General features: G+C 63.6%; 49 protein-coding genes and 1 pseudogene (1 of these 50 running past the window's edge). 29 read left to right on the top strand and 21 right to left on the bottom strand.

The genetic code is table 11. The features are described from left to right. Together ACX80Q_RS10540 and ACX80Q_RS10535 are read left to right on the top strand one after the other, a co-directional pair. Positions 1-628: the end of an MFS transporter gene (locus ACX80Q_RS10540; protein ID WP_459330482.1), read on the top strand. 650 nt of this gene lie to the left of the window's left edge; the window shows 628 of its 1,278 coding nt (coding positions 651-1,278); its start codon lies beyond the left edge, outside the window; its stop codon occupies positions 626-628. A 109-nt stretch (positions 629-737) separates the two neighbouring features. Next, complete coding sequence (locus ACX80Q_RS10535; protein ID WP_459330481.1) at positions 738-1,430, top strand: biliverdin-producing heme oxygenase; 693 nt, start codon at positions 738-740, stop codon at positions 1,428-1,430. Between the two features lie 6 nt (positions 1,431-1,436). Here the strand turns inward: ACX80Q_RS10535 and ACX80Q_RS10530 are convergent, their stop codons facing one another. The 4 genes from ACX80Q_RS10530 to ACX80Q_RS10515 all read right to left on the bottom strand — a co-directional run bounded on the left by ACX80Q_RS10530 (position 1,437) and on the right by ACX80Q_RS10515 (position 6,140). After that, on the bottom strand, positions 1,437-2,846 hold the full coding sequence (locus tag ACX80Q_RS10530) for a DUF2079 domain-containing protein (RefSeq protein ID WP_459330480.1): 1,410 nt from the start codon (positions 2,844-2,846) through the stop codon (positions 1,437-1,439). A gap of 77 nt (positions 2,847-2,923) precedes the next feature. Next, positions 2,924-3,754: a heme ABC transporter ATP-binding protein gene (locus ACX80Q_RS10525; RefSeq protein ID WP_459330479.1), complete on the bottom strand. Its 831-nt coding sequence runs from the start codon at positions 3,752-3,754 to the stop codon at positions 2,924-2,926. Further along, on the bottom strand, positions 3,751-4,938 hold the full coding sequence (locus ACX80Q_RS10520; RefSeq protein WP_459330478.1) for a FecCD family ABC transporter permease: 1,188 nt from the start codon (positions 4,936-4,938) through the stop codon (positions 3,751-3,753). The genes ACX80Q_RS10525 and ACX80Q_RS10520 overlap by 4 nt, the downstream gene beginning before the upstream one ends. Further along, positions 4,935-6,140, bottom strand: a complete 1,206-nt coding sequence (locus tag ACX80Q_RS10515; protein ID WP_459330477.1) for a heme/hemin ABC transporter substrate-binding protein — start codon at positions 6,138-6,140, stop codon at positions 4,935-4,937. Before ACX80Q_RS10515 ends, ACX80Q_RS10520 begins: the two co-directional genes overlap by 4 nt. Positions 6,141-6,417: 277 nt before the next feature. Between ACX80Q_RS10515 and ACX80Q_RS10510 the strand changes: the two genes are divergently transcribed. After that, the gene (locus ACX80Q_RS10510) at positions 6,418-7,152 is read left to right on the top strand and encodes an LPXTG cell wall anchor domain-containing protein (protein ID WP_459330476.1); all 735 of its coding nucleotides are present in this window, start codon (positions 6,418-6,420) and stop codon (positions 7,150-7,152) included. Between the two features lie 47 nt (positions 7,153-7,199). Then, a complete protein-coding gene (locus tag ACX80Q_RS10505; protein WP_459330475.1) occupies positions 7,200-11,156 on the top strand; it encodes an HtaA domain-containing protein in 3,957 nt (1,318 codons plus the stop codon). 59 nt (positions 11,157-11,215) lie between these two features. Here ACX80Q_RS10505 and ACX80Q_RS10500 read toward each other — a convergent pair whose 3' ends face one another. Further along, on the bottom strand, positions 11,216-13,549 hold the full coding sequence (locus ACX80Q_RS10500) for an HNH endonuclease signature motif containing protein (RefSeq protein WP_459330474.1): 2,334 nt from the start codon (positions 13,547-13,549) through the stop codon (positions 11,216-11,218). Positions 13,550-13,661: 112 nt separating this feature from the next. Here ACX80Q_RS10500 and ACX80Q_RS10495 point away from each other — a divergent pair, with 112 nt between their 5' ends. Continuing rightward, the gene (locus ACX80Q_RS10495) at positions 13,662-14,162 is read left to right on the top strand and encodes a DUF456 domain-containing protein (protein WP_459330473.1); all 501 of its coding nucleotides are present in this window, start codon (positions 13,662-13,664) and stop codon (positions 14,160-14,162) included. Between the two features lie 18 nt (positions 14,163-14,180). Here ACX80Q_RS10495 and ACX80Q_RS10490 read toward each other — a convergent pair whose 3' ends face one another. Then, a complete protein-coding gene (locus ACX80Q_RS10490) occupies positions 14,181-14,639 on the bottom strand; it encodes a hypothetical protein (RefSeq protein WP_459330472.1) in 459 nt (152 codons plus the stop codon). Positions 14,640-14,767: 128 nt separating this feature from the next. On the opposite strand from ACX80Q_RS10490, the gene ACX80Q_RS10485 reads away from it, so the two are divergent. From ACX80Q_RS10485 to ACX80Q_RS10470, 4 genes are all read left to right on the top strand, one after another. Next, positions 14,768-15,358 carry a GNAT family N-acetyltransferase gene (locus ACX80Q_RS10485; protein WP_459330471.1) on the top strand — a complete coding sequence of 197 codons (591 nt, stop codon included), beginning with the start codon at positions 14,768-14,770 and terminating at the stop codon, positions 15,356-15,358. Positions 15,359-15,411: 53 nt separating this feature from the next. After that, entirely contained in the window at positions 15,412-16,029 is a 618-nt protein-coding gene (locus ACX80Q_RS10480; RefSeq protein WP_459330470.1) for a GntR family transcriptional regulator, read from the top strand. Continuing rightward, positions 16,030-16,521 (top strand): acyl-CoA thioesterase, encoded by a 492-nt coding sequence (locus ACX80Q_RS10475; RefSeq protein WP_459330469.1) that lies wholly within the window; start codon positions 16,030-16,032, stop codon positions 16,519-16,521. 108 nt (positions 16,522-16,629) lie between these two features. Then, entirely contained in the window at positions 16,630-17,067 is a 438-nt protein-coding gene (locus ACX80Q_RS10470; protein WP_459330468.1) for a hypothetical protein, read from the top strand. A gap of 22 nt (positions 17,068-17,089) precedes the next feature. On the opposite strand, the gene rraA is transcribed toward ACX80Q_RS10470, so the two are convergent. After that, positions 17,090-17,563, bottom strand: a complete 474-nt coding sequence (rraA, locus tag ACX80Q_RS10465) for a ribonuclease E activity regulator RraA (RefSeq protein ID WP_459330467.1) — start codon at positions 17,561-17,563, stop codon at positions 17,090-17,092. Between the two features lie 176 nt (positions 17,564-17,739). Here rraA and ACX80Q_RS10460 point away from each other — a divergent pair, with 176 nt between their 5' ends. After that, complete coding sequence (locus tag ACX80Q_RS10460; protein WP_459330466.1) at positions 17,740-20,619, top strand: FAD-binding and (Fe-S)-binding domain-containing protein; 2,880 nt, start codon at positions 17,740-17,742, stop codon at positions 20,617-20,619. Positions 20,620-20,776: 157 nt separating this feature from the next. Beyond that, positions 20,777-21,202: a universal stress protein gene (locus ACX80Q_RS10455; protein WP_103463708.1), complete on the top strand. Its 426-nt coding sequence runs from the start codon at positions 20,777-20,779 to the stop codon at positions 21,200-21,202. A gap of 55 nt (positions 21,203-21,257) precedes the next feature. Here ACX80Q_RS10455 and ACX80Q_RS10450 read toward each other — a convergent pair whose 3' ends face one another. From ACX80Q_RS10450 to ACX80Q_RS10435, 4 genes are all read right to left on the bottom strand, one after another. Beyond that, a complete protein-coding gene (locus tag ACX80Q_RS10450; RefSeq protein WP_459330465.1) occupies positions 21,258-21,518 on the bottom strand; it encodes a hypothetical protein in 261 nt (86 codons plus the stop codon). A 33-nt stretch (positions 21,519-21,551) separates the two neighbouring features. Continuing rightward, positions 21,552-23,504: an acyl-CoA dehydrogenase family protein gene (locus ACX80Q_RS10445; protein ID WP_459330464.1), complete on the bottom strand. Its 1,953-nt coding sequence runs from the start codon at positions 23,502-23,504 to the stop codon at positions 21,552-21,554. A gap of 164 nt (positions 23,505-23,668) precedes the next feature. Beyond that, the gene (locus ACX80Q_RS10440; protein WP_459330463.1) at positions 23,669-24,931 is read right to left on the bottom strand and encodes a glycoside hydrolase 5 family protein; all 1,263 of its coding nucleotides are present in this window, start codon (positions 24,929-24,931) and stop codon (positions 23,669-23,671) included. Beyond that, positions 24,928-28,038, bottom strand: a complete 3,111-nt coding sequence (locus ACX80Q_RS10435; RefSeq protein ID WP_459330462.1) for an alpha-mannosidase — start codon at positions 28,036-28,038, stop codon at positions 24,928-24,930. Before ACX80Q_RS10435 ends, ACX80Q_RS10440 begins: the two co-directional genes overlap by 4 nt. A gap of 111 nt (positions 28,039-28,149) precedes the next feature. On the opposite strand from ACX80Q_RS10435, the pseudogene ACX80Q_RS10430 reads away from it, so the two are divergent. Both ACX80Q_RS10430 and ACX80Q_RS10425 read left to right on the top strand, forming a co-directional pair. Next, a pseudogene (locus ACX80Q_RS10430) lies at positions 28,150-29,481 on the top strand (glycoside hydrolase family 125 protein). A gap of 61 nt (positions 29,482-29,542) precedes the next feature. Then, complete coding sequence (locus tag ACX80Q_RS10425; RefSeq protein ID WP_459330461.1) at positions 29,543-30,676, top strand: serine hydrolase domain-containing protein; 1,134 nt, start codon at positions 29,543-29,545, stop codon at positions 30,674-30,676. Positions 30,677-30,788: 112 nt separating this feature from the next. On the opposite strand, the gene ACX80Q_RS10420 is transcribed toward ACX80Q_RS10425, so the two are convergent. Genes ACX80Q_RS10420 through ACX80Q_RS10400 form a run of 5 tightly spaced genes read right to left on the bottom strand, consistent with a single transcriptional unit; the run spans position 30,789 to position 35,759 of the window. After that, the gene (locus ACX80Q_RS10420; RefSeq protein WP_459330460.1) at positions 30,789-32,207 is read right to left on the bottom strand and encodes a dihydrolipoyl dehydrogenase family protein; all 1,419 of its coding nucleotides are present in this window, start codon (positions 32,205-32,207) and stop codon (positions 30,789-30,791) included. Between the two features lie 9 nt (positions 32,208-32,216). Next, on the bottom strand, positions 32,217-33,161 hold the full coding sequence (locus ACX80Q_RS10415) for an ABC transporter substrate-binding protein (protein ID WP_459330459.1): 945 nt from the start codon (positions 33,159-33,161) through the stop codon (positions 32,217-32,219). Then, positions 33,158-33,955, bottom strand: a complete 798-nt coding sequence (locus ACX80Q_RS10410) for an ABC transporter permease (RefSeq protein ID WP_459330458.1) — start codon at positions 33,953-33,955, stop codon at positions 33,158-33,160. Before ACX80Q_RS10410 ends, ACX80Q_RS10415 begins: the two co-directional genes overlap by 4 nt. After that, positions 33,952-34,653 carry an ABC transporter permease gene (locus ACX80Q_RS10405; RefSeq protein WP_459330457.1) on the bottom strand — a complete coding sequence of 234 codons (702 nt, stop codon included), beginning with the start codon at positions 34,651-34,653 and terminating at the stop codon, positions 33,952-33,954. Before ACX80Q_RS10405 ends, ACX80Q_RS10410 begins: the two co-directional genes overlap by 4 nt. Then, positions 34,653-35,759 (bottom strand): ABC transporter ATP-binding protein, encoded by a 1,107-nt coding sequence (locus ACX80Q_RS10400; protein ID WP_459330507.1) that lies wholly within the window; start codon positions 35,757-35,759, stop codon positions 34,653-34,655. The genes ACX80Q_RS10405 and ACX80Q_RS10400 overlap by 1 nt, the downstream gene beginning before the upstream one ends. A 336-nt stretch (positions 35,760-36,095) precedes the next feature. Between ACX80Q_RS10400 and ACX80Q_RS10395 the strand changes: the two genes are divergently transcribed. From ACX80Q_RS10395 to ACX80Q_RS10370, 6 genes are all read left to right on the top strand, one after another. Continuing rightward, on the top strand, positions 36,096-37,151 hold the full coding sequence (locus ACX80Q_RS10395) for an ABC transporter substrate-binding protein (protein ID WP_459330456.1): 1,056 nt from the start codon (positions 36,096-36,098) through the stop codon (positions 37,149-37,151). Between the two features lie 88 nt (positions 37,152-37,239). Next, the gene (locus tag ACX80Q_RS10390) at positions 37,240-38,283 is read left to right on the top strand and encodes a FecCD family ABC transporter permease (RefSeq protein WP_459330506.1); all 1,044 of its coding nucleotides are present in this window, start codon (positions 37,240-37,242) and stop codon (positions 38,281-38,283) included. Continuing rightward, complete coding sequence (locus ACX80Q_RS10385) at positions 38,280-39,320, top strand: FecCD family ABC transporter permease (protein ID WP_459330455.1); 1,041 nt, start codon at positions 38,280-38,282, stop codon at positions 39,318-39,320. Before ACX80Q_RS10390 ends, ACX80Q_RS10385 begins: the two co-directional genes overlap by 4 nt. Position 39,321: 1 nt before the next feature. Beyond that, complete coding sequence (locus ACX80Q_RS10380) at positions 39,322-40,197, top strand: ABC transporter ATP-binding protein (RefSeq protein ID WP_459330454.1); 876 nt, start codon at positions 39,322-39,324, stop codon at positions 40,195-40,197. After that, entirely contained in the window at positions 40,194-41,171 is a 978-nt protein-coding gene (locus ACX80Q_RS10375; protein ID WP_459330453.1) for a siderophore-interacting protein, read from the top strand. The genes ACX80Q_RS10380 and ACX80Q_RS10375 overlap by 4 nt, the downstream gene beginning before the upstream one ends. 101 nt (positions 41,172-41,272) lie before the next feature. Beyond that, positions 41,273-41,686: a VOC family protein gene (locus ACX80Q_RS10370; protein WP_459330452.1), complete on the top strand. Its 414-nt coding sequence runs from the start codon at positions 41,273-41,275 to the stop codon at positions 41,684-41,686. 116 nt (positions 41,687-41,802) lie between these two features. Here ACX80Q_RS10370 and ACX80Q_RS10365 read toward each other — a convergent pair whose 3' ends face one another. Further along, a complete protein-coding gene (locus ACX80Q_RS10365; protein WP_459330451.1) occupies positions 41,803-42,288 on the bottom strand; it encodes a MarR family winged helix-turn-helix transcriptional regulator in 486 nt (161 codons plus the stop codon). Positions 42,289-42,391: 103 nt separating this feature from the next. Between ACX80Q_RS10365 and ACX80Q_RS10360 the strand changes: the two genes are divergently transcribed. Then, entirely contained in the window at positions 42,392-44,308 is a 1,917-nt protein-coding gene (locus ACX80Q_RS10360) for an ABC transporter ATP-binding protein (RefSeq protein ID WP_459330450.1), read from the top strand. Between the two features lie 48 nt (positions 44,309-44,356). On the opposite strand, the gene ACX80Q_RS10355 is transcribed toward ACX80Q_RS10360, so the two are convergent. Further along, the gene (locus tag ACX80Q_RS10355) at positions 44,357-45,715 is read right to left on the bottom strand and encodes an MFS transporter (protein ID WP_459330449.1); all 1,359 of its coding nucleotides are present in this window, start codon (positions 45,713-45,715) and stop codon (positions 44,357-44,359) included. A gap of 112 nt (positions 45,716-45,827) precedes the next feature. Between ACX80Q_RS10355 and ACX80Q_RS10350 the strand changes: the two genes are divergently transcribed. The 9 genes from ACX80Q_RS10350 (at position 45,828) to ACX80Q_RS10310 (ending at position 53,663) form a co-directional block, all read left to right on the top strand. Further along, the gene (locus ACX80Q_RS10350) at positions 45,828-46,607 is read left to right on the top strand and encodes an SGNH/GDSL hydrolase family protein (RefSeq protein ID WP_459330448.1); all 780 of its coding nucleotides are present in this window, start codon (positions 45,828-45,830) and stop codon (positions 46,605-46,607) included. 351 nt (positions 46,608-46,958) lie between these two features. Then, positions 46,959-47,195 carry a 50S ribosomal protein L28 gene (gene rpmB, locus ACX80Q_RS10345; protein WP_044574618.1) on the top strand — a complete coding sequence of 79 codons (237 nt, stop codon included), beginning with the start codon at positions 46,959-46,961 and terminating at the stop codon, positions 47,193-47,195. Beyond that, entirely contained in the window at positions 47,195-47,362 is a 168-nt protein-coding gene (gene rpmG / locus ACX80Q_RS10340) for a 50S ribosomal protein L33 (protein ID WP_044574616.1), read from the top strand. The genes rpmB and rpmG overlap by 1 nt, the downstream gene beginning before the upstream one ends. 4 nt (positions 47,363-47,366) lie before the next feature. Then, positions 47,367-47,672, top strand: coding sequence for a 30S ribosomal protein S14 (rpsN, locus tag ACX80Q_RS10335; RefSeq protein ID WP_062007872.1), 306 nt, complete (start codon positions 47,367-47,369; stop codon positions 47,670-47,672). Positions 47,673-47,999: 327 nt separating this feature from the next. Next, entirely contained in the window at positions 48,000-48,281 is a 282-nt protein-coding gene (locus tag ACX80Q_RS10330; protein ID WP_062007871.1) for an HU family DNA-binding protein, read from the top strand. 217 nt (positions 48,282-48,498) lie between these two features. Then, positions 48,499-50,748 carry a cytochrome c oxidase assembly protein gene (locus ACX80Q_RS10325; protein ID WP_459330447.1) on the top strand — a complete coding sequence of 750 codons (2,250 nt, stop codon included), beginning with the start codon at positions 48,499-48,501 and terminating at the stop codon, positions 50,746-50,748. Beyond that, a complete protein-coding gene (locus ACX80Q_RS10320) occupies positions 50,748-52,673 on the top strand; it encodes an NHL domain-containing thioredoxin family protein (protein WP_459330446.1) in 1,926 nt (641 codons plus the stop codon). Before ACX80Q_RS10325 ends, ACX80Q_RS10320 begins: the two co-directional genes overlap by 1 nt. Positions 52,674-52,785: 112 nt before the next feature. After that, positions 52,786-53,148 carry an ArsR/SmtB family transcription factor gene (locus ACX80Q_RS10315; RefSeq protein WP_459330445.1) on the top strand — a complete coding sequence of 121 codons (363 nt, stop codon included), beginning with the start codon at positions 52,786-52,788 and terminating at the stop codon, positions 53,146-53,148. Then, positions 53,145-53,663, top strand: a complete 519-nt coding sequence (locus ACX80Q_RS10310; protein ID WP_459330444.1) for an SRPBCC family protein — start codon at positions 53,145-53,147, stop codon at positions 53,661-53,663. The genes ACX80Q_RS10315 and ACX80Q_RS10310 overlap by 4 nt, the downstream gene beginning before the upstream one ends. Here the strand turns inward: ACX80Q_RS10310 and ACX80Q_RS10305 are convergent. The 3 genes from ACX80Q_RS10305 to ACX80Q_RS10295 all read right to left on the bottom strand — a co-directional run bounded on the left by ACX80Q_RS10305 (position 53,641) and on the right by ACX80Q_RS10295 (position 57,476). Next, the gene (locus ACX80Q_RS10305; protein WP_459330443.1) at positions 53,641-54,627 is read right to left on the bottom strand and encodes a hypothetical protein; all 987 of its coding nucleotides are present in this window, start codon (positions 54,625-54,627) and stop codon (positions 53,641-53,643) included. The two genes, ACX80Q_RS10310 and ACX80Q_RS10305, sit on opposite strands and share 23 nt — an antisense overlap. A gap of 226 nt (positions 54,628-54,853) precedes the next feature. Beyond that, the gene (locus tag ACX80Q_RS10300) at positions 54,854-56,443 is read right to left on the bottom strand and encodes a helicase HerA-like domain-containing protein (RefSeq protein ID WP_459330442.1); all 1,590 of its coding nucleotides are present in this window, start codon (positions 56,441-56,443) and stop codon (positions 54,854-54,856) included. 106 nt (positions 56,444-56,549) lie between these two features. Next, on the bottom strand, positions 56,550-57,476 hold the full coding sequence (locus ACX80Q_RS10295) for an AEC family transporter (protein ID WP_459330441.1): 927 nt from the start codon (positions 57,474-57,476) through the stop codon (positions 56,550-56,552). Between the last annotated feature and the right edge of the window lie 195 nt (positions 57,477-57,671).

Below are 57,671 nucleotides of genomic sequence, written 5' to 3'. Positions count from 1 at the left end.
CCGCGAGGACAGGCCACCGTTCACCTGGTCAGGCTTCGTCAAGGGTTTTTGGATTTCCCCCAGGCTCTACCCGGACTTTGCCTGGGCGTGGATCACCCGGTTCCTTGTCAATGTGGGCAACCATATGGTCACCTTGTACTTGCTGTTTTTCCTGCGCGACGCCGTTGGCTTTGACAACCCGGAATTCGGGGTCCTGATCCTGACCGGTATTTACGCCATTCTGACCCTTGTGACGGCCGTGATTGGCGGGCGCTGGACCGACAGGGTGGGGCGGCGCAAGCCCTTCGTCATCGGGTCCTCGGCCATCATCGCCCTGGCGGCACTTATCCTGGCGTTCGCCCCCACCTGGACGGGCGCGCTGGTTGGCGCAGCGGTCCTTGGTATTGGCTACGGGGCCTATCTGGCCGTGGACTTTGCACTCCTGACCCAGGTGCTGCCGCACGCGGAGAGCCGCGGCAAGGATCTTGGCGTGATCAATGTGGCCAATTCCCTGCCGCAGGTCATCGCCCCCCTCATTGCGTTGCCCCTGGTCACCCTCTTTGGTGGCTACGTGACCCTCTACGTGGCGGCGGCGATCATTGGCCTGATGGGGGCTGTCTTTGTGGTGAAGATCAAGGGCGTCGACTGAGCCTGGCAGCAATTTTCGACATCTAGTGACACAGTGTCACCAATTTCTTGACACAGTGTCAGTAAAGCTGATTAGCTAAGGTTACCATTACCTAATCATGGAGTTCGCTATGTCTGCACCAGCTGTTGAAACCGTTCTGCCCGACTCCGCTGAGGCTCTCTCGCAGGAGCTGAAGAGCCACACGGCGGCGGCCCATACGGCCGCCGAGGACTCGGCATTTGTGGCGGAGCTGATGGCTGGCACACTGGATACCGCAGCCCTGGTGAGCCTGCTGGACCAGAGCCTGGTCATCTACCGTGCACTGGAAGACGCCCTGGCGGCGCATGTGGACCACCCGCAACTGGGTGCTTTTATCGACCCGAAGTTGGCCCGGGTAGCGGCCCTGGAGGCCGACATGGGCTACCATCACGGCGCGGACTGGGAAGCGCAGCTAGCGGACGGCAGGATTGTCATTGTCCCCGCCACTGTGGCCTACGCGCAGGCACTGGCCGCCATGGGCAAGGAATCCATCGAGTTCCTGCTGGCCCACCACTATGTGCGCTACATGGGCGATTTGTCCGGCGGCCTAATCATTTCCCGCATGGTGCAGCGCCATTACGGCATCGCCGATGAAGGCCTGAACTTTTACGCGTTCCCCGAGATTGCCAAGCCCAAACCGTACAAGGATGGCTACCGCGAACTCCTGGACACCACAGCCTTCAGCCGCGCCCAGAAGGATGCCATCCTGACCTTTGCGGCCGAGTCCTTTGAACTGAACCGGGCAGTGTTTGTTGACCTGGCGGCCGCCCGCGCAGCAGCCTAGGTCCCGCTATTGCCGTTTGGCAACCTGATAGCGGCCGTCGGCATAAATGGTGGTGAATCGGGTGCCGGGGAAGCGTGCTTCAGCCTCGGTGGCGGCGGCCGTGGGGGACAGCCCGGGGCGGCCGGACACGTCGATCAAGACGTACTCCGGGGCGGGGTTTTGGTTGCCGATCCAATACACTTCGGTGCGGTCAACCAGGTAGCTCATCAGCGAAATATCTGTTTCGACCGTGACTCCGTCCGGCACGGCTGCCAGTGCGCTTTGCGACGACGCAACCGTGTTCAGGGGGAAGTGCTTGGCCGGGTCGGCTAGTTTCCCAAACGCGTACTGGCTGGACAGCACCACGGCAAGCACCATCATCGTGGCGCCCATGAGTAGTCGAAGCTGTGCTGAGTTGAGCACCTTGCGCCGTGAGAGGGCATCGATGGCGGCGCAGAAAACCACCGGCATGAGCACGGCGCTGTACTGCCATTCCTGGCCCCAGTAGACGGGGAGTTCCGAGAGGAAGCGCCATGCAAGGGTGGGTAAAGCGATCAACGTCAAGGGTGAAAACAGGCACAGTCCGGCTGTGATGGCAATCAGCAAAAGGACCGTGGTGACCTTGTCCGGGTGAAAGAGCGACGCCGGATCGCTGAGCAGGCCGGCAATATTGAGTTGGCTTTGATACGCCCATGTGTCTCCCGGGTTCATGGCCGGCAAAATGACCTTGGTGGCCAGAATGAACCAGCCAACACCCCATGCGGCCAACCACAAGCCGGCCGCAGTCCGGGCCCGCCACGCCATGACCAGGCCAATGACGAACACTGTCAGGCCCAAGTCTTCCTTGACAAAGACCAGCAGCGAAGCCCAAACCCAGGCTGAACGCCACCGTTCCTCCAGCAGCGCCACTAGCGAGATGGCCAGCAGTGGAACGGCGAAGGCAATCTCGTGGAACTGCGCATCAATGGCCGATTGCAGGCCCCAGCTCAGCGCATAAGCAACACCTAGGCACATGCCAGCAATTTTGCCCAAGCGTTTGATGGCAAAGTGGCACACCACCACCACTGAGATGGCCAGAAGCATATTCTGCACCACCAGCAAGGTATACGCGTTAGGGAATATGCGGTAGAAAGGTGCCAGCAGCACCAGCAGTGGATGGAAATGGTCGCCTAAAAGGTTGTAACCCTCGCCCTTCAGGCTAACAATGGGGGGCCGCAGGCTGGCGTAGTCCTTCGCCAATTGGGTGAAGATACCCAAATCCCAGGAGCGGATGGTGAAGCTTTGCCACTGCAGCCAGGAGTAGACCGAATATACGGCGAACGCCAGGGCGCCCACGAGTCCCGAAAGGGCCAGGGGCGTTGTGGCGGCATGCTGAAAGTCGGCCAGGCGTTGCGGGCTGGCCGGGGCCGACGGTCGGGTTTTTTGTGCAGTGGTCACCCTGAAAGTCTAGGCCGCGGACGGGTCATTGCGGGCATTGTGAACCCAGCGGCACACCCGTTGATTCTGCCTGCGCGTCAACGACGCGGCAGGACCACCGTGCGCCCGCTCACGGGGTGCCCCATCACATCAATCCCGTATTGGTACACGCGGCTGAGCAGCTCCTCCGTCAAGACCTCTGCCGGTGTCCCCAGCGCTGCAAGGTGGCCCTGCTCCAGCACCGCCACCTTGTCCGCATAACCTGCCGCAAGGTTCAGATCGTGCAGCACCACAACCACCGCCCGGCCTGTGGCCGCGTGGGTCCGTGCTACCTGCAGGACCAGTTCCTGGTGGCGCAGGTCAAGGGCCGCCGTGGGCTCATCAAGCATCAGGACAGCCGTATCCTGGGCCAGCACCCGGGCCAATGCCACCCGAGCCTTCTCCCCTCCGGAAAGGTCGGAGAACTTGCGGTGCGCAAAGTGCGTGACGTCTGTGGCGCGCATGGCAGCCGACACGAGTTCGTCGTCGAGCTCGGCAGCGTCAGTATTGGACCAGGGCGCCCTGCCCATCCGCACCACATCCAAAACGTTGAAGGGAAAGCTGAGCTGAACCTGTTGCAGCAGCACCGCCCGGCGCAAGGCCAACTCCTGCGCTCTCCATTGCTTCAGCGGTTTCCCGGCTAGGCGGATCTGGCCACTGCGCAGCGGAACGTCCCCGGCCAAGGCCGCCAATAGGGTGGACTTGCCGGCACCGTTGGGGCCAACCAGGGCCAGAACTTCGCCCGCCAGGATGGGCAGGTCCACGGCCTGCAACACTGTCCGGCCGCCGAGCTCAACACTGGCGCCGGAGCAGGAAAGGGCCTCCTGCCCCGCGGCCAGAAGCTCCGGGACGGCCGTGGGAGGGGCGCGAAAAAGATCAAGCAGGCTCACGCCCAGCCTCCTTGTTCATTGCGGGTCCGGCGCAGCAGCCAGAAGAAGAACGGGCCGCCAATCAAGGCCGTCAGCATGCCCAGCGGCAGGTCGGAATAGGTGACAAGGGTGCGGGCGCCAAGATCGGCCAGGAGGACCAAAAGGGCGCCGCCGAGTGCGCTGGCAGGGAGCAGTAGCTTGTGTCCGGGGCCGGCAATGATGCGGATCAGGTGGGGGACCACCAGGCCCACAAAACTCACGATGCCGGTGAAGGCCACGCCCGCGCCCACCAGCAGGGCCACGGTGACAATCATGGTCATGCGCAGCCGTTCCACATTGACGCCCAAGTGCCGGGCGGACCGTTCGCCTAGGGCCAGCAGGTCCAGTTGTCCGGCGGCAAGAAAGGCCATGAGAAGGCCGGCTAGCAGCAAGGGCAGCACCGAGGCCACGCTGAGCCAGCTGGCACCATTGAGGCTGCCCAATTGCCAGAAGATCAGCTGTTCACGGGCGTTGGGATCGGCCACGTAGGTGTAGAACGCGATCATGGCGAAGGTGAAGGCATTGACGGCAATGCCGGTGAGTACCAGGGTGACCACCTCCGTACGGCCCTTGCTGCGCGAGAGGCTGTAGACCAGCAAGGTGGTGATGAGGCCGCCCAGGAACGCGAAGATTGCCACGACCCAGTTTCCTTGGGTGGCCAGACCGGTCACAATGGCTGTGCTTGCGCCTACGGCGGCGCCTGATGACACCCCCACCACTGCCGGCTCCGCCAGTGGATTGCCGAAGACGCCCTGCATGACGGTGCCGGCGCAGGCTAGGGCTGCCCCAACAATCATGGCCAAGACCACGCGGGGGAAGCGCACTGACCATAGGGTTTCATAGCCCCTCGCGTGTTCGGGCAAGGGGGCTCCGCCGAACGGTGCGTTCCATCCGGTGCCGAAGTAGTCAAGCCAGCCCTGCAGCCAATTGTTGAACCCGTGGATGATGCTGCCAACAACTTCCATGGGGGCAATGGGCAACTGTCCGGTGCCGGCGGCGACCACAGCAGTGACCGCCAAGGCTGCTGCCAGTGTGCCCAAGATCAGGCGGTCCTTGGCCGTGCGCTTGGTTGGTGCCCGCCCCGGTTTAGGTGCCACAGCCGATTCCTTGGATTCTTGTGGGGTGCGGGTTTCGGTGCCAGCCTCGGCAGGGATGGTGGCTGTCATTGTGGCGCTCCATGAACGGCCAGGGAGAGTGCCTTGATGATCTGGCCCGTGCGGGGTCCAAAGCTGAGTAAGGTCCCGTCGGCCACGTCAACAACCCGCTTGTTGGCGCCGGCAGGGGTCTGGGCTATCCCTTGAATCTTCACCAGGCCATCCACGCCACCAACGCTTTCCAGACCGCCTGTCATGAGCAGCAGGGCATCGGGGGCCGCCTTGATGAGGGCCTCGGACGTCAGCTGGGTGAACGGCATTTTCAGGCCGATTTCGGTGCCAACATCCGTGGCCCCCACCGCCTTGATCATGTCGTCGGCGCCGGAGCCGGGGCCGGCCATCAAATAGACCCCGGCTGTGCCGCGGACGTAGAGAAAGGCCACTCGCGTGGGCGTCGAGTCTTGGGGGACCATGGACAGTGCGGCAACCATGTCGGCGCCCACCAGCTTGTTCAGCTCCACCCCTGCAGCAGCTACGCCGAGGGCTCCCGCAACGGCGTTGATCTGGTGGCTGATGCCCGGCAGTGTGCGGGAGGGGTCAAAGAAAATGACTGGAATCCCCACGGCCCGCAGTTGCTCCTGAACCTCCAGGGGGCCAATGGTGGTGTCAGTCAGGACCACACTGGGGTTCAGGGCCGTGATGGCCTCGGCATTGAGGTCGTGCCCCGTGGGTGTGACCACTGTGGCGTTGGCGGCCTGCGGGAAGTCCGCAGCGCGGTCCCGGCCAACAACGTTTGCGCCCAGTCCCAGGCCATGGACAATCTCCGTCAAGGTGCCGTTCAGGTCGATCGTGACAATGCGGCTCACATCGGTGACGTCCACCAGTTGCTTGTCACAGGACGTCACAGTGGTGGGAAGGGTGGGAGTGGCTTTGTTGGCCACGATGGGCAGGGTGATTGCGGCAGTATTGGCCGTCTGCGGGCCGGTTGGCGCCTTGGCGGCTGTCTTCGTGGCTCCGGTTGCAGGGCTGGGGGCCTGCCAATCCGCAGGCAAAGGAAGCTTCCCGGCTGTCCCTTCGGTGCAGGCGGCAACCGGGCCGGCAGGTTTTGCCGCTGACGTCTGCGTCGAACCCGTACCGCTTGGTCCGGGAGTGGCCGGTGCGCATCCGCTGGCCAGCAAGGCCACGGCCGCCAGGGATGCCAACAGGCCCGCTGCCCTTTTCTTACGGCCAAAACGACCGGCGGGCGCGGGTAATTGCGGCACAGAAAAATTCATGGAATCCCCAGGGAGAAGCGGCAGTGGTCTAGCTGACGGTACGAGGAGTAACACAATAACCATCAAGTTTCTTAAGTAAGCCTACCCTAGGTTAGGTTATGTTTAGCTCAAATTAATCTTGCGTAATCATGCCGGCCGTAAAAGCTGCTGCAAAACGCACTTCTTGGGCAGAATTTCCGCACCGAAAAGTGCACAATCAAGGATTTGCGCGGGTCAAAATTGGCCTGTGTTGGGGTGGTGTGCTGCTTGGGTGCGGCCGCCAACTACAAGGAGGATCATGAAGGGAATTGCCAGCTGCAACGCAGCCAAGGTGTCACATGCGAGGGGTGGCTCCCGCCTGGCTCGGGCAGTCGCGGCCATCGCCTTGGCGGGCGGGCTGGCCTTGGCAACGGGTGCCGGTGCGCTTGCTGCCTCGGGCACCGGACCGAGCGGGCAAACCCTCACGGTTGACCGCGCCACAGGCCTGGCCGCAGCGGGCGATTCCGTGCAGGTCAGCGGTGCCGGGTTTGACCTGAGCAAGGGCATCTACCTTGGCGTCTGCGTCAATAATGGCCCCGGAGCCGTGGCGACGCCCTGCCTTGGCGGCGTTGACACCACTGGTGGCTCGGGCAGTTCCATCTGGATTTCCTCCAACCCGCCGGCTTACGGCCAGGGCCTGGCCCAGCCATTCGCCCAGTCCGGCGGCAAGGGTTCCTTCTCCGTGTCCCTCGCCGTGAGCGCAGCTGACGCCCTGACCAATTGCGAGGATCCCGCCAAGGCCCCCAACGGTTGCGTCATTGTCACCCGCGCCGACCACACACGCAGCGCGGACCGTACGGCCGACGTCGCCATCCCCATCAGCTTTGGCGCTGCGGAGCAGGTCCCCGCCGCCGGCGATGCGAAGGCTGACGCCAAGGGTGCACTGGCCAAAACCGGCGCAACCACGGGCTACCTGGTGGCCGGCGGAGCCGTGCTGCTGAGCCTGGGCGCCGGCGCAGTGGTGCTCACCAAACGCCGTCGAGGTGCCAAATGACCCATCCCGCCAGAACGCAACTTTCTTCCCGTCTACAGAGGAAAACCATGACATCACTTAAAAGCGGACCTTGGTGGCGCCGCCCCTTGGCTGTAGTGGCCGCGCTCGCCATGGCCGGCGGCGCCTTTGCCGCCACGGCCCCCGCAGCCTCGGCCGCGCCCGCACCGGCAACAGTCACGGCCGGCAGTCTTGACTGGGGGGTGAAGGCCTCCTTCCGCAATTACCTGCAAATGCCCTTCGCCAAGGGATCTGTCACAGTTGCCGGAGGTGCCAGCCAGAATGCGGACGGTACTTTCAAGTTCCCCGCTGCAGCGGTTGACCCCGCAGCCAAGCTCCTGAGCTTTGGCGGCTCCGTCAGCTTCTCCGGCCATGAAGGCCAGCTGGCCGTCAACATTTCCGACATCCGCCTTGACCTGACGCGCGGGATGCTCCTTGCCGACGTGGTCAGCAAGGCCCTCAGTGGCCAGGGCATGGTGACGTACGACGACGTCGACCTCGCCACAGTGGGCGCAGGCGCAGTTTCCGTTCCAGGAAGCTTCAGCGGAAACTCACTGCCCACAGCGCTGACAAGTGCTGGAGTTCCGGCCTTTGCCAACTTCTATGCGGAACGGGATGCCTTCGATCCGGCAACGTTTGCCCTTTCGTACACGGTGCCCGTTGCGGCCCCCGTTGTCAGCGCATCGCCAGCTGCCCAGAGTGTGGAAAACGGTGCAACGGCAACCTTTAGTGCTGCCGCCTCCGGTCACGATTCAGTGCAGTGGCAGGTCAGTGCAGCCGGCACCGAGGCGTGGGCAAACATTGACGGGGCAACGGGCCCCACTGTGACGGTTCCGGCCACGATCGCCGACAACGGCAAGAAGTACCGGGCGGCATTCACCAACGCCGGCGGGGTAGTTTACTCCGCAGCCGCGACATTGACCGTCACTGAAGTTGTTGTACCTGCTCCGGTTTTTGTGCCTGCGGTGAAGGTTTTTGCTGCTGATGGTGTGACGCCGTTGGTGGGTTCGGTGGCTGAGGGTTCGAAGATTGTTGTCAAGGGTACTGGTTTTGATCCTGCGGGCAATGTTGCTCCTGTTGGTTCGCGTCCGCCGATTGCTGCGGGCAAGCCTGCTGGCACGTATGTGGTGTTTGGCAAGTTTGCTGATGCGTGGCGTCCGTCGGAGGGGGTTGCTTCTTCCGTGCGTGTGGTGGGGGATCAGTTGTGGGCCATGAGTCAGGCTGCCTTGGATGCTGTTCCGTCGGCGTATCAGGGTGTGGTGCGTGGCCAGTGGGTTGAGGTTGGAACTGATGGTTCGTTCTCTGCGACGTTGACGGTGAAGAAGAAGGTCACTGCCGGTGTTGATGTTGAGTGGCCCGAGGCTGGCAACTTTGGGGTTTACACCTATGCCGCTGGTGGCACCACGAATGCTGCGCAGGAACTTTACGCACCCGTCACCGTGGGCAAGCCTGCTCCGGTGTTTGTGCCTGCGGTGAAGGTTTTTGCTGCTGATGGTGTGACGCCGTTGGTGGGTTCGGTGGCTGAGGGTTCGAAGATTGTTGTCAAGGGTACTGGTTTTGATCCTGCGGGCAATGGTGCTCCTGTTGGTTCGCGTCCGCCGATTGCTGCGGGCAAGCCTGCTGGCACGTATGTGGTGTTTGGCAAGTTTGCTGATGCGTGGCGTCCGTCGGAGGGGGTTGCTTCTTCCGCGCGTGTGGTGGGGGATCAGTTGTGGGCCATGAGTCAGGCTGCCTTGGATGCTGTTCCGTCGGCGTATCAGGGTGTGGTGCGTGGCCAGTGGGTTGAGGTTGGAACTGATGGTTCGTTCTCTGCGACGTTGACGGTGAAGAAGAAGGTCACTGCCGGTGTTGATGTTGAGTGGCCCGAGGCTGGCAACTTTGGGGTTTACACCTATGCCGCTGGTGGCACCACGAATGCTGCGCAGGAACTTTACGCGCCCCTCACCGTGGGCAAGCCTGAGGTGCCGGCCACCAAGCCCGTCCTGAAAGTTGAGCCGGCAACCGGTCTGAAGCATGACAGCAAAGTCATGGTTTCCGGCACCGGATACGCCGCCAACCGCGCCATCTACGTTGCAGAGGTTGCCCAGGGCGCGGGCGGCGCAAGCCGGCCCTCGGTCTATGAACGCGCGCAGCTGGTGACAACTGACGCCCAAGGCTCATTTGGCCCGGTTGAGTTCTCCGTGACAACAGTGTTTGAAAACGGCGGCTTCACAGCCATTGCCAACAAGCTGTACATTGCCACCTTCAATTCGCCCAGGGACGAGGACAATAAGGACCACGACTATTCCTCCGACCGCACCCAGGATGCCTTTGTGGAACTTGCATGGGCCGATCCCTCGGCTCCCGTCATTCCCGAGCCCGAGATTCCCGACGTCAAGCCTGCCCTGAACTTGGGTGCAGCAAGTGTTGAAGCCGGCAAGAAGGTCACCTTTTCCGGCAGCAACTTCGCGCCGGGCAGCGCACTTGTCTTTGACCTTGACGGCGAGGCCGTGGAGATTGGGGCTCCCGCAACCGGTACAACTGGTGGCCTGGATTGGGGAGTCAAGGAGTCCTTCCGCAACTACCTCTTGGGAAACATCGCCAAGGGTGGGATCACCACGAGCGGCGGCGCCACCGAGAACGCTGATGGCACCTTCCACTTCCCCGCTGGCAGCTTCAATGCAACCACAAAGCTCGCCGGGTTCACCGGCACAGTGTCCATGACGGGCCACGACGGCGCATTTCAAGTGACGATCAGCAACATTCGTGTTGATGTGAAGAACAAGCAGTTGCTGGCAGACGTGACGAGCAAGTCGTTGGAAGGTCCCCTTAAGACGTACTCCGATGTTGCCCTCATCAGCATTGACACCGCCGGTGTCAGCGCTGACGCGCAGAGCCTGTCGGGCACCAAGCTGCCCACAGCCCTGAGCGCAGCCGGCGTTCCCGCCTTTGCCGATTTCTACCCGGCAAACACCGCCTTTGATGCCTTGAGTTTTGAGATTCAAGGCAGCGCCCCGGCGGTTCCTCTCACGGTGACCGCCGACGGCTCCTTCTCGGTGACGTGGCCCGTTCCGGCTACACACAAAGCTGGCAAGTACACCCTGACGGCAACGGCAACCGCTCCCGCGCAATTGCTGAGGGCAGCGGTTCCCGGCGTGCAAAGCGCCTCGGTGCAGCTGACGATCACTGCCGCCGTTGTGGGCCCGGAAACTCCCAAGCCCACAGTGCCTGGAACTGCGGATCCGACCCCCAAGCCCTCCGCTGATGCCAAATGCACCAACGGCACGGTTGTTGACGGCACACTGTCCTGGGGTGTGAAGGAATCCTTCCGCAATTACATCACCGGCAACATCGCCAAGGGCTCCATCACGTTCAACGGCGCAACCGTCGGTGCGGATTCCATCTTCACCTTCACACAGGGCAAGGGAACCATTGACCCGGCCAAGCGCAGCGGTTCCGTCACGTTCAGTGGTGAGACGCGATTCCAGGGCCACGACTACGGTTCCGGCTCCGTCCTCTCCGTCACCATCACCAACGTCACGCTTGTCATGGACGGCACGGTTGGAACCCTCAAGGCCGATGTTGTCAGCCGATCGCTGGAGTCCGCCACGGCTGGCGCCAAGCCGGGCATCGACACCAAGTACGACGGCGTAGTCCTGGCAACGCTTGACCTCTCCCCGGCGGGCCTCAACGCCGCCGGGACGGTGTACTCAGCTTCCGGCGCTAAAGCAGTCCTGGCGGCCAGCGGCGTTGCGCCGTTTGCCGACTTCTACGCTGCCGGCGAAGCACTGGACACCGTGGCTTTTGAGCTGGGCTGCACGGAAGGCGCAGCCACAGGCGGCAACGCAGGCAACAACGCTGGCGGCAACGCAGGCAATGTGGCTGGCACCGCTGCAGGAACCGGAGCTGGTGCGCTCGCCAAGACCGGTGCCGTGGGATTGGACGCCTCGGTCATTGCGGCGCTCCTGGTCCTGATGCTGGGTGCAGGTGCCGTCACGAGCAACCGCCTAGTGCGCCGCCGCCGCTAGCGACCAAAGTCAGTCTCCATGGACGCTGGGGCGCCCAAACCTACGTGTCAAGAGTGCTGTCAGTGTGGGTGGCGTTTGAGGTATTTGAGAATGAGTTGTTCCACGCGGCTGATGTCGGGCTTGGTGGGGGTGAGTGTTTTGTTAAGGCGTTTCTTGAGCCATTTGGGGAAGGCTGGGTACAGGGGTTCCCGGTTCTGGGGGTGGTGGTATTTCCCGGATGGTGAGATCCATCCGACCCTGCCGTCTTGCTCAATCCGGGGCGTCCAGCCACGCAGCCGGATCTGGTGGCGGTCGGGGTCTTGATCGACGCGGTGGTTGCCGTGCCTGTCTTTGTCGTCCTTGAAGTGCCGGAGCATGTGGTGGCGTTTACAGGCCGGGCGCATGTTCTCCGGTGTGGTGCTCCCGCCGTTCTCCCACGCGGTGAGGTGGTCTGTTTCGGTGTCCATCACAGGGTTGGTGCAGTTCGGGTAGTAACAGCCCTGTGCCAGCGCACGCAGGACAGCCTTTTCGCTGTCGCGCATCCTGTACCGCTCCGGGGTCAATCCCAACGGTTCACCGCTGATGGGATCGGTCAACACGCGCAGGAACGTGCCGGCATTGGCGGCAAGCTGCCGGGCAATACTTTCCGGCACTGGCCCGGAACTGGCGCTGCTGCCCACCAGCTGCGCCGGTTCATCGGTGATGCCCAGCGCCCCCAGGAACGGCACAGTGAGCAAGATGGTGGCCTCGGGCAGGGGAGGGTCGGTGATCAATTTGTGCTCGATGATGGCCGCCAGCTGCTCCAGGTAGTCGCGATCCGGGTCCTCCGGGAGACCATCGACCACCCCGGCAACATAGCCCGAACCGTCCCCGAGCAACTCCCCGGAAATGACTTCATCCTCCCCGGCGTCACCGTCGAGGTAGCCACTCACTGCCACAGTTTCATCCGCGGAGGGCAGGATTTCGCCTTCACACACTACTCCGGCCAACACCTGCACCTCGCTGCCAGGCTCCGGGACCAGGCCCGCCGTCAGGTTGGTGTTGGTGTTGGTGCTGGTGCGTGGTTCGGGAACGGCGGTGGGGTCCGGATTCAGGTAGCGGCCCACAGGTTCGTTGGGGTCTCGGTGTGCCCAGACGGGCTCCTGGTCAAACAAGGTGACCCCAAAAGCAGAGCTGCTGCCAAAAGGAACTTCACTTCCGGCCCCGGGATCGGCGCCAGTCCAGCCTGCCCAGTCGCTGCCGGTGCCGCTGCCAGCACTGCCAGCACTGCCAGCACTGCCAGCGATGCCCGCGGCAGCACTGCCCGTCTCGGCACTGCCGCTGCCCGTCTCGGCACTGCCGCTGCCTGCCGAGAAACTGCCGCCCCGGTCAGCAGGGCCGCCCGCAGCGGTACCGGCACCACCAGATGCACCGGCACCAGAGACATCGCCATCCGTGGGGCCACTGCCGCTGCCGTCTAGGGGGTGCTGGTTCAGCAAGAGGGCGGCGGCCACGTCGATCCGCAGCTGGGTCAGAGTCCGGTACTCCCCGGAATCCTTCCCCGCAGCACCCACCCTCGCAGTGCCCGCCCCTGTGGTGGCTGCCCGCTTTTGTGCTTCTCGTTTGATGGCGCGGGCCGTGCGGGTGCAATTCACCCAGACACCCTCAGCCGCCACGGCGGGCAGGTGCAGAGTCAGCCACGACATGCCGTCCTTGCCCGCCTCCAGTGTCATTGCCCGCCTGCCGTACGCCTGCTGGGTACGCGTTGTCAGAGTCTGTGGGTGCGTGGACTCCCGCGCACGCCGGGCCTTCACGGCAAACCCCGACGCCGTGGTCCCCGGCGCCAGGACCAACAAACGTGCCTCGAACGCTGCCATTTCCGTTGCAGTAATTCCAGGGGTTTCCGCTAGCGTCTGCCCTTCATCAATGATGATGCCCGCATGCCGGAAGGAAAGCTCCCCCGTCATCAACGCCGCCATGGTGGCGGGGTGGGCCAGAAGCTCCACGGCCTGATGGGACAGCGCCGTGGCGGTGCGTTCCGGGATGCACAGGGTCAAGGCGATCTCCGCGCACGCACTGCTGGCAGCCACCCCCGACTGCCAACTATCCAACGCCACAGCCGTGGCTTCCACCTGGGCCGCACCCATCACCCGCGCCACCAACGCCGCCTTGCACGCGGCAGTAGCATCCTCCAGACGCTTCACAACAGCCAACGCCGCCATTGCCGAGTCATAAACACCCCGGGCGACACCCACCCGGGACGGCGGTTCCGGGTCCGGCGCAGCCGAGGGAGCAAAAGCCGGGAGCCCCGCCAATACGGCATTGTCAGGGCCAAAGGGTTCAATGGAAGGAAGAGCAATCCCAGCGAGCAACTGCGCCACATCCTGTGTGGCTCCACCGCCCCGGTCCCCGGGGGCAATCACCGGAATACTCATACCCAAAGAATACGCCGACCGTTACCATAGTGCAATAGTTTCCAGAATAAATATTCTATTAACTATTTGACGCCGTGAAACCGGCCGGTGTCAAGGGTGGCACTATTGCAGGATGGATGCACAGATCATTTGGACAATTATTTGCGGCCTGGCCATTGCCGTGGGGGCCACGGGGGTCATTGTGCCCGTGCTTCCCGGAAGCCTGCTGATAGGTGTGAGCCTGCTGGTGTGGGCCCTGGTGCTGGGCTCCCCGCTGGGTTGGATAGTTTTTAGCATTGCTGTGCTATTTGTTGCAGCGGGCATGGTCTCCAGTGCCGTGCTGACCGGCCGGGTCATGAAGCAGCGAGCCATTCCCGGCAGATCCGTGGTCATCGGCCTGGTGTTGGGGGTGGTTGGCTTCTTTGTGATTCCGGTGGTGGGCCTGCTGGTAGGGTTCGCCGTTGGCTTGTTCCTGTCAGAATTTGCCCGGCAAAAGGAGTTCCGCCCGGCCATATCGTCCTCCGTGGCAGCGCTCAAGGCCACGGGACTGGGCATCTTGGTGGAGTTTGCGTTTGCTTCCCTGGCCGCCGGCACCTGGGCTGCCGGTGTGCTCATTTACTTCGTGAACCGCTAACAAATCTGCGGGTTGGCCCTAGGGAACAGCCAAGCCTACTTTGATGTCCGCCATGCGGCCGCCACAACGTTCATTGCCGGAAACTCGTGTCCAGTTCAAATCCGTGGACTTCGCGGCCAGAACATTTCCGCCCTGATCGAAGGCCTGAAAACTAATGGCGGAGGGTGGTTGCGCCCCCACATTCAACAGCCACGATCCATCTTTCTGGTGGGCCAGCAGCCGGGTGCTTCCCGTGCTGCTTTTGGCAAACATCGGAGCCATGGGGACGCATTCGCTGCCCGAACATGCCGTGACACTTGCCACCTTGGATGAATCGCTCAAGGTGACGCTCACGTGGTTGTCCCAGTTAGGTGTGGAGCACGGGCGCCCGTCGCGGTCGAGCACAATGGCGCCAATAATCAAGGCCATGCAAAAGGCGGCCACGAGTGGAACCAGAACAAGTTCCACGCGGCGTCGGGCGGTTGGGGCAACAGACATGGGCTCATGTTACCCAAGGACTCTGACTGTTTCCCGCGAAAGTACCGAGACGATCCGGGGCGTTGGCCACGGCCCGCGCCGGAGGCGCGATGGGGTGTGGGCGGCCGATTCACCACTAGGATCTGAACATGTCTTCAGTTGCTGGCACTGTACCTGCCCCGGTGCAACCGCCTTACCCATACCAAGCCCAGGGCCAGCGCCTGCGCCCGGTCACCATGGCGGATGTGCCAGCAGTCAACCAGTACCGTTCCATGGCCAAGGTGGCCCGGTACCTGCCCCACCCGCCGCACACTGTGGCCGACACCCAGCTGACTCTGGCGGCCATGGTGGCCCAAAAAGAGCTGCAAACTCCCGGCCAGTGGCTGGACTTGGCTGTGGAGCACGGGGCCTCTCATGAGGCCGTTGGGGAGGTCCTGCTCAAGTGGGATGCGGCAAATCCGCTCCGGGGCGAGATCGGTTTTGTTTTCAGCCCCGCGGTACAAGGCCGTGGCATTGCCTTTACGGCCTGCACCGCCGCCCTGGAGATCGCCTTCAACCATTTTGGCTGGCACCGGGTGGAGGGCATCTGCGATGACCGCAATGAAAAATCAGCGGCGTTGATGACCCGGTTGGGGATGCGCCTGGAAGCCACATTTGTGGAGGCCGATTGGTGCAAGGGCGAGTGGGTCTCGCTGCGCCACTACGCCATCCTGAACCGAGAATGGTCAGTGCGCAGGTGACTGTCCGCGAACCACTAAAGAATCCCAGGCACGCCCACACTTCGAACGCTGTCGTGGACAAGCTGCGTTCCGCCATCCTCAGCGGTGAGCTTCTCCCCGGCGCCAAGCTCTCCGAGCAGTCCCTGGGCGAGGCGCTGGGCGTTTCCCGGAACACCTTGAGGGATGCCTTCACGGTGTTGGGGGCCGAACGCATCGTGACTAAAATTCCCAATCGCGGAGTCTTCGTGGCGCGGCCCACATGCGCCGACGTGCAGGAGATGTACAGGATTCGGCGTGTCCTGGAACCGGCTGCCTTGCTGCTGGGCCGCCCGGCTGCCACCGAGCAGGCGCTCGCGGACGCTGTGCAGCAGGGGCTTGCCGCACAAGAGCGCCTCGACGTGGCTGACATGGCGGACGCCAACCAAAAGTTCCACGCCCTGGTGGTTTCTTTGGCGCAAAGCAGCCGGCTGGATGCGCTCATGGCGCACGTGCAGGCCGAGATGCGCCTGGTTTTCCATGCCATGGCCCAGGATCCTGACTTCCACGCCCCCTACAGCACCGAAAATGCGCGAATTTTTTCCCTCTGGCGTGCCGGGCACGGCGCCGCGGCCGCCACCGAACTGGGCAACTATCTCGACGCCGCGCAGGCGCAGCTGTTGGCAGCCATGCCGACGGAAGGGGCGGTGCCGTAGATGGCGACTTTCCCGGAGAAGTTCGACGGCGGCAGCCCACTTACGCTTGCCGTGCCCATGCGCTGGGGAGACATGGATGCCTACGGGCACATCAACAACGTGGAGGTTCTGCGGATTCTGGAGGAGGCGCGGGTGCACGCTTTTGGCCCACCCGCCGGCACGGGCCTCCCCGGCGTTGCCGTTGCTCGTCCCGTGTTTGCGGATCTGCCGGAAAATACTCAAGCCCTAGGGGTGGAACACAGGGTCAAGTACCTGACGCCACTGAACTACCGCAACATGCCTGCCGTGGTGGATGTGTGGATCAGCTCCATCAAGGGTGCCAGTTTCATCGTGGCCTATGCGATCTTTGACCCCGTCACGCAAGCCAAGTGTGTTGTGGCAGAAACAGTCCTGGCCTTTCTTGACGAATCCAACGGCAGGTTGGTGCGGATATCTGCTTCGAAGAAGGCCCTGTTGCAGCCACTTCTGGGTCCCAGGAATTTTCCCGCCTAGGACTTGTGCAAGGATGATTTAGAAACCGCGTCACAATCTCTTGGCTCAGCACTCCTTTAATGCAGGCGTGGAATCTTCAGGGAGTGCTGGCATGGATCGGCAAAAATTATGGAGCAACAAAAGCTACACGCAAGTGAGCGACCGCAGCACGAAGACCGGCCGCGAAGGGGGCTGACGCTGCTGCACACAACACGTTCGGCCGCTGCCGGCCCGGGACGGGTGGTCACCTTCACCAGCTATGTCATCAACGACGGGACGGAGCCGCTGGAGCATGTGCGGCTGGTGCCCATGTCCTTGAGCAATGCCGACATGGCACAATTGCGCTACATCGAAAATTCTTCTCGCGATGACCTGGTTGCGGGCACCATATTGCCCAACGGTTTTGTGAAGTGGCAAAGCCAATACCAGGTGACCCACTTGGATGTTGCCAGCGGGGGACCGCTGATCAGTGCCATGGCCGCCACCGCGGTTGCCCAGGACGGGACGGAGCTGCGGGATGAAGCGGATGTGGTGCTCGAGGTGGCCTGGGCCTCAGACGGCGCCTAAGTGAGGGCTGCCCAAGTGCCGCTCAGGAGGCTTTCGTGACCAAGATCCCGTCGGGGTCGGCATAAACCATGTCGCCCGGGGTGATGGTCACATGACCTAGATGCAGGGGGACATCCTGGCGTCCAATGCCATTCTTGGCGCTCTTGGCCGGGTTGGTGCCCAGCGCTTTCACGCCCAGGGGCAGCGTCCGGATCACTTCACTGTCGCGGATGGCGCCATAAATAATCACCCCGGACCAGCCGTTGTCCACGGCCGACTGCGCAATCATGTCCCCCATGAGGGCAGTCTCCAAGGAGCCGCCGCCATCCACCACCAGAACGGCGCCCCGGCCCGGGGTGGCCAAGATGGTCTTTATCAGCGCGTTGTCCGCCGAGCAACGGATGGTCCGGGCCGGGCCGCTAAAAGCTGTCACGGCACCGAAATCCCGGAATTGTACTGACACGGAGGCCAGCTCCGGCCCTCGTTCATCGTAGAGATCAGCTGTGGAGATAATCATGGGGCTCCCAACGTCGATGTTAGTGATTAGCTCAGCATATGGTGGGTGGCCCGCCTAAAGCGAGGGTTGGGCCATGTTGCATTGCGCCATGGCGGCCATAAGACTGGTCATAGACGTGCCGCCGCGACAACGCATAGGGCTGCCGTGAACCAACTCTTGAGGACTTAGGGGCAAATATGTCGGTGCAGGCCAGCCAAACTGTGGGGGACACGCGGGCCTTGTCGGGGCAGTTGCTCCAAGACGTCACCGGCGCCATGGCTTCCCCGGACCAGACCCGGAGCCGGGCGCTTGACCGGCACGCCAACGCCCACGACGCCTCCCATTTCCTGCTGATTCCCCAAGCCGTGGCTGTCCCGGCCAATGCCGCCGAAGTGGCAAACCTCATGGTTGTCAGTGCCGCCCGCGGGTTGCCGTTGACGCTCCGTTCGGGCGGTACCAGCCTCAGCGGACAGGCCGTCAGCGGAGGCCTGCTGGTGGATGTGCGCAAGAACTTCCGTGCCATCGACGTGCTCGACGGCGGTGCCCGGGTCAGGGTGCAACCGGGAGTGACGGTGCGTGATCTCAACGCCCGGCTGCTGCGGTACGGGCGCAAATTTGGGCCGGACCCGGCCAGTGAGGCTGCCTGCACCATTGGTGGGGTGGTTGCCAACAACTCCTCGGGCATGGCGTGCGGCATCACGGACAATGCTTACAGGACGTTGGAGTCACTGACTTTTGTGCTGCCCAGTGGCACAGTCATTGACACGGCTGCCCCGGACGCTGCTGCCCGGCTACGCTCCCTAGAGCCTGAGCTGTTCACAGGTCTTGGAGAGCTCGCGGCACGGGTCAGTAAGAACCCGGCGTCTCGCGCCACCATTGAACGCCAGTTCGCCATGAAAAACACCATGGGCTACGGGCTGAACTCCTTGCTTGACTTTGATAATCCCGTGGATATTTTGGCGCACCTTTTGGTGGGCAGCGAAGGCACCTTGGGATTCGTGGCGGAAGCGGTCTTCAGGACGGTGCCCCGGCTGGCCCACGCCACCTCTGGACTGCTGGTGTTCAAGGACCTGCAGGCAGCCAACATGGCACTGCCCGCGTTGGTGGACAGTGGCGCAGCCACCGTGGAGCTCATGGATGCGCTGGCCCTGCGGGTGGGCCAGGGACTTAGCCAGGTGCCCGGCGTCGTAAGGGATTTGAAGGTACACAACCATGCGGCGCTGCTGGTGGAATACCAAAGTGGCAATGTGGCCGAGCTGGCTGACCTCAACGCAGCGGCGGCAGCTTTGGCGGGAACGCTGGGGCTGGCGAGTCCGGCGGAATTTAGTACGGATGCCAAGGTTCGGGCCGAACTCTGGCATCTGCGCAAGGGCCTGTACACCTCCGTGGCGGGCGCCCGGCCGCCGGGCACCACGGCGCTGCTGGAGGATGTGGTGGTTCCTGTGCCGGCCCTGGCCCGCACCTGCCTGGAACTGAACACCTTGTTCACCAAATACAGTTATGAGAATTCGGTCATCTTTGGGCACGCCAAGGACGGCAACATCCACTTCATGCTCACGGACAAGTTCGCCAGCCAAGATGAGCTTGAGCGCTACGAGGCATTCACCCTGGACATGGTGGATGTTGTCCTTGCAGAAGGTGGCTCGCTGAAGGCGGAGCACGGTACGGGCCGGGTCATGGCCCCGTTTGTGCGCCGGCAGTACGGGGATGAGCTGTATGAGGTGATGCGCCGCATCAAGGCCCTGTGCGACCCCGCGGGCATGCTGAATCCGGGTGTCATCCTCGATGACGATCCCCAGGCACACTTGCGGCACATCAAAATGGCTCCGCCTCCGGTGGATCCCGAGGTGGATCGCTGTGTTTCCTGCGGCTACTGCGAACCCGTGTGCCCCAGCAAGAACCTGACCCTGACCCCGCGCCAGCGCATTGTCACGCTGCGCGACATGGCTGCGGCCCGGCGCGACGGGGATACGGCGCTCGCCGACGCCCTGGCCGCGGACTACGACTACGCCGGGGTGGACACCTGCGCCGTGGATGGCATGTGCCAAACAGCTTGCCCCGTGGACATCAACACCGGCACGCTGGTCAAGCAGCTGCGGGCCGGGGATGCCGGGGCCGTGGAAAACGCCGTGTGGGGCACCGCAGCCAAGCACTGGGGCGCCGTCACCCAAGGGGCCGGGCTGGCACTGGACCTGGCCGCCAAGGTTCCCGCCGCCCTGGTGCTCCCCGTGAACAAGTTGGGCCGCAAGGTGCTGGGTACGGACACCCTGCCGCTGTACTCCGCCGAGCTTCCCGCAGGAGGTGCGGTGCGACGCCGGCCCGCCCCTGCCGGTGTTGCGGCGGCCGTGTATTTCCCCGCCTGTGTCAACGTCATGTTTGGGCCCGCCGAGGCGGGCTCGGCAGGTGTGCAGGCGAGCTTTGAGCAGCTGTGCGCCGCGGCCGGGGTTGAGCTGCTGGTTCCGGAGGGCATCGACAGCGCGTGTTGCGGCACGCCGTGGTCATCCAAGGGCATGGCCGCCGGGCTGGCGGACATGCACCAAAGGACCTTGCAGCTGCTGCGTGCGGCAACGCGGGACGGCGAACTGGAGATCATTTGTGATGCCTCCAGCTGCACCGAGGGGCTGCTGCACACCATTGAAAGCGAGGTGCTGGCTCCCGGGCAGAGACCATTGCGGGTGGTAGATGCCGTGGCATTCACCGCCGAAAGGCTGCTGCCACTATTGGGTGCGGGGTGGGCCCGGGTGGAGTCATTGGCCCTACACCCCACATGTTCCTCCGTTCGGCTGGGCCTGAACCCCGCACTCACGCAGCTGGCGGAGGCTGTGGCCGAATCGGTGCAAATCCCGGACCGCTGGGGCTGTTGCGGCTTTGCCGGGGACCGCGGCATGCTCCACCCGGAACTCACGGCCTCCGCCACCGCGGCCCAGGCCGCCGATGTAGTGGCGATGGACGCCGTCGTGCATGCCTCCTGCAATAGAACATGCGAACTAGGCATGAGTCGCGCCACGGGCGAGAACTACCGCCACGTGGTGGAGATCCTCGCCGACGCCGTAGTTGGGCGCAGGGGGCGGAAATAGGGCGCACGGGCGTCATTTGCCACTTTTTCAAGTAATAGGCGGGTAAGTTCGCCCACGTTCCAGCCTAAATTAGTGCTTTTGTGGCTAAAGTAGGGTTCAAGATTGGCGCCGGTGCGCAAGGTACTGGTGTTGTGGATACTAAACATAAGGATGAAAAATGGCTGGAATCATCATTGTCGGCGTAGACGGCAACTCAACGTCCATGAAGGCTGCCCGCGTAGCAGCTGAACTGGCCAAGGCCACTGGCCGCACCCTGCGCGTTGTCACCGCATTCGGCGAAGACAAGACCGAGAAGGTTGCCATCGGCAACGACGAGTGGTTCCTGTCCACCGCCGATGAGGCCGAGCGTGTTGCACAGCGTGTTGCTGAAGAGCTGAAGATCTCCGGCGTCAAGACCGAGTACTCCTCAGCCCTGGGCAAGCCGGCAGACGTTCTGCTCGAAGAGGCCACCAAGCTCAACGCCGAGCTGATTGTTGTGGGCAACGTTCGCATGCAGGGTCTGGCCCGCGTGCTTGGCTCCGTGGCCAACGCCGTGTCACACAACGCCCCGTGCGACGTCTACATCGTCAAGACCGACGGCTAAGACTTTATTCGCACAAAACCCCCGCAGCGTTCAACGCTGCGGGGGTTTTGTGCTTCTAGGCTCCGGGTGCAGGGGAATTCAGGATGTGCAGACGGAACTGGTTAACATTTCTGCGTGCCATGAAGTACATGAAACCGAGGTCCCCGAACATGACTATTGGCAAGGCCCAGTTCGCGAAGGTGGTAAATGCATCGTTGCCGAGCATCGGCCCAAATTGCAGGGCTAGAACTGTAAAGCAAAAGCCATAAACGAGCACGGTCAGGAATAGGTACTTTGTTCGCCAGGCGAGTCGCCGGATTTCACTTGAAATGGTCATATTGTGTGGCCTCCTATTTCGGAGCCTATACCACTAGCGGTATTTGCGGTGCTGGTTCTGGTGGGTGGACGGACCGGGCGTGGCGTCCGCAATCCACGGACCAGTGCCCTCCGAGGGGTCAAGGATCCCCTCTTCCAGCCAGATGAAATTCCCGGCCAGCAGTTCCGCACTGAGGGACTTGTCCGAGTCGTCCGTGTTGTGCCAGAGCTCGCTGAACAGGGCCTCCACACGCAGCCGCGACTGCCAGGCGAAGGCGTCGGCCAGTGTCGCTGCCGAGCGGCCCTGGCCGGGGTCCTTGAGTCGGAGCATCTCGGCTCGGGAACAGCAGGCCGAAATGGCGAAAAGTTCCGCGCCAATGTCTACTATCCGCCCCAGGAACGCCTGCTTGTACTCCAGCTTTCCCTGCCAGCGGCCCATGGCATAGAAGGTTTGCCGAGCCAGCTTTCGCGACTCCCGCTCCACGAAGCGAACATGCTTGGCGAGTGGCCCGAAATCGTTGTAGGAGCGCGGATCCATGCCCTTGCCCACCACTAGCTGCGGCAGCCACTTGGCATAGAAGCCACTGGCGCCCATGGCGGCTTTCCCCTTCTCCGCCAGTGTTGCCGTGTTGGAGGCCAGATCGCCGGCCGCCGCCAGGTGCGCGTCCACCGCCTCACGGGCGATGAGCAGGTGCATGATTTCCGTGGAGCCTTCAAAGATCCTGTTGATCCGCAGATCCCGCAGCAATTGTTCGGCCGGGACGGCCCGTTCGCCGCGGGCCGCCAGCGACGCCGCCGTCTCGTAGCCGCGCCCGCCACGAATCTGGACCAGCTCGTCGGCGCACTTGTAGGAGAACTCGGAGGACCACAGTTTGGCCAAAGCGGCCTCGATGCGCACGTCCTTCATGCCGGCGTCAGCCAGGGCCGCGGACAGTTCAAACACGGACTCCAGGGCGAACGCAGTGGCGGCCATGAACGCCAGCTTCTTGCCAACCGCCTCGTGCTGCCCCACGGGCATGCCCCATTGAATGCGGGCGCCGGACCACTCCCTGGCGATCTTCAGAGACCACTTGGCCGCGCCAGCTGCCATGGCAGGGATGGACAGGCGCCCCGTGTTCAGGGTTGTCAGTGCGATCTTCAGACCCTGACCCTCACGGCCCAAACGGTTTTCTGCCGGGACCCGCACCTGGTGGAAGCGAGTCACACCATTTTCAATGCCGCGCAACCCCATGAATGCGTTGCGGTTTTCCACCGTAATGCCGGGGGAGTCCGCCTCAACCACAAAGGCCGTAATGCCGCCGGTTTTGCGCCCTGCCGCGTCAAGTCCGCGGGAGGGAACCATAGCCATGACCACCACCAGCTCGGCGATCACGCCGTTGGTGGTCCACAGTTTCACGCCGTCCAGGATGTACTCACTCCCGTCCTCCGACGGGACCGCCAGGCAACCCATGCGAGCGGGGTCGGAACCAACGTCCGGCTCTGTCAGTAGGAACGCAGTGACGGCCCCGGCCGCACAACGGGGCAGGTACCTTTGTTTTTGCTCAGCTGTACCAAATACCTTGACGGGCTCGGGCACGCCGATGGACTGGTGGGCGGAAACCAAGGCGCCAAAAGCTGGATGGACGCTGCCCAAGATGGCCAGGGCCCTGCCGTAGTACGTTAGATTGAGGCCGAGTCCGCCGTACTCAACCGGAATTTTCATGCCGAACACGCCCAGTTCCGCCAGGCCGGCCAGGTACTCGTCGGGAATTTTTGCATCACGCTCAACCCGCGCACCGTCAATGGTCCTGGCGTAGGACTCCACCTTTTCCAAGAACGCCTCCCCCCGCTCGGCATCCTCGGCCGAGGGCAGCGGATGGGGGTGGATGAGGTCAACGTTAAAGTCGCCCAGATACAGGCCCTTGGCGAAGCTGGGGCGTTCCCACACAGTTTCCCGGGCCGCCTCCGCCGCTCTTCTGGCGTCCTCGGCCGTGACACGCACTCCGGCTGCATCAACATCAGCGCTCATGGTTTCCTCATTTCCGCCTGCGGTGCGAACACCGCAGGCTTGTGGGTCCGGTACATCGCATCGATTGATGCGAGCCTACTCCCCGGTACACGCGGCGGCTAGAGGGGGTGTACGGCAGCAAAAAAGCCCCGGCGTGGGCCGGGGCTTTTTGAGGCGGACAGATATTAGCGGCGCACGTCGGTGATGCCGCGGGCGGCGAGGTATCCGGCGTCGTTCGTCATGGAAGCGCGCACCAGGGCAGGCTTATGCCCGGCAGTCGCCAGTTCCAGCCAGGACTTGAACAGCTCGCCGGAGGGATCGGCCACCGAGCGGCCAACGCCCGTGGCCTCATTGCCCGGGTCGAAGGACAGGGCCGTGCCGCGCCGGCGGATGGGTGTGGGATTGGCCTTTTCGGCGGCAATCAGCTCCGCCAGGCGCAACCCGGCAGGCTTGGGGCGGCGGTCCGAATCCAGCAGTCCCAGGGTGTATTCCAACTCCGGGAAGTCCGCCAGCTTGCGGCTGACATCGTGCGAGCACCACCAGGTGACACCCCACAAATTGGGGGTATCCAGCACGGGCCGCAGGCTTTGCTCCAGGAAGTCTGCCGCGCCGTCGAAAGGCACTGCGGGGTACGGAGCCCCAATTTCCTGCAGCCAGATGGGCCGTGCGGGGTCATTGGAGTAGGCATCGGCCAGCTGGATCAGGTAGTCGGCAAACAGTGTGCGGGCCGGGTGGCCCTGCGGGAACAAATGCGCCACGGCCACGAACACCCAGGAGTGCACAGTGGTGGCATCGCCCAGGTTGGCTGCATGCGCCGGGGTGACGGGGCAGCTGTCAACAAACCAGGCGTTGTCATCAAAGCTGTGCTGGTGCATGCCCGTGGGCCAGGCCCTGCGGGCCGCTGCCAGCAGGGTCTTGAACCACTCGCCCATTTCATCCGGGGAGGTGACTTGCTGGTCCGGGTGGCGCTCCACGGCGAACTGGTTGGTCTCATTGCCCACCGTCATGCCCAGCACATTGTCGCGGGAGGTGACCTCGTTGGCCAGGGCCGTGATGAGCGCAGCCTCGGCCTCAACTACCTCCGGGTCCGTGTATATGTTGCGGCGGTGCCAGCTGGTCACCCAGGCCGGCAGGAAGTCAAAGCTGGAGAGGTGGCCCTGTAGGCCGTCCACCGAGACATCCAGGCCAAACTCGCCGGCAGCGTCCACCACGCGGCCCACATCGGCAATACCCGCCGGGCGGATCAGTGAGCGGTTGGGTTGCAGCAGCGGCCACAGCGGGAAGATGCGCACATGGTCCAGGCCCAAGGCGGCAATCGACTCAAAGTCGGCCCGCACGGCGTCCAGGTCAAAGTCCTGCCACGAGTGGAACCAGCCCTCACTGGGGGTGTAGTTCACGCCCCAGCGCAGGGGAGTGGCGCGAGCTGTGGGTGTTGCGGGGAGGATCATTTATTGCCTTTCTGCAAACGCAAAGTCAGGATTTGGAAGGGTCGTAGTGCCAGGTGAATCGTGGGGTTGCCGTCGTCCGCCGCGCCAACCGTGAGGGATCCGGCGCGGTACGGCTGCTCCAGTAGGTTGTTTTCCGCCACGGACGCAAGGGGGAAAGAAGCTTTCAGTGTGAGCTGCGCGCGGGCGCCGAGCGGCTCATAGAGGCGCACAATGACGTCGCCGCTGCGGTCGTCGGCCAGCTTGACCGCCTCAATCAAGGCCGCCTGGGAGTCTGTGCTGATCAGGGGTTCGACGGCGGTGCCTCCAGAGTGCGTGCCCCGCCACGGCAGGTTCATGGCATAACCGGCGGCCACGGCGTCGGCCACCTCGGCACCCACCACGAGCCCGTAGGTGAAGGAATGGGGCCCCTGGTCGGTTTCCGGATCGGGGAAGCGCGGTCCGCGCAGCAGCGACAGCCGCACAGTGGTGAAGCTGGAGCCGTTGCTGCCGGGGTGGCGAGACACGTCGTGCCCGTAGGTGGAATCGTTGATGACGGCAGCACCAAAACCGGGCTCGCCCACATGCACCCAGCGGTGCGCGCACACCTCAAAACGGGCGTTGTCCCAGGACGTGTTTTCATGTGTGGCGCGCTGGATGTGCCCGTACTGCGTCTCGAAGCGGGCGTGATCGGCGTGCACGTCGAGCGGGAACGCGGCCTTGAGCAGCGTCTCCTGCTCGTGCCAGTCGACGTCCGTGTAGACGATGATGGACTTGGAATCCGCGGAAATGCGCACGCGCTGGGTGATGTGCGAGCTTCGGAAACTGCGCTTGATGGTGACCTCGGCCTGACCTGACTCCCTAGTCACCTCCATCGAATCCAGTTCGCGTAGGTCCGTCACAGTGTTTTTGTAAAACTCGTCAATGTCCCAGGCGTCCCACATGTTGGGGAAGTCGGCGTGCAGCTGCAGCAGGTTGGCGCCCTGCCCCGCCGGCACCAGCTCGCGGTTCGCCGCCACGTCCACAATGGAAGTGATGACGCCGTCCGCCCCGAAACGGACGGTGATGAGCCCGTTGCATACGACGACGTCGCTTCCGTCTCGCTCCACCGTCACCTCCGTTGTGGTGTGCGGTGCCGCGACGCCCGCACTCAGCGGGGCGATGCCGCGGCGCGGGTAGGGTGAGGCGTTGAAGAGCGTGGTGTTTGCGAAATCCTGCTCCGAGCCAGGGTCGAGCTGGGGATCGGCCCAGGGAGCCAGTGCGAGCAGCGCCGGGCTGATGAGCTCTTCGAGATCGCTGGCGATCCGGGCGTAGCTCTCTGCCGCCTCGCGGTGCACCCAGGCGATGGAGGAGCCGGGCAGGATGTCGTGGAACTGGTTGAGCAGCACCAGCTTCCACAGCCGGTCCAGCTCGTCGTAGGGGTAGTCGATCAGTCCGCGTGCGGCGGCCGTGGCGCACCACAGCTCGGCCTGGCGCAGCAGGTGTTCGCTGCTCCGGTTGCCCTGCTTGGTCAGGGCTTGGGACGTATAGGTGCCGCGGTGCAGCTCAAGGTACAGCTCGCCCTTCCACACGGGGGCGTTGGGGTACTCGGCCTGCGCCGCAGTGAAGAACTCGGCCGGGCTTTGGATCGTGAGCTGCGGGGAGCCCTCCAGGTTTTTGGTGCGCTTGGCGCGGGCCAGCATTTCACGCGTGGGTCCGCCGCCGCCGTCGCCCCAGCCAAAGGGAACCAGCGAATTCTTCGCCGCACCCTTGTCCCGGAAGTTGCTCACAGCATGGGCCAATTCGGCGCCGGACAGCTGGGAGTTGTAGGTGTCCACCGGCGGGAAGTGCGTGAAGACGCGGGTTCCATCGATCCCCTCCCAATTAAAGGTGTGATGCGGGAATTTGTTGACGGTATTCCAGGAGATTTTCTGCGTCAGGAACCACTGGGCGCCGGCCTGCTTCACAATTTGCGGCAGCGCGGCGGAGTAGCCAAAGGAGTCCGGCAGCCACACCTCCTGGCACTCGATGCCAAAGTTCTCCCGGAAGAAGCGCTGCCCGTAGGCGAATTGGCGGGCCATGGACTCGGAACCCACCATGTTGGTGTCCGATTCCACCCACATGCCGCCCACCGGGATGAAGCGGCCTTGGGCCACGGCGTCTTTGACGCGGGCGAACACCTCCGGCCGGTGCTCTTTAAGCCATTCGTACTGCTGCGCTGAGGACATGGCGAACTGGAACTCGGGATTTTCGTCCAGCAGGTTCACCATATTGGACGCCGTGCGGGCCACCTTGCGCACGGTTTCACGCACGGGCCACAGCCACGCCGAGTCAATGTGGGCGTGCCCAATGGCTGTGATCTGGTGGGCGCTGGCGTTGGCCGGCTGGGCCAGAACCTCGGCAAGCTGGGCGCGGGCCGCGGCGGCTGTGCCGGGTATGTCTGAGAGGGACACGGCGTCGAGCGCGCGTTCCAGCGCATACAAGATGTCCCAGCAGCGCGGGTTGCCCAGATCCAGCTCGGTGGCCAGCTGGTCCAGCACCTCGAGGTCCTGGACCAGCTCCCACACTTCAGTGTTGAAAATACTGATGTCGGCCCGGGCCATGGTGTAGCGCGGGGCGCTGCCAGCGGTAAATTTTTCCCCGAGCGCGGTGGGGATGAAGGGGTTGTCGGTGAACACAAAGGGGTTCGCTGCGGCCTCAACAAACAGGTCAATGATTTCCCCGCCCTGCGCCGCTGCGGACACCGGGATCCAGGTGTTGAGCGGGTTCAGTCCCTTGATGGTGCTGCCGTCCGGACGGTACACGAGGCCTTCGGCCTGGAAACCGGGCCAGGACTGGCTGAAGCCCAAGTCCACCACCAGCTCCACGGTGGCACCGCGCGCCTCGTAAGGAACGGTGCCCGTGACATGGATCCAGCTGGTGCCCCATGCCGGGCCCCACTGCTGGCCCACGGTGAACGGCTCGTACCGGGCGTCGCTGGAGGTTCCGGGCTGGGGCAGGGCACTGGCGGGATTAACTGGTTCGCCCTGGCCGCCCTCCACATGCCACGCCGTCAGCTCCAACGGGGCAAGCGGGGTGTGGATGGCCGGGAGGATGCGTTCGGTGAGGACTCGCTTGAGCCGGTTTTGGATCAGCTCGTGTTTGTCATGCATATGCAGATACCTTCCAATACCGGGCAGCGGAGCGGCTGAAATGACAGTCTAGTGTGGCAAGTCACTCCGGGCGCACATAAGCTGGGGTGTTCCATCAGCTAAGGAGAAAACATGGGCAAGGAAGGCCACACGCCGACAGAAATAGTGGCGGCAGGGGACGGGCGGGAGTTCCTCAAGGGCCCCTTGCTGGAGTGTGCCGAGCTGATAGAAACCATCACCGGCGACCCAGACCTGGCCAGCATTTTCCATGAGGGCATGCGCAACACGCTTGAGACCACCCTTAGCCGGGAACCCGACGGCACCACCTTTGTCATCACCGGCGACATCCCCGCCATGTGGCTGCGAGATTCCTCCGCGCAAATGTTGCCGTTCCTGCGTTTTTTGGACTCCGCCCAGGGGCCGGAGCTCTATGAGCTCCTTGCCGGCTTGAGCAGGCGCCAATTCCGCTATGTGGCCCAGGATTCCTACGCCAACGCCTTCAACCAGGAAGCCAACGGAGCCTCCTACGATCCGCAGGACCGCTGCGAGGATCCGTGGATCTGGGAACGCAAATATGAGGTGGACTCCCTGGCGTTCCCCATCTGGCTGGCCCACACGGTGTGGCGACGCACCGGCCGCACCGACGTCTTTGACGAAGCGGTCCACGGTGTCCTGCGCACCATTGTGGAGCAGTTGCGCCTTGAACAAGACCACTAGGGCAATTCGGCGTATAGCTTTGTGCGCAACACGGATTTGCCGAGCGAAACGCTGCAGCGGGAGGGTAAGGGGCCGGAGCATGGCATCACGGGCATGACCTGGGCGGCCTTCCGTCCCAGCGACGACGCCTGCGTGTACAGCTTCAACATCCCCGGGAACCTGTTCGCCGCCCAGGCGCTGCGGCAGCTGGCGGAGATTGCCCAGGAGATTTACCGCGACAGCCAGCTCGCCGCTGACGCCGCCTCGCTGGCCGCCGAGATTGCTGCCGGCGTGGCGGAATTTGGCGTGGTCAAACACGCCCTGCACGGGGACATGTACGCCTATGAGGTGGACGGGCTGGGCAATGCGTTGTTGATGGATGACGCCAACATGCCGAGCCTGCTTTCACTGCCCCTGACCGGCGGCATTGACCAAGCCGACCCGCTGTACCTGGCCACCCGGGCGTTCATCTTGAGCGCCGAGAACCCTTACTTTTATCAGGGCTCGCAAGCGGCCGGGATCGGCAGCCCACACACTCCGCCGGGTTACATCTGGCCCATCGGGCTGGCCGTGCAGGGGCTCACCGCCCCGGAACAGGCGGAGAAATTGCGGCTGCTGCAGCTACTGCGTGACACAACAGGCGGCACGGGCGCCATGCATGAGGGATTCGATGCGAACAATCCCGAGCGGTTCACCCGGCCCTGGTTCTCCTGGGCCAACTCCATGTTTGCGGAATTGCTGCTGGACTATTGCGGGCTTGGCGACTGAAATTCCGCGGTGGCCGCGGGGCGTGATGCCAAGCGGGGGCGGCATTCCCTAGAGTGGGGTCATGACATCCCCAGAGCAGTCAACCATCACTGTGTCCCACGGCCATGCCAGCGAACAATTTGCCCCCGTCCGGGAGCTCTTTGATGGCATGCTGGGCGCCGACCCCGGCTACAGTGCGCAGCTGGCCGTGTACCTCAACGGCACCAAGGTGGTGGACTTGGTGGGCGGTCCGGACTCCGCAGCCGATTCCCTCACTGGCGTGTTTTCCTGTTCCAAGGGTGTTGCGGCGCTCGCGTTCAGCCTGCTGGTCCAGGACGGCCTGATCGACCTGGACGCCAGGGTGGCCACATACTGGCCCGAGTTTGCCCGCAACGGCAAGGCGGCCATCACGGTACGCCAGCTGCTCTCACACCAGGGCGGCCTGGTGGGTGTGCAGGGCGGCTTTGCCATGGAGGAGTACAACGACTTGGCGGCCGTGGTCGACAGGCTGGCCGCGATGGCACCACTGTGGCGTCCCGGCAGCGGGACCTTTGGCTACCACGCACTGACCATGGGTGTTTTCTTGGAGGAATTGTGCCGCCGCGTCACGGGCGAGCGCCTGCAGAATGTGTATGAAAAGCGCATCCGGGCACCCTTTGCCGCGGACATGTTCCTTGGGCTGCCCGAATCCGAGGAGCCGCGGTTCCGGCCAGTGCTCTTTGCCCAGCAGGAGGGCCCATTCTTTGTTGATCCCGGCTCCATCGCAGGGGTTTCCGGCAATGTGCAGGCAGGGAACTTGCTGGAGCTGCCCAACATTCGCAGCATCCGCGCCGCAGGCAGCTGCAGCGGAGCCGGTGTGGGTTCCGCCGACGGCCTGGCCCGTGTCTATGCCGGCGCCATCACGGGGATCGGCAGTGTGCCGGCCTATCTCAGCCCGGAAACTATTGCCCTCATGAGCCAGGAGCAGGTGTGGGGCCTGGACAGGGTTTTCTGCGACACCGGCGCCTTTGCGCTCACGTTCATGAAATCGCACCCGCGCATGGACTTTGGCAGTGCACAGGCGTTTGGGCACGACGGCGCCAACGCGGCTTTAGGCTTCGCCGACCCTTTGTACGGGATTGGCTTTGGCTACGTGCCGGCATGGAACGAGGAAGGTGGCACGGCGGGCCGGGCCATGCAACTGAGCGCCGCTGTCCGCAAGGCCATTCTGGGCTAGCCGCCTGAAATCTGTGACGCACTTGCTGCACCAATTCCGCCTCGGAATGCGCTATCCGGAGCGTCAAGTGCGTCACAGATGCGTCTGGGGAGCTGACGCTGGCAGTCCTGGACTATTTCAGGGCGGCCAGCGCCTGGGCAATGGCCCGGTGGAACGTGGGGTAGGCGTAAATCATTGTCTTCAGCGTTGCCACCGGGATGCGGGCATGGACCGCCAGCACCAGCGCCGAGAGCACTTCCCCGCCCTGCGGGCCCATGGAGGTGGCCCCCACCAAAACGCCCGTTTGGGTGTCTTCGATGACCTTGATGAAACCCTGATTGCCGGATTTGTGGATCCAGCCCCGTGTGGACGCAGCCACCTCGGTGTACCCCACCCGGATGGAGTGCCCCGCCTCCCGTGCCTGCCTTTCGCTCAGGCCCACGGCACCGATCTCGGGATCCGTAAAGGTCACGCGCGGCACGGCGTGGGATTGCGCAGTTCCCCTGTCCGGCTGCCCGGCATGGCTGGCGAGGATGTGACCGGCCACAATGTTGGCCTGATACATCGACATGTGCGTGAACGCCCCGGCCCCCGCGGCGTCGCCAATCAGGTAAAGTCCTTCGGCCAGCTGCATGTGGGAGTCCACCGTTGGTGCAGTGCGCCCGTCCCACTTGATGCCTGCGCTGGCCAGGTTCAGGGGAGCCAACGCCATGGTGCGTCCTGTGGCAATCAGGAACTTTTCGGCGCGCAGACGCCGCACTTTTCCTGCTGAGTCCGTGGCGTCAATGCGGAAACCGCCGGCCGAGTGCCGCACGGCCGTGACGTTGGTGTTGGACAGGATCTTGATGCCCTCGCTGTGGAAAACCTCGCCCAAGAGCTTGGCTGCTTGGGGTTCCTCGCGCGAAAGCAGACCGGGCCCGCGCGCCACAACGGTTACTTTTGAGCCAAAGCGGGCAAAGGTCTGCGCCAGTTCCACGGCAATGGGGCCGGCACCCCAAACCACCAGCGAGGCGGGCGCCTCCGTTGCCTGGACAGCCTCCCGGTTGGTCCAGAACGGGGTCCCGGCCACGGCGGGAACGGCGGGAACCGCCGGGTTCGTTCCCGGGTTGAGCACCACCGCCAGCCGCGCGCGGAAGGTGCGTTCTCCGCCGTCGGGCAGGGAAACCGTGACGTCACGGGGACCAGCCAACCGGCCGGTGCCGCGCACCAGGATCCCGCCCTTGTCGGTGAAACGCTTGGCCGCGACGGCGTCGTCCCAGTCATCGGTGGCCTCGGTCCGGATGCGCTTGGCCACCACGGAAAAGTCGGCCGTGACCTGCGCCTGGCCGGCGAGGCCGGGAATGCGCAGCCCCTCAGCCACGGCATTGCCGGCCCTGATCATCATCTTGGAGGGGACACAGCCGTAGTAGGGGCATTCCCCGCCCACCAGCCCGGACTCCACGCCCACCACTTTCAGGCCTGCGGCGGCCAGCTCCCCGGCCACCGACTCGCCTCCGGGGCCCATGCCCAGCACAACAACATCAACAACAGCTTGCTTCTCCGTGGTGGCCATGACGGCTCCTTACTTGGTGATGCCTTTGTCCTTGAGCCACTGCGCTGCTGCGGCCTTGGGGTCCATCTTTGCAGCACCCTCAACCTGGGTGCGCAGGGCGATCAAATCCGCCGTGGTCAACTGCTTCGAAACAGCGTCCAGGGCAGCCTTTCCGGCGTCGTTGAGTTTGTCCGTCTTGACCACGGGGATAACCTGCTGGGCGCCGATCAAGCCCTTGGGGTCCTCCAGGACCACCAGCTTGTTGGCCGTGATTTCCGGGGAGGTGGTGAAGATGTCCGCAATCTGGACCTCATTGTTTAACAAGGCCTTCAGGTTCAATGCCTCGGAACTGGCGCTGAAGGGCACAAAGCTCTTGGGCACGCAGTCATAAAGTTTGGCCAGGCCGGGCAGGCCGTAAGGGCGGGTGGAAAATTCCGACGGCGCCGCCAGAATAAGGTCTTTGCACACAGGTGTCAGGTCAGCGATGGACTTGAGGTTGTACTTGGCTGCCGTCTCCGGCGTAACAACAATTGCGTCCTTGTCCTCTGCGGACGCGGCCGTCAAAACGCTCAGGCCGGCGGGCAGCTTGGCGGGAAGGGCGGCCAAGATCCCCGGGCCGTCAATGACCGTATTGGCGGCGTCAAGGTAGCCCAACAGGTTGCCGGTGTATTCCGGGACCACGTCGATGGATCCGTCCGCCAGGGCCTTCATATAGACCTCGCGGGCGCCAATGTTCAACTTTGTGGAAGCCTGGACACCCGCAGCATTTAACGCACCGGCGTAGATCTCGGCCAGGATGGCGTTTTCGGGGAAGTTGGCCGAGCCCACCACCACCGGGCCGCCCGATCCGGCCGGGCCGCTACTGGCTGCACCCAAGGGATCGCCGCCGCCGCAGGCTGTTACGGCAAAAGCAATGGAGAGCCCCGCTGCTGCCCCCATGAACGCGCGGCGGCTGGGCAAGGAATTCTTCGTCATGATTTATCTCCTGTAAGAGCGGCTGATGCTTGTGAAAATTGGGGTTCCCGGGCCAGAGGTGGCTGCTGCGGGACTATCGTGGTTTTCTTCAGGCCTGGCGAAATCACCAAACGCTGCACCAACGCCAGCAAGCCGTCCAGGGCAATGGCCAGCGCGGCAATAATCACCGCTCCGCCCAGTACCTGACCGTAATCCTGCACAGCCAAACCGTCAATGATGTAGCGCCCCAGCCCGCCAAGGCTGATGAACGCCACCACCGCCACTGTGGAAATTACCTGCAGCACGGCCGAGCGGAAGCCGCCCAACATCACTGTGAGGCCGTTGGGGACTTCCACCCCGAATAAGACCTGCGGTTCGGTCATGCCCATGCTGCGGGCGGCGTCGACCAGGCCCCTGTCCACGGCGGCAATCCCTGCGTACGTGGCCGTCAGAATGGGTGGCACGGCCAGCAGAACAAGTGCCCAGATGGCTGGCATGAGGGACAGTGATGAGGTGGCGATAAGGGCGAACAAGGTCATGACGCCCAGCGTCGGCAGGGCCCGCAACATGCCTGCCAGGGCAATGACCACGCCGCGTCCCTTGCCGGTGTGCCCCACATAGAGTCCCAGCGGCACGGCGATGGCAAGCGACACCAGGAGCGTCAGGGCTGAGTAGCCCAAATGTTCCACGAGCCGGGTGGGTATACCCAGGGGGCCCTGCCAATTCACTGGATCGCTGAGCCACTCCCAGCCCTGACTGAAGGGGTTGGTGCCCGTGTATTTGGTGGCCGGCAGTGCTGCCGCCATCAGGCTCATGCGGCCACCGCCGGGTTTTGTGCGCCAGCGCCCTGGGTCTCGGCAGCCTGCAGCGGGGCCGATGTGGCTGTTCGCAGCCAGGGTGTGAGCATTCGTTGGAGCAACACCAGCACCACGTCCATCAGCAAGGCCAAGACCAAGGTGCCAACAATCCCCACCACGATCTCGGTGGGGAAATTTCTTTGCAGGCCGTCGGTAAAGAAGAAGCCCAAACTAGGGATCCCCAGCAGGGAACCCACGCTCACGAGCGAAATGTTGCTGACGGAAATGACCCGCAGGCCGGCAAAAAGGACCGGGATGGACAGTGGCAGGTCTACGCCCAGGAACCGTTGCAGCGGTTTGTAGCCCATGGCCGTGGCGGCTTGGCGGACGGTATCGTCCACGGAATTCAAGGCATCCAGTGTTGAGCGGACCAGCAGCGCCACAGCGTAGATGGTCAGCGCCACAATAATGTTGGCAAAGTCCAGGATCTTGGTGCCAAGGATGCTCGGCAAAATCACAAACAAGGCCAGGGACGGGACGGTGTACAGCAGGGAACCCAGTGACAGGATGATGCCACCGGCCAGCTTGTTCAGCCGGGCGAGCTGGGCTAGGGGGATCGCGATCAGGACGCTGAGTGCCAACGGCACCACGGCTTGAATCAGGTGGTAGCCGGTGAGGTTGAGGACCTGCGGCAGATTAGCCAGAAACCACTGCATCAGTACCGGCTTTCCCGTGTGGCCTCAATCGCGGCCAAAACGTCGGCAGCCTTAAACACTCCCATGACCTTGCCCTCGCCGTCCACGGCAACACCCAGGCCGGAGGGGGAGGAGAGGGCCGCGTCCAAGGCGTTGCGCAGGGGGTCGCCGCCCTGGAAAAGTGAGCCACCCGGGACCAGTTCGGGCCGCGCCGCTGCTGTGCGCAAGTCCTGGCGCAGCCAGCCCAACGGCCGGTCGTGGCCGTCCACGGCCAGAACCCAGGGTGAGCCGGCCGCGGCAGTGGCGCCAGCCTCGCCGGTGGTGGTGGCGCCGTCCCACAGGGCAGTGGGGACGCGCTGGATGGGCAGGGAGTCGCCGGGGCTGAAGGACAGGCGGCGGAAGCCGCGGTCGCGGCCCACAAAACCTGCAACAAAATCGTCAACCGGGGCACGCAGGATCTCCTCGGGCGGGGCATACTGGGCCACCCGGCCGCCGCTGGCAAACACGGCCAAGGTGTCGCCGAGGACAGTGGCCTCGTCGATGTCATGCGTGACAAAAATGATGGTTTTGGCGAGCTCACGCTGCAGCCGCAACAGTTCCTGTTGCAGTTCGGCGCGCACCACGGGGTCCACCGCGGAGAACGGTTCGTCCATGAGCAAAACCGGCGGGTCGGCGGCCAGTGCCCGGGCAACACCCACGCGCTGCTGCTGCCCGCCGGAGAGTTGATTGGGGTAACGCGTGGCCATGGAAGCCGGCAACCCAACCGTTTCCAGCAGTTCCAGGGAGCGTTTCCTGGCCTGGGTGCGCGGCACCTTGTTGAGCCGGAGCACTGTGGAAACGTTGTCAAGGACTGTGCGGTGCGGCAACAAGCCGGACTGCTGCATCACATAGCCCATGGAGCGGCGCAGCTCAGGGGCGGGGATGGTGCCCACATCCCGCCCGCCAACGGTGATGACGCCCGAGGTGGGCTCCACCATGCGGTTGATCATGCGCAGCGACGTGGTCTTGCCGCAGCCCGACGGACCCACAAAAACAGTAATCTTGCCGGTTTCAATGCTGAGATTGAGCGCGTCCACGGCAGGCTTCCCGGACTGGTAAATCTTGCTCACATTGGAAAACTCCACCATGGCGTTTCCGCTGCCTTTGATGGTTTCCTCAGCTGTTGCGGCGCTTGTTCTTGGCGTCGCCATGGTCAGATCCTCACTGTTGGTGGTCATGATCTGCTGCCCTTCGATCATAGGCGCACACGTTTGGTACTCGTCAAACGTTCAGTGCACAGGCGTGGCCTCATCCGCGCCGGGACGCGGGAGAGCTGCCGGATGATGGCGCGTTTGGGGACAATACTGCAAAAAGTGTCAAATAAGGCACTAAAATGTTCTCTATTGCCAAAATGATCCGCTAAAGTAGGTAAGGCTTGCATAACAAGGGCAAGTTTTATCTTGGGGTCACCGTTAGGAATCGTTATGGAATTTTCGCGTCGTCAGGGTCTCAAGCTGGGACTGTTTGCATCGGTTGCTGCGTTGAGTGTGGGGTTGGCCGGTTGCTCAACTGGTGCGGTTGGCGGGACGGGTTCGCAAAACACGCAGGCCGCTGCTGACACCTTCCCCGTGACCGTGAAGCACATCTACGGCGAGACCGTCATCAAGGCCGCCCCGCAGCGGGTGGCCACCGTGTCCTGGGTGAACGACGACGTTTCCATCGCCTTGGGCGTTGTTCCCGTGGGCATGCCCAAGAACGAATGGGGTGGCAATGAGAAGTTCTCCACCGCGTGGAAGGACGCTGCGCTTGAAAAGGCCGGTGCAGCCATCGGAACTGCCAAGGCTCCCGTGCAGTACTCGGAAGCAGACGGCATCAACTTCACCGAGATCGCCAAGACCACCCCTGACATTATTCTTGCCGCCTACTCGGGCCTGACCCAGGAAGACTATGACAAACTGAGCAAAATCGCTCCCGTCATCGCCTTCCCGGAAGCCGCCTACGGCACCTCATGGCAGGAATCCACCACCATGATTGGCGCGGCTCTGGGCAAGTCCGCGGCCGCCAAGGATCTCATTGCAGCCACCGAGAAGACCGTCAAGGACCAGGCCGCAAAATACCCGCAGATTGCCGGCAAGACCTTCATCTACGGCAACCTTGAGCCCGCCAAGAGCGACGGCGTCAACGTGTACCTCTCCGGTGACAACCGCCCCAAGTTCCTGAGCAGCATCGGCATGACGCTGGCCCCTGTGGTGGTTGCAGCGGAGAAGGGCACCAAGGAGTTCTACCTGCCCTGGTCTGCCGAGAAGGCGAACGAATTGGACTCGCAGGTATTTGTCAGCTGGGTACCGGACAGCAAGTCCAAGGCAGCCATTGTTGCCGACCCGCTGCTGGGCCAGATCCCGGCAGTCAAGAAGGGTGCCTTCGTGGCAGACTCGGACCAGATGCTCACCCTGGCCATCTCCGCCTCGTCCCCCCTGAGCCTGCCCTGGGCCCTGGACACCTTCCTGCCACAGCTGGCAGAAGCTGCGGACAAGGCCTAAGGATCCACCGGTGAGAAGCACGCCAGTAGTTGCGGGGGGAAGAGCTGCGCTGGCAACGGACTCCGCACCCACCCTCGCAGCAGCTGGGGTGCCCTCGGGCAGCCCCAAACACGGCAGCGCGCCGGCCCAGCAGATCAACACCCGCCGCAGGCTGGTGTGGCTGCTGGCCTTGATTGCTGCCCTGGCGCTGGTCGCCTTACTGTCCCTTGCCGTGGGGGCCCGCAGCATTGCGCCAGCCACGGTGCTGGATGCGCTGATACATTTCGATCCAAACAACGGCGACCACGCAGTAGTTCGTGCCCGCATGGTGCGTACGGCTGCGGGCCTCATTGTGGGGCTGGCCCTGGGCCTGGCCGGAACCTCCATGCAGGGTGTGGCCCGCAATCCGCTGGCCGATCCTGGAATTTTGGGCGTGAATGCGGGGGCAGCCCTGGCCGTGGTGGCCGGAATTTTCTTCTTCGGTGCCGCCAGCATCGCCAGCTACCTGTGGTTTGCCTTCGTGGGCAGTGCCGTGGCCGCCGTGGTGGTCTACGCCGTGGCCAGCCTGGGCCGCAGCGGCGCCACACCCGTCAAGCTGGCCTTGGCAGGTGCCGCCATCTCGGCCGGCATGGGCTCGCTCATGAGCGCCATGCTGGTTTCCAGCCAAGACTCGTTGGAGCTTTTCCGAAGCTGGCAGGTGGGTGCGCTGGCCGGAAAGTCATGGGAATCGATCGTGGCCGTGCTGCCCTTTGTTGCGGCGGGCGCCCTGATTTTGTTGGGCACGGGCAAGCTCCTGAACACCCTGGCGCTGGGTGACGACATGGCCCGTGGCCTGGGCCAGCGCCCCAGCCTGGGCCGCGCCGTCTCCGCCCTAGGCATTGTCTTGTTGTGCGGCTCCGCCACGGCATTGGCCGGGCCCATAGCCTTCATCGGCCTAGTGGTGCCGCACCTGTTGCGCGGACTCGTGGGGCCCGACTACCGCTGGCTGCTGCCACTGTCATTGCTTGCCGCCCCGGCGATCCTGCTGCTGGCGGACGTGGTTGGCCGCGTCATTTTGCTCCCCGGTGAAGTCCCCGCCGGAATCCTGGCCGCCATGCTGGGGGCTCCCGTGTTCATCGCCGTGGTGCGGCGCGGAAAGCAGGCGGAACTGTGAGCGTCCTTCAACAAGCAACCACGGCTGCCTGGGTGCGTCAGCAGCGCAAAGCCCCACGCCGCCGCAAGACACTCCTTACTGCTGGTTTGGCGCTGCTTGTCTTCGCACTGCTGGCCGTCAACATTCTGCTGGGCAGCTACACGGTCACCATCCCCGATTTCTTTGCCATGCTGGGCGGAAAAACCATACCCGGCGCCAGCTTCATCGTCATGGAAAACAAGTTCCCGCAGGCCGTGCTGGGGCTGCTGGCCGGCGCCTCCTTTGGTATGGCCGGGGCCATTTTCCAGTCCATGCTGCGCAATCCGCTGGCCAGCCCTGACATCATCGGCATCAGTTACGGCGCTAGTGCCACGGCCGTGGCCGCCGTGGTCATCTTTGGGGTGCGCGGCGCAGGCGTCTCGGTGGCAGCCATCATCGGGGCACTGGCCGTTGCCCTGCTCATCACGGTCCTGGCTCGCGGGCGTGGCGGAACCGGGCTCATTCTCATTGGCATTGGTGCGGCGGCGTTCATGCAGGCTGCCGTCACGTTCCTGCTGTCCCGGGCCGACATCAACAACGCCCAGGAAATCATGGTGTGGCTGACAGGGTCGCTGAACTCGGCCAACTGGGAACGTGTCACCATCCTGGCCGTGGCTCTGCTGCTTGTGCTGCCGTTTGTGGCCGCCGGCTCACGTGAGCTGCACGGCATGGCTCTCGGCGATGACACGGCGTCGGGTCTTGGCTTCAACGTCCCGCGCGCCCGCCTGCTGCTCACCATTGTGGGGGTGCTCCTGGCCGCCTTCCCCACGGCCGCGGCCGGCCCGATCGCCTTCGTGGCGTTCCTGGCCGGCCCCATTGCCAACCGTCTCAACAGGGGAGCGGCCAGCTTGCCCCTGTCCGCGCTGGTGGGTGCGGCAATAGTCCTGGCCGCCAATTTTGTGGGCGTCAACGCCGTCCCGGGTGTATCCCTGCCCGTGGGAGTGGTCACAGGGGCCTTGGGTGCGCCCTTCCTGCTGTGGCTGCTCATCTCAACCAACCGTGCCAACCAAGGAGGCTGAGATGAGCCATCATTTCGCAAAAGAAGCCGCATCCCTGTCCGCCAGCGCCCTCTCGCTGGGCTACGGTGACCGCTCCATCGTGGAAAACCTTTCCGTTCAGTTGCCCGCCGGCAAGGTGAGCATCATTGTGGGGGCCAACGCCTGCGGGAAGTCCACCCTGCTGCGGGGTCTGGCCAGGCTGCTCAAGCCAGGTGCCGGCGTCGTCCATCTGAACGGGACGGACATTCACAAGGTCCGCTCCCGGGAATTGGCCCGCGAGCTGGGCATCCTGCCGCAAACGCCCACGGCGCCGGACGGCATCAGCGTGGCGGATCTTGTGGGGCGCGGCCGCAGCCCACACCAGGGCTGGTTCAGGCAGTGGACCCCGGCCGACGACGACGCCGTGGCGGCCGCGCTGAACGTGACGGGCACTGCCGAACTCGCCGACCGGAACGTTGACGAACTGTCCGGCGGACAGCGCCAGCGGGTCTGGATCGCCATGGCTCTTGCGCAGGAGACCGACGTGCTGCTGCTGGATGAGCCCACCACCTACCTGGATTTGGCTCACCAGGTGGAGGTTCTTGATGTTGTCTCCGAACTCAACGCCCGGCGCGGCATCACCGTGGCAATTGTGCTGCACGACCTGAACCTGGCGGCCCGGTACGCGGACCACCTGATTGCCATGAAGGATGGCGCCATTGTGGCGCAGGGGGTGCCGGGGGAGGTACTCACCGCGGCCCTGGTGCAGGACGTTTTTGGGCTGGAATCCGTGGTGGTCCCGGACCCTGTGGTGGGCACCCCCATGGTGGTTCCCATTGGGCGGCGGGCCGCGCTGCTGGCTGATGCCGCGGCCAGCAAGTTATCAACCATCAGTGCGACGGAAGGTGTGCGCGCATGAGTTCGGCAATCCTGGAAAAAGAAACCATCGAGGCGGATCCCATCAAGCCCATGCGGGCTTTTGGGCTCCGGGTCAGCGCTGTGCAGCGGCTGAGCGAGCATTTCCGCCGCATCACCTTCGTGGGGGAGGACCTTGCCCTGTTTGGCTCCAACGCCGACGGCGCCACCTTGGACCTGCGCGTGAAGGTCATGATCCCCTCGCCCGGCCATGCGCTGCCGGAGCTGAGCAACATTCTCGGCTCCCTGCAAGATGACTGGTACCAAAATTGGCTCGCAGTGGACGAATCACGCCGCGGAGTGATGCGCACCTACACGGTCCGCGCCCTGCGTCCGGCGGTTCCCGCGATGGGTTCCTTGGCCGGCGCCCCGGCGGAGCTTGACATTGACTTTGTGCTGCACCTGCACGGCGGATCGGGCCCGGCAGCGGCATGGGCCGCCGCCGCGGAACCAGGGGATCCCTTGCTGGTGGTGGGCCCGTGCGCCCGCTGGGGAGACTGCCTGGGCATTGAATTCGCGCCCGGACCGGCAGAGCGCCTGCTGCTGGTGGGGGACGAGACGGCTGTTCCGGCCATTGCGGCCATCCTGGAAACACTGCCCGCCCATGTGAGCGGACATGCGGTTCTGGAAGTGCCCGCGGCCGGAGACTTCCTGGACATCCACACCCCCTCAGGGGTGGAAGTCACGTGGCTGGCCCGGGGTGCAAACCCGCATGGCGAGGCGTTGTCCAGGGCGGTCCGTGCACTGGTTGCCCCGGCCGCGTGCGATCTGGGCGAGGAGCCGGAGGACGTTGACGTTGACGCCGCCATCCTGTGGGAAACCCCCGCCGCGGCCACCGGGCACGGCCTCTATGCGTGGATCGCCGGGGAGGCCGCCACTATCCGGGAACTACGCCGCTACCTGGTGCGTGACGTGGGCATGGACAGGAATGCCGTGGCGTTCATGGGTTACTGGCGCAAGGGCCAGGCGCTTTCCTAGAAATAGTGGCTGCAGCTGCTGACAGGGACCGAGAATCGGGGCATAATTTCACACAGCCCGACCGGGCGCCCACCTCCACGGTTTCATCAAGGAGCAGGATCATGACCACGCGACTCAACCCCTATTTGAACTTCCAGAACACCGCCAAGGAAGCCATGGAGTTCTACCAAACGGTCTTCGGCGGCACACTGGCACTGAGTACCTTTGGCGACTACCAGGCCACCGAAGACCCGGCCGAGACAGACAAGATCATGCACGGCATGCTGACCGGGGACAATGACGTGGTGCTCATGGGTGCCGATGTTCCCTCGTACCTGGAGTTCAGCCCCAATTCAAGTGTCTCCCTTTCCGGTGACGAGGAAGCTGTGCTGCGCGGCTGGTGGGACAAGCTTGCCGACGGGGCCACCATAGCCGAGCCGCTCACCCAGGCGCCCTGGGGTGACACCTTTGGCATGTTGACCGACAAGTTCGGAGTGCCGTGGCTAGTGAACATTGAGGGTGCCACGCAGCCTTAGATGATTGATCCCGACGCTCTCGCAGCAATGGCTGGATTTTTGCGAACGCTATCGCACTTGCGCACCGGCCAGTGCGATAGCGTCCCTGAAAAACTGACCAATGGTGCGATAGCGTTTCAGTCGCGGAGCTGGGTCAGGATGCGTGCCAGCTCGGCACGGTCCGTCGCGCTGAGCTTGGCAAAGTACTCCGTGGACTTGTCGCGGCGTTCGGCCTGAATGTCGGCAAAAAGCTCTTGCCCGGCATCTGTTGCCACGATGAGCGTGGCCCGTCTGTCCGTGGGGTCCGGGTCGCGGCGGACCAGGCCCTTGGCTTCGAGCTGGTCCACCACCTCGGTGGCCGAGCGCGGTGCGATGCGCAGGCGTTCGGCCAAGTCCTTGAGGCGGATGTTTCCGGAAGTAGAGCCAGACTTACCGGCCGCGGCCCCGCCGGCAACAGCGGCCCCGCCGGGCATGTCGGGACGGTGGCGCAGCAGCGTCAGCAGGGCCCGCCACTGGTGCGGCGTCAGCTCCCAGGGCGCCAACTGTTCGGCCCAGGTGCGCCGCAGCCCGCGAAATGCGCCGTGGAAGAGTTCGCCAAGGTCCGGTGCGTCATGGGGTGCCATAGTCACCATCATACTAATATTGACTGCCAACCACATAGTGAGGTAACCTCGGTATTAGTTGGTGCGAGTCCCGCACCCCGCACACCATCTGGAGGTGGCGCTCATGACGGAGAGAACTCCCGAACAAAAATCAAAGCCCGGCCGTGGCGGATCCGGCCCCACAGACTTCACTGGCGCCGCAGATTTTGGCGGCTCGGCAGCCTTTAAAGAAAGGGGCCCGGCCCGCGTCAATCCTGCCGACAAGGCGCAGATCCAGCGCCACCCCGTCAGCCTGAAGCGTGTGGCTGCCCTGTTTTCCCCACACAAGGGGAGAATCGCCGTCGTCGTGCTTCTCATTAGCGCATCGTCCATCGTCAGCCTGGCCCAGCCCTTCCTAGTCCGCGGCATCATTGACACGGCACTGCCCGCCAAGGATGTGCCGCTGCTGGCGTGGCTGGCCGGCGCCATGATTGCCATTGCCGCGGCCACCGCCTTCATTGGTGTGGTGCAAACCTGGATGACAACGGCCATGGGGCAACGGATCATGCACACCCTGCGCACTCGCCTCTTTGCGCATCTGCAAAAGCAATCACTGGCGTTCTTCACCCGGACCCGCAGCGGTGAGGTGCAATCGCGGCTCAACAATGACATCGCCGGCATGCAGTCGGTCATCACCTCCACGGCAACCGGCGTCGCCTCCAACGTGACCACGGCTGTGGCTACGGCGGCCGCCATGATTGTCCTGTCCCCGAAGCTCTCGCTGCTGTCCTTGATAGTCATCCCCCCAGCGGTGTGGTTCTCCCGCCGGGTGGCACTGCTGCGGCGCGACATCACCACCACCTTGCAGACCGAGCTCGCCACCATGAACACCTACGTGGAGGAGGGGCTGAGCATCTCCGGCGTCCGCCTGGCCAAAACGCTCGGCACCACCGATCGCGACGCCATCCGCTACTCCGGCAGCTCCGAGCGGCTGATCGGCCTGGAATTGCGCTCGCAGCTGGCCGGGCGCTGGCGCATGGCCACCATGGGCATCATCTTCTCCGCCATCCCAGCGTTGATTTACTTTGCCGGCGGACTGCCGGGGAACACCATGAGCATCGGCACCATCGTGGCGTTCACGGCGTTGCAGGCCACCATTTTCCGCCCCATCATGGGCCTACTGAACCTTGGCGTGCAATGGGTGAGCGCCATGGCCCTGTTCAGCCGCATCTTTGAATACCTGGACCTGGTGCCGGAAATTGCCGCACCCGCGTCCCCCATGGCCATGGATCCCGCCCGGGTACGTGGCGAGGTCCGCTTTGAGAACGTGCATTTCGCGTACGACGGCGGCCCGGATGTTCTGCGCGGAATCGATCTTTTGCTGCCGGCTGGCACCGCAACGGCGGTGGTGGGACCCACGGGTTCGGGCAAGTCAACGCTGGGTGCGCTGCTGCCGCGGCTGCATGACGTCACAGCGGGCCGGGTCACCATCGACGGGGTTGATGTGCGCCATATTTCCCCGGAAACGCTGGCGCGCATTGTGGGCGTGGTGTCTCAGGAAACGTACCTGGTGCACGCCTCCATCCGTGAGAATTTACAGCTTGCCGCCCCCACAGCCGATGACGCCACACTGTGGCAGGCGCTGGCTTCGGCGCAGATTGCCGACTTGGTGGCCGGTCTTCCCGAAGGCATGGACACTCTGGTGGGAGCCCGCGGCTACCGTTTCTCCGGCGGCGAGCAGCAGCGCCTGGCCATCGCCCGGACCATTTTGCGCAACCCCCGGGTGCTGATCCTCGATGAAGCCACCTCAGCCCTGGACAACACCACCGAGGCCGCCGTCCAAGTGGCGCTGGACCACCTGGCCGTGGGCCGAACCACACTGACCATTGCGCACAGGCTCTCCACGGTCGAAGATGCCGATCAGCTGGCAGTGCTCTCGGGTGGCTCGCTCGTGGAGGTGGGTACGCCGTCGAGCCTGCGCGAGGCAGGCGGCGCCTACACTGCGCTGCGGGCCGCAGGAGAAGCGGAACGGACCGGCGGGGAGCTGGAGACGGTCTCCTAGGGTCTGCGCGGGTCCCGCCTGCCGCTTCGCTTTCTGTGACGCCGTCCCTCAGGCCGTCCGGCGCGAGACCAGCACTGTTCCCAAGGCCAGGATGGCGGCCACGCCAAATGCCATGACATAGCCCGCCTCGCCAAACAGCAGAAGGGCCGCGAACACGGCACCCACCACGCCCAGCGTGGCAGCCGTCAACAGGGTTTCACTCAGCTGCAGGGCCGAGGCGTTGTTGCCCTGCTCGCTGTCGGGGGACTGCTCCAACACCAGCACCGACTGCGTGGGGTACGCCAGGCCAATGCCGAAGCCAGCCGCTGACCACCCCAGCCAGGCAATCCATACGGGCCAGCCAGGCAGCAGGACAAGCGCGGAGATCAACATGCCCAGCAGCATGAACGCGGCGCCGCCGCGCAGGGCCTGCTTGGGCGCCAGCCTGCCGCTCCCCGACAGCCAGGCGCCGACGGCCCAGGTAACTCCTCCCACTGTCAGTGACAGCCCGGCGAGCCATGCTGGCAGCTGCCGCTGGTCGATCATGTACAGCGGCAGGTAGACATCCACGATGGTGAATGCCGTGCCCATGAGCCCGCGCATCAATACCAGCGACGGCAGTCCGCGTACGGCCCGCCAAGTTCCCTTCGGCAGCAGCCGGTTCACGGCGAATCCCAACAGCAGCACGGAAACCCCCATCTCCGCCGGCCACCACGGCTGGGCGCGGGCGCTGGCATCACCGAGCATGAGGACGGCAATGGATGCGGCCAATGCCCAGGCCGGCTTCTGCCACAATGTCCGCGCAGTACCGGTTTCCTTCCCGCCTGCTTCGGCGGGAACCGGGGCGTTCATCCCTGTCCCGCGCGTCCCTCGAATCACCAGCACGGCGGCCAGGGCGGCCAGCACCGGCACTGTGCCAAAGACCCAGCGCCAGCCAAAGTGGTCGGTCACCACGCCGCTGAGCGCCGGGCCCACAATCGAGGGCAGCAGCCAGGCCGCGGCGAGGGCGCCAAACATCCGCGGGCGCAGGTACGCCGGGAATACCCGTGCGATGCAGACGTAAAGTGCAACACTGTCCAAGCCGGAACCGAAACCGGTCAGCGCGCGTGCGGCCACGAGCAGTTCCATGGTGGGTGCAAAGGCGGAGAGCAGCATGCCCACCACGTAGATGCTGACGCCGGCCAGCAGGGGCTTTTGCGGTCCGGCGCGGTCAATCCACAGGGCCGCAAGTGTCATGGAGACCACGGAAGTTGCCATGGTGATGCCGAACGCCAGGCCATAGAGCGGCAGCCCGTCCAGGTCGCGCGCGGCCTGTGGCATGGCCGTGGTGACGGCGGCGAAGGAGTAGGCCACCATGAAGGCCAGGCCGAAGAATCCCAGCGTTGCGCCGCGGTACCTGCTGCTCCAGATGGTGTCGGGGGAGCTCAACGGGGGAGCGGGTGGGTCGAAGTCATAGGATTAGCGTAATCAAGCTGCGCGCTGGCCGTTGCCCACGGGCGTTGCGGCGCACTGCGCAGGACGGCGGCGGCAAGGAGCAAGCGTGGAATTCACGGCACGGTACGTGGCATTGGGTGACTCATTTACGGAAGGCCTCGGCGACACCGATCCGGCACTGCCTAATCTGGTCCGCGGCTGGGCCGACCGGGCCGCCGAGCAGCTGGCACTGGCCCACCCGGCGGAACACTACGGATATGCCAACCTTGCCATTCGTGGAAAAAAGATGCACCAGATTCTCGCCGAACAAATTGATGCCGCCGTGGCACTGAACCCCACCCTCGTCACCATTTACTCAGGGGTCAATGACATTCTGCGCCCCAAGGTGGACATTGACGCCATGATCGCCAACTACTCAGAGGGAATTGCCAAGTTGGCCGCCACCGGGGCCAGGGTCCTGATCTTCACCGGCTACGACGCCAGTTCCTCTAAAGTGTTTGCCAGCATTCGGGGACGCACAGCCATCTACAACGAGTTGGTGCGTGAAGTGGCAGACAATCACGGGGCGGAACTTGTTGACTACTGGCGGTTCCGTGAATACAACGATTGGCGGCTGTGGGGAGTCGACAGAATGCACATGTCCACCCCGGGCCATATCAACATGGCCAACCGGGTGCTGGCCCAATTGGGTGAAAAAGTCAGCATCCCCCTGCCCGAACTGCCGCCCATCCCGATCAAGACCACAGCCGAGATGCTGCGGGACAATGCCGCCTGGACCAAGGAATACGTGGGCCCCTGGGTCAGCCGCCGCCTGCGCGGCGTGTCCTCGGGGGACAGCCTCAGCGCCCGCTGGCCCACACTGCGCTCGCCGCTGGTCGAAGGCTAAATCCGGTGTCCGACGTCGGGCATGGGCCCGGCACGGAAATCATGTCCGTGCCGGCTTCCGTGTTCTGGGGCGGGTATGGTATGCCAATTAGCCTTAATCGCCGCCAAGAACTAGACTGGGTAGGCGCTAGGTAGCGCGGAGCGTGTGCAATTGCTCCGGTTTGCGGTGATTATCCTCCCGTTGGCCGGTAGTTAGGGGCTCAAGTTGCGTGCATTCGGGTATTCGCCGGACGGGCTCTTTCTCTTACATCATGTAAATGACGGTTGGGGATCGTGCTGTCCAAGGGCGGACGCTGCCTACTCGCACGGTTTACACCAGTGAACCGTTCCCATTCATTATTTAGGAGTGATCATGGCAGCACATTGCCAGGTGACCGGAGCCGAGCCGGGCTTTGGACATAGCATTTCGCACTCGCACCGTCGCAACAAGCGTCGGTTCGATCCGAATATCCAGAAGAAGCGCTACTGGGTACCGTCCTTGCGCCGCAACGTTACGTTGCAGCTTTCCGTCAAGGGCATCAAGACCATCGACGTTCGCGGTATTGACTCCGTCGTCGCCGACATTCTCGCTCGTGGGGTGAAGCTCTAGTGGCAAAAGACAAGGACGTACGTCCGATCATCAAGCTGAAGAGCACCGCGGGTACCGGTTTCACGTACGTAACCCGCAAGAACCGTCGTAACACTCCGGACCGTTTGGTTCTGAAGAAGTACGATCCCAAGATCCGTCAGCACGTCGAATTCCGAGAGGAGCGCTAAGACTATGGCTAAGAAGTCCATGATCGCGAAGAACGAGCAGCGCAAGGTCATCGTGGAGCGTTACGCCGAAAAGCGTCTCGCCCTGAAGAAGGCCCTCGTTAACCCGGCCTCCACTCCGGAAGAGAAAGAAGCAGCCCGTTTGGGTCTGCAGAAGCTCCCCCGCAACGCCTCACCGGTACGCGTTCGTAACCGCGACGCCATCGATGGCCGTCCGCGTGGAACGCTCCAGAAGTTCGGCATCTCCCGTGTACGCTTCCGCAAGATGGCGCACGCTGGCGAACTGCCCGGTATCAAGAAGTCCAGCTGGTAGCATCCAGTGGTAAATAGGGCGGCGACCTCACGGTCGCCGCCCTTTTTGCTGCCCGGCGGTAAGGGACGTTTGCCGCCGTCGTACCCTCAAATTCGTCAGCGGCACCTGACGCGTGGCCCCGCCGGCGAGGGCGCGTTACGCCCGGCACAGGGCAAAAGGTGTTGGCTGAGAGCGAAAAAACCCTAGAATCCGGGGAATTTGACTGACAAATCGCTGGAAAATGGCGAAATTTACCGGAATCCCGCGGAATAACTGGTAAGTTCGCTAGCAGTGGTTGACACGCAACCGCGTGGAATTGGATTTACTTGATCGTCCAGGAGGACAAACATGGCTAAGAATCGTAGCGAATTGGTTGCTGAAGTTGCCGCAAAGGCTGAGACCAGCCAGACTGCAGTAAACGGCGTTCTGGATGCACTCTTCTCGGTATTCGAGAGCTCAGTTGCTGCCGGCGAAAAGATCACCATCCCGGGCTGGCTCTCCATCGAGCGCACCGACCGTGCAGCTCGCACCGGCCGCAACCCGCAGACCGGCGAGACCATTCAGATCGCAGCAGGCCACAGCGTGAAGCTCTCCGCTGGTTCCAAGCTGAAGGCAGCTGTCAAGAACTAGTTTCTGCCACGCACCACGTGAAGGCGGCCAGCATTAGCTGGCCGCCTTCACGCATTTAACGTTCCGGGGGCCGATGTGGGCAAACGCCTGCGGCCCACCAGCTGCGAATGTCTGCAACGGCCGCCCCGGTCCACAACGGCCCCCGAAACCTCAGCCAACACTTTCCTGTGAGCTCCCTGATTCGCCCTAAGTTCACTAGGTGGCGGACAATGGAAGCGTGTCACCCGTAGATTCTTCCCCAGTCACCGCAGCCCGCCCCGTACCCCCGCTCAACGAGGGTACTTTTGCCAACGGCGTCCGCAGCCGCTGGTGGTGGTTGGGACTGGCCGCTGCCGTGGTCGGCGTCGTTGGGTCCTTGCTGTGGACGGGAGCCACGGCAGTGCAGCAGCTGGCCGATCCCGGCGCGTTCACCCGATGGGGCCTGCCGCTGATCACCACCATCCACAACTTGGCGCTATCGACCGTCATTGGTGCCCTGGTGTTCGCCGTGGTGATCCTGCCCAAGGACCGCACGCCGCATAAGCCGCGCACTGGCCAGCAAAAGGAAGATGCCGCCAAGCGCGCCCAGGCCCCCGAGCACCCGGCATTCACTCGGGCCATGAAGCTGGCCATGGTGGCCGGTGGGATCTGGACCGTATCCGCAATAGCCGTCTTGGTGCTGACGTACTCCAGCATTTCCGGCCTCCCGCTGGCCGGCACCGAGGAATACAGCAACATGCTGGTGTTCTTCATGACAGAGCTTCCCGTGGGCCAGGCCTGGCTCATGATCACCATCCTTGCCGCCGTTGTCACCACACTTGTCATTGGCCTGCGCAACATCAGCGCCCTGGCCGTCCCGTTGGTTCTGTCGTTGCTCGCCTTTGTCCCGCAGGCCCTGATTGGCCACTCGGCCTCCAGCGCCGACCACAAGGGAGCCGTGAACTCGCTGTTCCTGCATATCACCGGCGCCTCGCTCTGGGTGGGCGGCATCATTGTCCTGGTGGTGGTTTCGGGTGTGCTGGGCAAGATCACCGCCCAAACCCTGCAGCGTTTCTCGGCCCTGGCCATTTTCGCCTTCGTAGCCGTGGCCGGCTCGGGCGTCATCAACGCCTCCATCCGCATCACCAGCTGGCACGACCTCTTCTATTCCTCCTACGGGCAACTGCTGCTCGCAAAATCCGCCGGCACCATTGTGCTGGGTGTGATTGGCTACATGCACCGCTCATGGATCATCCCGCGGCTGCAGGGCGGTGCGAAAAGTGCGACGGCGGCAGGCACCCGCCGCTTGCTGTGGCAGTTGATCTTTGGCGAACTGTTGATCATGGGCGCCGTCAGCGGCATTGCTGTTGGCTTGAGCCGCTCCGCCCCGCCGCAGTCGCGTGAGTTGGCTCAGGAAGCTCTCACCCCGGCCCAGATCCTCACCGGCTACCCCCTGCCGCCGGAACTAGAGTTTTCCCGCTGGTTCACCGAATGGCGGCTGGACTGGCTATGGATTGCGTTCGCCGTTCTAGCCGGTGCCGCCTACCTGTCAGGCATAGTGAAGTTGCGCCGTCGAGGCGACAAATGGTCTGTGCTGCGCAGCATCTCCTGGTTTGTGGGACTGTTGGCGCTGGTCTACATCACCTCCGGCGGCCCGGCCGTGTACGGCGCGGTGCTCTTCAGCGCCCATATGGTGGAGCACATGGCCTTGATGGTCATTGCCCCGCTCTTCCTCGCCCTGGGCTCCCCCGTCTCCTTGGCACTGCAGGCTTTGACGCCGCGCCGGGACGGTTCCCGCGGCATCCGTGAGTGGATCCTGGTGCTGGTGCATTCCAGGTTCTCCAAGGTGGTCACGCACCCGCTGTTTGCCGCGGCGAACTTCTCCGGCAGCCTGGTCTTGTTCTACTACTCTCCTGCGTTCAATCTGGCCATGCGCTACCACGTGGGCCACGAGTTGATGATTGTGCACTTCACGCTCACGGGCTACATCTTTGTCCAAAGCATGATTGGTGCGGACCCGCTGCCCACCCGCGCCCCGTACCCGTTTAGATTGCTGTTGTTGCTGGCCACCATGGCCTTCCACGCATTCTTCGGGGTGTCGTTGATGATGGCCACCTCGCTCCTCTCCGGGGAGTACTTCGGCAACATGGGCCGGCCTTGGGGAGATGACGCCCTCACCGACCAACAAACAGCCGGCGGAATCGCCTGGGGCGTGGGCGAAGTACCTACTTTGGCCATCGCCATGGGCGTGGCCTATATGTGGTCGCGCTCGGATGCGCGGGAGACCAAGCGCAAGGACAGGGCAGCCGACAGGAATAAGGATGCCGAGCTGGGCGCTTACAATGACATGTTTGCACAATTGGCGGCACGTGATGACGCCATGGCGCAGCCGAGCCAGGGGCCGCGCCGGCCTCACCTTGTGCACAAGGACAGCTCCACCAACAGCACCACCCCAGTGTCAACGAGTGAGCCGGAGACCCCGGCCGGTACGCAAGGAGAAACGCCCTAGTGGATTCCGCAACGAAAACCAGCACAGTCCGGGTACGGGCATCTGAACTCGAAGGCCGCGGCTGGTTGAACACCGGCGGCGCCGAGCTGAACCTGGAAAAGCTGCGCGGCAAGATCGTCATCCTTGATTTCTGGACGTTCTGCTGCATCAACTGCCTGCACGTGCTGGACGAGCTGCGCCCCTTGGAGGAGCAGTACAAGGACGTGCTGGTCACGGTGGGCGTGCACTCCCCGAAGTTTGAGCATGAAGCAGACCCCGTTGCACTCGCCGCGGCAGTGGAGCGCTACGACATCCACCACCCGGTGCTGGATGATCCCGAGCTGATCACCTGGCAGGCATACTCCGCCCGTGCCTGGCCCACACTGGTTGTGGTGGATCCCGAGGGCTACATTGTGGCGCACCTGTCCGGTGAAGGTCATGCGGCAGGTCTGGAGTCACTGATCCCGGAACTTATCGCCGAGCATGAGGGCAAGGGTACGCTGCACCGCGGCGACGGCCCCTACGTTGCTCCCGAGCCCGTTTCCCGCGATCTGCGTTTCCCCGGGAAAGTCCTGCCCTTGACCGGCGGCACCTTCCTGGTCTCAGACACCGGCCATCATCGTCTGGTGGAGATGGCCTCCGATCTGACCACAGTGCTGCGCACCATCGGCTCCGGCGCCAAGGGCTTCTTGGATGGAACGGCCATCGAGGCTCAGTTCAACGAACCCCAGGGCCTTGCGCTGCTCCCGGACGAGCTGGCAGCGGCGCTCGGGTACGACGTCGTCGTGGCTGACTCGGTCAACCACCGTTTGCGCGGCATCACCCTAGCCACCGGCGAGGTACGCACGGTTGCCGGCAGTGGCGTGCAGCGGCTCCTGGAAGCAGGTCCGGCCCGGGTGGACAACGACGGCGCCAGCACCTCCGCGGCGCATCTTGGCAACGTGCCACTCGAGGTGGCGCTGTCCTCTCCGTGGGACGTGAGCTACTCCTCCGCACTGAAAACCATTGTTGTTGCCATGGCTGGCACCCATCAGATTTTCGGCTTTGACCCGTCCACGGGGGCCGTCAGCATCGTGGCCGGCAACGGTTTGGAAGGTTTGCTGGATGGTCCGGCGGAGCAGGCCTGGTTCGCCCAGTCCTCCGGCATTACAGAAGATGCCCAGGGCAATATTTGGATAGCCGACTCCGAAACCTCTGCCCTGCGCGTGCTGACGTTCGCCGACGATGGCTCCGTGACGGTGGAGACAGCCATCGGCGAGGGCCTCTTTGACTTTGGCTTCCGCGACGGCGACGCCAGCCAGGCCCGCCTGCAACATCCGCTCGGCGTGGCAGTGCTGCCCGACGGTTCGGTGGCCATTGCTGACACCTACAACGGAGCCGTACGCCGCTACGACCCCGCCACGAAGCAGGTCAGCACCCTCGCTCGCGGCCTAGCCGAGCCCAGCGATGTGATGCTCGATGAGAGCGGCGACGTGCCGCTGCTCATTGTGGTTGAGGCCAACAAGCACCAGCTCATCCGCCTGCCGTTGCCCAAGAACGCACTCCAGGTCGATGAAGGGGCTGCCCAGACGCAACGCCCCAAGACGCCCGTGGCGCCGGGTGAATTGGCGCTGACCATCCGTTTCTCAGCGCCCACGGGGCAGAAGCTGGATGATCGATGGGGGGATCCCACCCAGTTGAAGGTCTCCTCCACACCGCCGGAACTGCTGATCAGCGGTGCAGGTACCTCCGTGGGTCTGGCCAGGACGCTGGTGCTTTCAGCCGATGTGCCCGAGGGAATCCTGCACTTTACGGCCCGCGCCGCCGCCTGCGACGGTCCCGAGGACGCCAATGGCGAGATCCCGGACCACGCAGCCTGCCACCTGTACCAGCAGGACTGGGGCATTCCCGTGCTGATGAGCGACGACGGCGCCTCCGAGCTGGCCCTGGACCTGCGCGGGCTCTAGGACCAGCGCCCTAGGGTGCAGCGCCCTGGGGTGCAAAAAACCTTGACAACAGGTTGCATCAGTCCTAACTTTAGATTATCAACTAATTGGTTGATAAAGATAAGGGTTGATTATGCAAGAGTTTGATGAGCGGGACGATGCCCTGGACAGGGCATTTCTCGCTTTGGCGGATCCGGTGCGGCGGCGAATCATTGCCCGGCTGTCCCGGAGCTCGGCCACCGTCAACGAACTGGCGGAACCATTCCAGATGACGAAGCAGGCCGTGTCCAGACACATTCAGGTGTTGGAACACGCAGGCCTCATCACCCGAAGCCGGGACGGGCAGCGACGCCCCTGCCATTTGGCGCCCGGGGCCCTGGAAGAACTCACTGCATGGATTGACTCATACCGGCTCGTGGCCGAGGCACGGTTTCGCCGCCTCGACTCCCTGCTGGAGAACATGTCCAACAACGTGCAGAAAGAAGAACCATCATGACCACACACCATGAACTGGTTGTTACGGCCGCCCCGGATGTCCCCTTTGTGACCATGGAGCGGGAAATCGATGCCACGGTTGCGCAGGTGTACCGCGCCTTCACGGAACCTGCCCTCCTGGTGCAGTGGATGGGGCCGCGCGGGATGGCAATGAATGTCACTGAACACGAGATGAGGGTTGGTGGACGCTGGGCCTTCACACACGCGGATGGGCAAGGAAACGTGTACGGCTTCCGTGGCGTGTTTCATCAGGTGGTGCCCAACGAGCAGATTGTGCAGACCTTCGAATTTGACGGCTACCCAGGCCACGTCAGCCTGGAACGGGTCAGCCTGGAGGATTTGGGTGGCCGCACCCTGATCCGCACACACTCCGTTTTCCAATCTCAGGAGGATCGGGACGGCATGGTGGCGTCAGGGATGGAAGGCGGAGTTCGTGAAGGCTATGAACGCATGGAGGAACTGCTGACGGTTCGCCCCGCCGCTGCCACGTCGCTTAGTCGCCCAGCTGCGGGGTGACCGTCACTGTGGTCCCGGAAATGGAGAGCCTGGCTGCGAAAGAAAAGTCATCGGCAATCTTGACCGGGGCCACCAGACCGGTAAACAAGTCCTGTTCGGCGTATTCCACCTGGGCCTTCACGCTCAGGGGCGCCATGATCCATTGGCCGCCGTAGGGCGAAATGGTGATGGCCGGGTACTGCAGGATTGACCATTTCACCTCCGACACCACTCGGTTGTTGGTGGCTGCCGTCATGGGGCATCCTGTCGGCATGAGAACTGCTTGTTTGGCGCAAGCGTCCAAGTATTTTCGGATGGTGCCATCCACCTGGGCCAGCAGATCGGTGGTGGGGCCGGTGGATAGCCCGACGGCGGGAATCGCCTGCCCGGGGCCGCTCACCTGCCGCGTCACTGGCGCGGCGGCAAAGAGCGGCGACCTGTACTCCAGTTCGTAGCTGCCGGGATAAAACACCGCAAAGGAGTTGTTGCCGTCGGGCATGTTGGCCGCAGCGCCGTTGATGCTTGCCTGGTTGGCATTGACCACCGACACGTCGATGATGGGCAGGGTGCCCGGGAGCATGGTCCAGCTGTCAAAGAAAAGCCAGTGTTTGGGCCCCTGGGTCAAGGTAAAGTCCGTCTTGAACGGTGAGTTGCCCATGGTGTAGTTCACGGTGACAATTTTTGAGTTATCGGGGCCGGGCGCGGGCTCGCCAATGCTTACGTTTTTCAGGCTGGCCTGGGATTTCGCCAGCGCTTCGCCATCGAGCGCCGCAGCGTCGGCGCGGGGGACCTTGGCCTGCAGCAGCCCCAGGGCCTTGGCGCCGTCGCCGTCCCTGAGCGCTTCCAAGTAGTTGGCGACAGTCTTTTCCGGTCCGAACTCGCGGCTGTTGACGATCGAAATGGTCACTATCGACGCGGCGATGGCAAGCATCAGCAGCAGCAGCCATGCTGCCGCAATCTTGATGAGCCTCGTCCCGTCCTTCACGCGGTCAACTGTACCGGCAACGGGTGCGCGGACCTGAATCGGGTGATGTTGGATGGGCCCACAACTCCGAGGGCCCCGCCCCGAGCCTGCGAGGTTCGCGTGATGTTGGATGGGCCCACAACTCCGAGGGCCCCGCCCCGAGCCTGCGAGGTTCGCGTGATGTTGGATGGGCCCACAACTCCGAGGGCCCCGCCCCGAGCCTGCGAGGGTCGGGAGGAGTTGGGGATCAGCGGCGCTTGCGCGGTGCTGTGCCGAAGATGTCGCGCATGAGGTTTCGGCCCAGGGAGGAGCCCATGGAGCGGACCATGCTTTTGAGTCCGCCGCCGAGGGCCCCGCCCAAGGCGCCGATCACATCGGAGGCCATTGTGCCGCCGTCGTCCGTGGGAGCCGGAAGCGCAACAGGGGGAGGAGGCGGCAGGGGCGTCCCCACCGCGGGACCGGTGGCGGGCGGCGCCGGAGCTGTGGCGGGGGCCTGCAACTTCTCGAAGGCGGAGACCGGATCAACCGCTGTCCCATAGGTGGGCAGCAGGGCCGAGGCCGCAATGACGGCGGTGACAGTTTCCGCGGAGCTGGCGCCCATGAGGGAACCGGGCGCCCGCAAACGCGTCAATGCCACGGGCGTGGGCGCACCATTTTCATTCATGACAGTCACCACGGCTTCACCGATGCCCGCGTTCGTCAGGACTTCCTCAAGGTCGTAGCTGTTGATGGGGAAGGTGGAAACCGTGGCCTTGAGGGCCTTGGCGTCCTCCGGGGTGAACGCGCGCAGGGCGTGCTGGACGCGGTTGGCCAACTGAGCCAGGACATCGGCCGGAACATCCTTGGGCGTCTGGGTGACGAAGAAGATGCCTACGCCCTTGGAACGGATCAGGCGCACCGTCTGGGTGATCGCGTTCAGGAACGCCTTGCTGGCGCCGTTGAACAGCAGGTGCGCCTCGTCAAAGAAGAACACCAGCTTGGGCTTGTCCAGATCGCCCACCTCCGGCAGATCGCGGAACAGGTCAGCCAGCATCCACATGAGGAAGGTGGAGAACAGCAGCGGCTTGTCCTGGATGCTGGGCAGTTCCAGGCAGGTGATAACGCCGCGGCCGTCGGGGGCGGTGCGCAACAGCTCGGCGGTGTCGAACTCCGGCATGCCGAAAAATTCACCCATGCCCTGGGCGTCCAGGGTGATCAGGTTACGCAGAATGACCCCGGCCGTGGCCTTGGATAGCCCGCCCAACTCTTTGAGATCGGCCTTGCCCTCATCGGAGCTCAGGAATTGGATGACGGCCCGCAGGTCCTTCAGGTCGTACAGCTCCAAACCCGTGGTGTCTGCATAGTGGAACACCAATTGCAGGCTGGATTCCTGAGTTTCGTTCAAATCCAGCACGCGGGCCAGCAGGATGGGGCCAAAGGAGGTGATGGTTGCGCGCACGGGAACACCGTTGCCGTTGCCGCCCAGGGCCAGGAACTCCACCGGGAACGCCTTGGATTCCCATTGCTGGCCCAGGGCCTGGGTGCGGGCAGTGAGCTTTTCGCTGCCGACGGCGGCAGTCGCCAGGCCGGTGAGGTCGCCCTTGATGTCGGCCATGAACACGGGCACTCCGGCGCTGGAGAGTTGCTCGGCGATCATGTGCAAGGTGACCGTTTTGCCGGTTCCGGTGGCTCCGGCCACCAGGCCGTGCCTGTTCATCATGGCCAGCGGCAAGCTGACCTGCGCCTCGGGGTGGATCTCGCCGTCCACCATGGCGGCACCGAGTGCAATGGAGGAACCGGTAAATGTGTAGCCGGCCTGAAGCTGGGCAATCAACTCTGCTGGGGTCTTGGTAGCCATAGCGAAAGCGTACCGTGGCTCACATTCCATGGGCAGTAAATGGGCCTAAAACAGCTGGTGGCGTCAACTGGCCCCGCGGATCAGCCGCCTGAGCCAGCGCAGCACATCAGCCCAGCAGGAACGCCACGGCGAACATGGCCGGAATGGCCAAAACTGTTGTGACCAGCACGGTGTCCTTGGCGACGGTGACGCCCACCTGGTAGCGCTGCGCCGTGACGTACACGTTTTGGGCCGCCGGAAGGGCCGCGGCCACTACCACTGCGAACAGTGCCGCACCGCTCATGCCCAAGACAAAATGCCCCAGCAGGAAAGCCATACAGGGGTGGATGACAAGCTTGAAGCCCGTGGCCAGCAAGATGTCCGCCCTCCGCCCATCGCTTGCCGCCAGGGGTTTGCTGGCGCCCAGCGACATGCCGAAGGCAATCAAGATGGCCGGGATGGCTGCGCCCCCAATGAGGTGTATGGGTTCGGCCACAAGATTGGGCAGGCGCCAGCCCGTGGCGGCCAGAACAAGGCCCACAACTGTGCCCACGATCATGGGATTGCGAAAAATCTGCAACACCACCCGTGCCGGAGTGGCGCGGCGTCCGCTGGTGAGGCTGTCCAGCAACAACAAATACAAGGGAGTGTAGAAGGCCAGCTGAAAAACCAAGACCGGCGCAATCAACGCCGCGTCACCCAGAACATAGGCTGCGATGGGGATGCCAAGATTGGCGGCATTGGCAGTGGAGGAGGACATGGCCGCGAGCAGCGATTCGGCCAGCGACCGTTTCAACAGGAATTTGACGATGACCATGAACAGCCCGCCGGTGATCACCGCGCTGAGCGCCGCCACCAGGAGGGGCTGCGAAAATACTGTTGCCAGCTCGGCCCGGCCCAGCGTTTCAACCAGCAGGGCGGGGCTCGCCACAAAGAATGACAGGCGGCTCAGGACCAGCTGGGCGTTCTCGCCCAGAATCTTTTGCCGGCCCACAAACCAGCCCACCAGGATCACCAGCCAGACAACCGAGAATCCCTCGATGACGGCTAGCACGGCGGTCCTGGGCTGAGACTGGTTACTGTTGGCACCTCACAAGCCTATGCAGGCGCCGCAATTTGTTGGCAACGACCGGCGGAAATCCCGTCATATCGTCACAACTGCGCTTTAACGGCTTGTGGGGGGGTCAGGAAACCCCCCCCAAAAACTAAAAAACCCAAAAAAGAAAAGGAGGGCTCTATTTTTTTGGCC

This window comes from Arthrobacter sp. HLT1-20 (assembly GCF_054510895.1).
Note: the sequence above shows the minus strand (reverse complement) of the source record. Positions and strands in the feature narration are given on the sequence as shown.

Coding starts and splice junctions, on each gene's coding strand:
- ACX80Q_RS10535 (WP_459330481.1), top strand. CDS start 738: ATGTCTGCACCAGCTGTTGAAACCGTTCTGCCCGACTCCGCTGAGGCT.
- ACX80Q_RS10520 (WP_459330478.1), bottom strand. CDS start 4,938: ATGACAGCCACCATCCCTGCCGAGGCTGGCACCGAAACCCGCACCCCA.
- ACX80Q_RS10515 (WP_459330477.1), bottom strand. CDS start 6,140: ATGAATTTTTCTGTGCCGCAATTACCCGCGCCCGCCGGTCGTTTTGGC.
- ACX80Q_RS10510 (WP_459330476.1), top strand. CDS start 6,418: ATGAAGGGAATTGCCAGCTGCAACGCAGCCAAGGTGTCACATGCGAGG.
- ACX80Q_RS10505 (WP_459330475.1), top strand. CDS start 7,200: ATGACATCACTTAAAAGCGGACCTTGGTGGCGCCGCCCCTTGGCTGTA.
- ACX80Q_RS10500 (WP_459330474.1), bottom strand. CDS start 13,549: ATGAGTATTCCGGTGATTGCCCCCGGGGACCGGGGCGGTGGAGCCACA.
- ACX80Q_RS10495 (WP_459330473.1), top strand. CDS start 13,662: ATGGATGCACAGATCATTTGGACAATTATTTGCGGCCTGGCCATTGCC.
- ACX80Q_RS10490 (WP_459330472.1), bottom strand. CDS start 14,639: ATGTCTGTTGCCCCAACCGCCCGACGCCGCGTGGAACTTGTTCTGGTT.
- ACX80Q_RS10485 (WP_459330471.1), top strand. CDS start 14,768: ATGTCTTCAGTTGCTGGCACTGTACCTGCCCCGGTGCAACCGCCTTAC.
- ACX80Q_RS10475 (WP_459330469.1), top strand. CDS start 16,030: ATGGCGACTTTCCCGGAGAAGTTCGACGGCGGCAGCCCACTTACGCTT.
- ACX80Q_RS10470 (WP_459330468.1), top strand. CDS start 16,630: ATGGAGCAACAAAAGCTACACGCAAGTGAGCGACCGCAGCACGAAGAC.
- rraA (WP_459330467.1), bottom strand. CDS start 17,563: ATGATTATCTCCACAGCTGATCTCTACGATGAACGAGGGCCGGAGCTG.
- ACX80Q_RS10460 (WP_459330466.1), top strand. CDS start 17,740: ATGTCGGTGCAGGCCAGCCAAACTGTGGGGGACACGCGGGCCTTGTCG.
- ACX80Q_RS10455 (WP_103463708.1), top strand. CDS start 20,777: ATGGCTGGAATCATCATTGTCGGCGTAGACGGCAACTCAACGTCCATG.
- ACX80Q_RS10450 (WP_459330465.1), bottom strand. CDS start 21,518: ATGACCATTTCAAGTGAAATCCGGCGACTCGCCTGGCGAACAAAGTAC.
- ACX80Q_RS10445 (WP_459330464.1), bottom strand. CDS start 23,504: ATGAGCGCTGATGTTGATGCAGCCGGAGTGCGTGTCACGGCCGAGGAC.
- ACX80Q_RS10440 (WP_459330463.1), bottom strand. CDS start 24,931: ATGATCCTCCCCGCAACACCCACAGCTCGCGCCACTCCCCTGCGCTGG.
- ACX80Q_RS10435 (WP_459330462.1), bottom strand. CDS start 28,038: ATGCATGACAAACACGAGCTGATCCAAAACCGGCTCAAGCGAGTCCTC.
- ACX80Q_RS10425 (WP_459330461.1), top strand. CDS start 29,543: ATGACATCCCCAGAGCAGTCAACCATCACTGTGTCCCACGGCCATGCC.
- ACX80Q_RS10420 (WP_459330460.1), bottom strand. CDS start 32,207: ATGGCCACCACGGAGAAGCAAGCTGTTGTTGATGTTGTTGTGCTGGGC.
- ACX80Q_RS10415 (WP_459330459.1), bottom strand. CDS start 33,161: ATGACGAAGAATTCCTTGCCCAGCCGCCGCGCGTTCATGGGGGCAGCA.
- ACX80Q_RS10410 (WP_459330458.1), bottom strand. CDS start 33,955: ATGAGCCTGATGGCGGCAGCACTGCCGGCCACCAAATACACGGGCACC.
- ACX80Q_RS10405 (WP_459330457.1), bottom strand. CDS start 34,653: ATGCAGTGGTTTCTGGCTAATCTGCCGCAGGTCCTCAACCTCACCGGC.
- ACX80Q_RS10400 (WP_459330507.1), bottom strand. CDS start 35,759: ATGGTGGAGTTTTCCAATGTGAGCAAGATTTACCAGTCCGGGAAGCCT.
- ACX80Q_RS10395 (WP_459330456.1), top strand. CDS start 36,096: ATGGAATTTTCGCGTCGTCAGGGTCTCAAGCTGGGACTGTTTGCATCG.
- ACX80Q_RS10380 (WP_459330454.1), top strand. CDS start 39,322: ATGAGCCATCATTTCGCAAAAGAAGCCGCATCCCTGTCCGCCAGCGCC.
- ACX80Q_RS10375 (WP_459330453.1), top strand. CDS start 40,194: ATGAGTTCGGCAATCCTGGAAAAAGAAACCATCGAGGCGGATCCCATC.
- ACX80Q_RS10370 (WP_459330452.1), top strand. CDS start 41,273: ATGACCACGCGACTCAACCCCTATTTGAACTTCCAGAACACCGCCAAG.
- ACX80Q_RS10365 (WP_459330451.1), bottom strand. CDS start 42,288: ATGGCACCCCATGACGCACCGGACCTTGGCGAACTCTTCCACGGCGCA.
- ACX80Q_RS10360 (WP_459330450.1), top strand. CDS start 42,392: ATGACGGAGAGAACTCCCGAACAAAAATCAAAGCCCGGCCGTGGCGGA.
- rpmB (WP_044574618.1), top strand. CDS start 46,959: ATGGCAGCACATTGCCAGGTGACCGGAGCCGAGCCGGGCTTTGGACAT.
- rpsN (WP_062007872.1), top strand. CDS start 47,367: ATGGCTAAGAAGTCCATGATCGCGAAGAACGAGCAGCGCAAGGTCATC.
- ACX80Q_RS10330 (WP_062007871.1), top strand. CDS start 48,000: ATGGCTAAGAATCGTAGCGAATTGGTTGCTGAAGTTGCCGCAAAGGCT.
- ACX80Q_RS10315 (WP_459330445.1), top strand. CDS start 52,786: ATGCAAGAGTTTGATGAGCGGGACGATGCCCTGGACAGGGCATTTCTC.
- ACX80Q_RS10310 (WP_459330444.1), top strand. CDS start 53,145: ATGACCACACACCATGAACTGGTTGTTACGGCCGCCCCGGATGTCCCC.
- ACX80Q_RS10300 (WP_459330442.1), bottom strand. CDS start 56,443: ATGGCTACCAAGACCCCAGCAGAGTTGATTGCCCAGCTTCAGGCCGGC.